The following is a 57671-nucleotide window of genomic DNA, read 5'->3' as shown; positions in this document are numbered from 1 at the left end:
CTTGCTTTTGATATCATTTGCAGCAATGTCATATTTGTGAACGTTTAGAGCTACGGTATTAAACTCGGAAGGGATGAATGTGTAGTCACGCCTTAAGTTCTCCATTCCTCGAATAGCATCGATATATGGCCCGATCATATAGAATTGTTTGGAGATAGTGAGCAGTTTACTTAGTGCTATGTTTAGGGCAATAACCCGCGATGGCTCATCGTTGCTGTAAGCTAACTTATAGAACTCATCAATAATGAATAGGTCTATATTGCGCAAATCATCTCTCTCATTGACCCGTTCTTGGGTCTGTATATAAATGACTTTATCTTTACGTTTTAGCTGAGAGCCATGATGGATGATTTGAAATTCGTGGCCAAACTTTTTCTGAATCCGGCGCCTAGTTTCATCGATAAGAGCGATAGTTGGAACTACTATAACAATTGTGCTGAACTTCCGCTCTGCAATCAGAGCATCAACGATGGCACTTTTACCCATACTTGTTGGTGCGCTCAAGACTACGTTTTGTCCAGACGTTAACAGCCTAAAGACTTTTGCTTGCATTGAATGAAAAATGAAGTTGTGGTCAAAGTTGCTTCTGTATATATCAAGAACAAGTTCTTTTTCAGGAGGTAGATTAGTAAAGTATTTTTGGAGATATGGGAACAACCCTGCCTTTCTAAGTAGATCTTGTAATAAGGTGCTATGCTCTTCAAACAGCGGTAACTGATCTAGTGCTCGAATTAAAAGCTCTCGACCCTGCGTATTCAACTGTGGAGATGATAAACAGTCGCTGGCTTTTTTCAGATAAGAGAAAGCACTTAACTGCTCGTTTTGAACATCGTTAAGGCAGAGTAGAGGGTTTAGGTTAGAGTCCATTGTGATTCCCCTTGTTTCTGAACTGCACTGATAAGAGAGGCTACTGACGGAATAGGATATAGATAGACTTCAATGTGTAAGTCTTCACAGAAATCATTTTTTAAGATCAGTTGATCGATGAGAGCCTTAAATTGATGGATGACTTCACCTTCCAAATCTTCTAAGTAAGTATCTTCCATTTCTTTCTTATTGCACTTAAGGTGGTTTGACTCATACCCAATAAAAAATACAAACCGTAGCCTGTCTAGGCTGTCATCTAAAGACTTATTTGGAGCAAGTATCTCATTTATATCGTGTTCAAGTAGGTAGCTATCATCTTTTGCAGATAGTATTTTTTCTTTCTGGCTTGAAAAAGCTTCCGATTCGATTAGGTCATTAAAGTTAGTGACAATTTCAGCTAGTGACTCTTCAATATCATTACCAATAAGATCGCTAAACCCCATTATTAGTTTATCTGGAGTATGGTCTTCTAAAACAATATGAACATTATCAAAGCAGGTCTTTTGGGCATCATCGATGTGTAACACTGCCGCTATTGGTTGTGATTTATACTCAGTTCTGATCGTAGAATGTAATAAAGCCTTCGAAACTAGATTGCTGATAAAATCGGCGTTTTTACTGTATCTCTGTGTAAAGGTAGAAAACTTTCTCGTAAGGTTTTCAGGGGTATTGTCTGCAATTTCCCCAGGCAGTAATAGAACTTCAGGTAGCCATTGGTGCAGGTTCTTAGCAATGATGTTATAGCTGTATTTTCTCTGATGATAATGCCCATGAAGGCCAGTACATAATTTGTCACCCACAAGCTCATAAATATCTTTATCATGGAAAAACGATGAAAGAATAGCCTTTAGCTCAGCATGACTGGTTGCATACACTTTTACATGGCTGCTACTGAGGTTTGCATAATGCTCAATTTCAGCATTAAACCATGGGATGAAATCCTTTCGGTGGTAAGACTTATTCGCTATAGTCTTAAGTACCCTCGAAGTTGCTCCTTTATCCGTTACGTTTTTTAGCAACGAAGCAAGAATACGCTCTGGGTCTTCATTCGCACTTAAGTAAATACCCTTCTGGTGGGCTGATTGTAGGATGAGCTTTGTGCAAAGAAGTTCAAGGTGTTCTCGATTTGGAATAACGGTCCACTCTGCATGATCTAGCCAGTATTCTGTGTCATTTCTATTCGGGGAGGAAAACGTCGGAAGTTTTTTGCGATGACGATTGACGGCAGCTGTCAGTCTTTTTAACAGCGGTCCTCTTTCTTGGATTTTCTCACTTCGATCACTTAATGGGACCTTAAGGTATCGAAGAGAATCAGTGACCTCTCTAGGGGTCAACATCCTAAAGAAGCCAGGTAATTTATCTTTATCGCATTGGATGGATTTATGCAGAATTGAATCTTCCTGACTGATAGTCTGATTGACCTTTTGACGTCCCGTAGGAGGAACGGTTTTAGTAGTAGCTTCAGCAAAATCTTTGATACACCATTTAGAATCACCGTCAGTTGTTTTGACTTGGACGTATTCGATTCTGTTGTCGTACACCAAGTCAATATCATCTACAACTTCGCAGCGTACGGATATTAGTGTTTTATCTCGAAGCATACTGAGAACATAATAAGCAGCTGCTAAGTTCTGATATGTAAATCCTTTAAGCGCAGCGACACCACCACTATCAGATTGATCCATAACCGTTTGGCCCATATTTTTACCCAATGTAGGTTCGTAATTTTATTATTTTGCAGCCGAGTTTCGATGGTACCAGTCATAGTAGGTACTCAAATATAGGCATAGGTGATAGTTTACATAAGAAAGAAGTTTTCTTTAAGCCCTAACAAGAGTTTACGGCTTCAAGGTACTTTTTCTAATCTGATACCAACGGTTTAGTGTAATACCCCTAATCGTTTCTGTCCAAAAATAAGTAAGGGAGGCAGTCTGCTTCATTGATATAGCTCTACCTGTGAAAGTGCCAAGTTAAGTGGCGATGAATCCATATAACGGATGGCTGAGCTTTGGTATTTAGGTGGCATCAAGACAAGCTTAAAACTTGTTCACTTGCTCTAACAAAGCTTTTCAAAGTAACTAACTCAAATTATACCGTCAGTCTCCTTTGGTAATCACACTAGTACAACTAATTTAACTTATCGCTGCTAACCTTAGATGGGAAAGTCAGTGCTTCTTTAGTTTCTTTTGATAGCATATCGAAAGCTCTGTTTACCTGTTTTTCTACGTCACGTTTTTCTTGTTGTTTGAGCTGTTGTTTAAGTTCTGATATTTCCTTTCTTAGTGCTGCGTTGGTGTTGCTTTTCTTTGCACTTTTTTCTTGTTCCCCCTTTTCGATGCTTTTGTTTTTGGCTTTTTCTAGCTGTTGATTAATGCCCTCTAAATACTCAACAAATCGCTCAGAGTATGAGGAGGTTTGTCCTAGTGTTGTGGCTGTTTTATTTATTTTATCAGCTATACACGTTATCGGGATTTTGAAAGTAGCTAACTTATTTTTATAATCTTTTTTTAAGAAATGCTTACTTATATACTGTAATCGTAATTCTTTCTCTTCTTCAGTTGCCATAAATGCTTTAAAAGTTATGTGATCTTCATCCTTTACCCAATCTGGTAATTTCTGCTTTTCTTTTAATAAATTTTCTTTTGCCTTTCTTCGGAAATGATCCATGTTACCCCCGTGCGTTTTTCAGTGCTTGTTGCATCACAGGTATGACCTCGTGATTCTCATCAATTTCTTTTATTCGCTTGAGTGCTGTAGTAACAAATGAAATTGATTCTTTAAGAAATGCTTTAGGTATTTTTTTGATCTCTTTTACGTTCAACAAATCAATGTGTTGGTATGAGATTAACACGATATAATCAATATGAGATTCATGAGTTATATTATTAATACAGTCAAGACAAAGACCTAGGTTTGCGTTCTCTGGCCTTGCTTGTAGACCATCGAAACACTTTGATAAAACCATAGTGCCTTTTCGCAAAATACAGAACCCCCAAGCGTTTGCTTTGATTGACAATAGAGATTCTTTAGCTAATTTGTCAATCAATGACTCAAGTGCTTCTTGTGTCTTCACAGCTGTATTCTTAATGACTTTATGCAGATACTTGTGAAACTTACCAGAAAAACCAGCTCCTGATTTTCGTAGCCAATTTTTTGCTATAGAACTCATGACATTTACCTTAATTGCGTCATGCCGTCTCCGATTATCTTTATCTCGAATGTAAGCTAGCCACATACTTTTTGATATATGTTTGAATTGGCTTCTAATCATCCACCCAGCATCTCCGTCAAACCGTCTATAAACGGCCTCAGCCCACATATGCCTAAAGCTATGGGTAGTAGGGTATAAGCACCCTTCAACTATTTCGTTACTAATTTGATTTATCGTAGATTTATTTCTGCATTGGGTATCGTTCATATCGCGAATTTTATCTTTCGTTGAGCTAGAAAGATTTTTCGTCAATAGATTTATTATTTTGTGTGAAAGAGTGCTTAGCCCAGATATCAAATAGTCGCGATATGCAAGTAGCCATGACTTTTTGTACATTTCTCCTTCTATTGAGATCCTGAACATCACTCTATCTAGTTCAAGCTTGGCTCGCCGCTTTGTCTCGACTAAGTTGGGATCATTAGAGATGTTTGCCCACCATTGTTGATTTTCCGCAGTTGATAGAATACGTAATCTCTGTTTTTGTTCGTCATTTAGATTGCCTATTTTCTGTTTCTGGATTAACTGCTTATATTCTTCTAGTTCGTCGAGTGCGATGAAATGAGGGTTGTTCTTAACATAATTAAGCCAGTTAATTTGAGTTGCAGATAACATAGCCGAATGAGAAACAGATTTACCGTTGGGTGAACTGGTGCGTTGTTCGGCACTGTAAATCGCAGGTTCGAAATCTTTATTGTTGTTCAACAATGCGAGCTTATTGATTAACACGTAAGCTTGATGCGTTATTTCTCGATCAATTAGCTCATCAGCATGTTGTTTGTATACGTACCAATTCACAATCTGTCTGAATGGGACAGTATATTGATCCAAAGGATCTTCATTGATAACTTTTCGAATTGATGAAAGCGGAAATCCGAATTCACTGCCACGCCAGCCACAAATAGCAATTAACTGTGTTGCACCAGCCGCTTTGATTTTACGAATAAAGCGCTCGGCTGAAGATTTTGCACCAGAGGTTTTTTCTATGCATAGAGATTCATAAAGCTTAGCTGTTGGCATTGATGGCACAATGGTTGACAGCCTTACTTGTTCAACCGCTCTACAAAAAGCTTCATATGTAGTATCAAATCGTGATTCTTCAAGCAGTTTTTGGACAATTTCTTCATCATGTTCTACGAGATGGTAGTATATTATTTTTTTAAGACGGTCTAATTCTTCCTGATATTTTGCAAGATGGTCCTCTCGGTGGCTCTCAGGTTCAATACCGAGCGACTTAGCGATAAAATTTACACTTGAAGGTGTGAAACAGTTATTAATTTCAAATTGACTTAAAATCGTCCGTTTATAATCTTCGGTTATTAATTCTTTTAGTTGGTCAACCTTGGTTTTAGCATACATCTTATAGGGGCGTTGAGTTACGTCTTCGTTGCTTAATATACCCAGAAAAAGCTGGCGACTATTTTTATGTAACTCAAGGCCAACAGAGTGTAAATGTTGCTCTATTCTTGAGTAAACATCACTTAACGCATGTGCGACTTCAAAATATTTAGAAAAAATATCATGACAATATTCGACATAATATCTGCCGTAATCAAGTGTTAAGTTATTGAATGAGCCTCCTAACTTCCACTCCTTATAGCTAATTTCTTCGCTTGAAATTAGTTCAAATGCGTACTCTAACTGCTTCTCAATAATTTTATTCGAGACAATTCTATCAAAAAGTAAAGGGAAGCCATTTGCAGCAAGCAAAGAATTAACTTCAACTAGTTTATTTAATGCGACTTTGGACGTGGTGTAAGATTTAGGCGACAGTCGTTCAATGAAACCATTTTCAAATACACTATTCATCATATAGTATTCAAAGAAATACTTGAGGTCACTTGAGTCAAATTTAACGACGCCGTATTCTGTTATATAATTAATTAACAGTAAGATCAGATCCCCATTTGCTTTTGTCGTAGATAGTGAAGATTTTTTATCATCCAAATCTAGAAAGAGTATTTTTGCTATCTTTTCTTTTGAAAGAGCATGTTTTGTGAAGTAATCTAAATCAGAGTGTTTGGCCGAAGATAAAACCTCAAAGTTTAGAGTGTAAGTTTCATTTTTTTCAAAAAACATCCACTTTGATGCACTCAGTTCATTTTTATTACCCAAGGTAATATATGAATTTAATCTATCCTTCAGATAATTATCTCTGTTATAAAAAATATTCATATTGAAATATTCCCTGCGCTTTCATTCAAAAACAACTTTGGCAATACATCTTTGATCTCACTAAACAGCTTATTTGCGGACTTAAGTGTTTCTGGAGAAAACTGATTTAAACAATGGAACATCCATTCGACATTTATAATTAGAGTGTTTTCTACAAAACCAGGGTTATTGTTAGATAAACGCGTATAATTTAAATCCGCTTGTTCAATATAGTGAAGCATTGATACTGCATTATCAGTAGATTCAATAACTACAAAATCTTCACTGGATTCGGTACTTTCGACGTGGATGTTCAAATTGTTGATTCGTGTTTTTTCGGAAGATGTTACTTGTGATATCCTGGTTTTTAATATCTTTTCATATACTTCATTGTCGATAAATTGTCCGCATGGTGATAGTGCATGATTTTCAATGTCATCTAAAACAAGTCTGGTTATCCGACCAACTTGGTTAACCCACTCTTTATTCTTATCAGTCATATAAGATAGCTTTTCTGTGAGTGATGTATGTGAATTATCATTTACTAGATCACCCTCTCTATATTGGTCTGAGCGAGAATATACTGATGTATTTTTAATGTGTGTACCGCTGAAAAGTTTTTCAGGAATGGTATTGGAACACTTCATCAAATACTGTTCGTAATCAGTATTGCTTTTATTTTTAGACTTCCATTCTTCAAACGTTATTCCTTTTGAACGAATCAGAATATTTAGCGCGTCTAAAAAAAGAGAGTCTCCGATATTTTTAGCGACGACTTCTTTTTTGAACCAATCTGCATTCCAAAGCTTTATAAGAAAGTAACCAACAGAAAACGGGTGTGACTTACGAGACTTTTGGTATGGGTTACTAAAAGAGAACGCTGCGGTTACTTTGTCAGTAAACAGTCTTTTTTGATTATCAGGGAGCAAATCTAAATATGATTCTATTGCCTGGACTACCAAATCTCGTCCGAGCAATAATGGTGATTCGTAGTCTGTTGCACGCCCTTTGTGATATTTGACTTGAAAGAAGCGTGTTCGGCCAGACTGTGCCTTATCTATAACCAAATACTTTCTCTTCATTTTTGCTGCATCAGTAGGCTGAATTGCCAAGCCGCATAACAACCAAAAACATAACACTTGCTCGACAATTGACGGGGTTTTACCAGATAAAACTTCTGGCCTACGGTATGGATAATTTGAACTTTTTCCTTTTAGCGCATTTGTCAGTTCAAAAGCACCATTTTTGTATACGGCATCGTGAAGTTCATGTTCAAATGATGGTTTTATACACTCTGTCCAAACTACCTGACGTGCAGACTGAGAATCACTTTGATGCATTTCTTTAAGCAGATCAGCAATTTGATTTTGTTGATCCCTTGATGACTTAGCTTTTACAGAGCTACTTTCATAATGTCGCCTATGTTTATTAATAACATTTAGCTCTTTCCGAGCTTTACAAAGGGTTAAAAGACTCTGAGCAATAACGGTATGAAATGAACTATGTAGCGCTTTGGGACTTGCTAATTTCAAGTGCCTTTTTTCTAATTCTTTTTGTAGCCATTGATGACTCGTAAACCACAGCCCTAGATGTTTAGAGTCACTGGGCAGGTCTCTAGCTAGCTTGGTATTGTCTAAAACCCTCTTTATTTGCAATCTATCCTTTGCTCTCAAATATGCATTGGCACGTACCTTTGTTAAAGCTGTTTGTATTTTTCTGGCGATTGAACTCTGAGGCTTCTTTTTGTTTTGTTTAATTTCAAAATTGTCGAAGTTATTGAGTATCTCTAGAGATTGTGAAGAAGGCTGTAACTGCGCCCAATCTAGAAATTTAACAATACTTGTTAAATATTTATTTTGGCTTTCAGAGTTTAATTTTTTAAACCAAACTGTTTTTGTCATTTGAATAAAAGCGTTAAAGTAAACTGTCAAGTATTGAGGGAGAAATTTCGCCGAGTAAACCATATCACTATTATGAATGATGTTGTTTTGAGTCTCGGATACGCCTTCTTTATCTACTTTTTTATCATCGAAGGCGTAAGTTTTGGTTTTTACTATTTTCATTCTATACCTTCGATAAGTTTCATCTCTTTGAGCAATCTTACGTATCTTATTGTAACCTTGGGAACAATCCCTTCTTTTTCTGTATATGTGTGTCCAGCTCTTTTTGCCACAACTATCAAAGCAGCGCTTTCTGAACGCGTTTCATTGCCCGATGGAGCTAGCAACTCATCATAATAAAGTTCTGTTAAAAATGAGTGTCTTAAGTCGTGATATCTTAAATTATTATTAAGTTCTGGCACTCTTTTTTTATATTTCGAAAATACAGAAGATGCGCAGCGTGCTGATATTTCTGTACCAAAACCACGAGTACCATAATTAAGAAATAAACCATCAAAATCTGTTTTTGTTTCTTTTACTATTTCGGCCCGTTCATTGAGATAATATTGCTTCATCTCTCCAAGCAATTCTCTCTTGAAATAAAGATACCGAGGACTACCTCCTTTGCAATGTTTGCCAGAAAGCCAATATTTAAACTCTTGCACATGTGAGAATTCAGGAGAATCAAGCTTGTTAAATAAATCATTTATTGAGTCTTCGCCTCTTTTTTTAGTGTAAAGGCGTAACCCTTGATTTTCGGAGGCTCTTAGGCCAACTTCAGCACCCATTTTCAAAATTAACCGATCTCTAATAGTGTCGCATTCACTAATGAGTTTGAATCGACCTGATTTAGAGACGTAGTTGATTTTTTTTTCTTTTTCATCATTGTCTCGTGCGGTTGAAAGAGCATCTTTTTTTATATATAGCTCGACTGGGCTTCGCATTCCTATATGAGCTAAAAAATTAAAAAAGGCCGTTAACGCTGACTTGTGAAGTTCTATAGTATCTGGTGATAAATTTTGGGGTAAATAAGTATTAAGGTAGTCAATTAGTATTGATTCGGAAATTGTGTTTATTTGATGGACATTTACTCCTAAAATGCTGCTTTTCGAGTTAACATATTTCAATAGCGTCATTAGACAGTTTAGGTAGCTATCTGCTGTGCTTGCAGCTACAGACTCTATCACCAGTTGTATAATTTCTTTACCGTCTTCTTCTATCACACGTCTTTTATGAACCAACAAGTTTTTACTTAGGTAATATGAAAACAGCAATGGCAGCAGAATGATGCGACCTTCATCGTCTAAAAAGACCCTAAGGTTTTCTACTTTCGAATTTGCATATTGATAGTTATCTAGTTTTACGCTCTTCATGTTCTTACTTACCTTTTAAACAATAATTGTGATATATGTTCTTACTTACCTTTTAAGCAATAATTGTGATATATTTTCTTGCGCTCACTTTTTAGCTTTTATTAGATTATAGACCATAAGACCACTACGGTTGGAAGTGGTGGAAAAAACAAACCCCAGATACTGAACAAGTTATTTTAGAGTTAGTTGATATTTTCCATTTTGGTTTATCTTTACGTATTGATGGTGAAACCAGCTATGAGCAGTTAGCTGCGCAACTTGAAGCTGAGTTAAGTGCGCCAGTTCAAGCTGATGACTTTAAACAAACACTCGAATTATTAGCCGCGTCAGCAGTCGCTGAAAAGAGTTTTAATGCAGCTGCATTTGCAGGTTGTATGGCTCAAATTGGTATGGATATCGATGATTTATACCGTGGTTATGTTGGTAAAAATACCTTGAACTTCTTCCGTCAAGATCATGGTTACAAAGACGGTAGTTATATCAAAGTCTGGAATGGCCAAGAAGATAACGAGCACTTAGTAGAAGTGGTTAAAAGCCTGGATACAGAGCATGCAGATTTTGCAAAACTTGTATACCAAGGCCTAGAACAGCGTTACCCGAAGTAATCATTCAACGGGTATAAACTCGCGAAAATCGATGGTCGATAAAAAGCCATCGAACTGCTTATGCGGTTGCTGACTATCAGGGTTGGCAACCGCAAGTATATGGCCAATACCAAACTCTTTTGCCGCATCTAGCACGGCAGGGCTATCATCGACAAATAAAGTCCGTTCCTTATCAAACTGCCATTCTTGGTGTACTTGTTGCCACAATGGTTGATGCTCTTTACTCACGCCATATTGGTGAGTTGAGATAACCCCATCTAAGTAATTATCGATAGCCGTGTGTTCAAACTTTAACATGGCACAATCTGGGTGCGCGTTAGTAAGCATGATCAATTGCTTGCCTGCTTTTCTCAGCTCCGTTAAGAACGGCGGAACATCGTCACGAATTCTGATTAAATGTTGAATTTCACGTTTTAACGCCATAATCGGTAAATCAAGTTGCTGTTGCCAGTAATCTAAGCAGTACCAATTAATTTGCCCGTGAACTTGTTGATAACGATGTAAAATGTCAGCTTTTGCTTGGTCTAAACTGATTTTATGTTTACGCGCATATTGCTCGGGAATAACGGTTAGCCAAAAGTAATTATCAAAATGCAAATCGAGTAGGGTGCCATCCATATCTAACAACACAGTATCGATTTTTGACCAATTTAACATAGGCAATTCACTTTAAAAGATTTATGATGAGCATAACTGCCATGATAGCAAATTAATGCCAATGACACAGAAAAAGCATCCTACACCACCGCAAATTTTGTCTAATGAAGTTGTCGCTAAAAGTCGACTATTTACTGTTGAGTCTCTCGAATTGAAGTTCTCTAATGACGAGCAAAGGCAATACGAAAGAATTCGTGGCGGTGGCAGAGGGGCAGTGATGATTGTGCCAGTAACGGCCGATAATGAACTGCTATTAGTGCGAGAGTATTGTGCAGGCACCAATGATTATCAGTTGGGCTTTCCTAAGGGCTTAATTGACCCGGGCGAAACACCACAGCAAGCTGCAGATCGTGAGCTTAAAGAAGAAGTTGGTTTTGGCGCGAAGCACTTTGCTGAACTTAAAAAAGTCAGCATGGCACCGAGTTACTTTAATGCCACTATGCATATTTTGTACGCCGAAGATCTCTACCCTGAAACCTTACCTGGTGATGAGCCTGAACCGCTTGTCGTTGTGAAATGGCCAATAAGTGATTGGCAATCATTATTGCAACAAGAAGACTTTACCGAAGCACGAAGTGTCGCAGCTTTGCTATTATTAACAAAGTACTTAGAGTCGGGAGCGGGCAATGAATAATTTTTTAGAGCCGTGTATTCGGTTAGCTGAACAAGCTGGCGACGCTATAATGGCCATTTATCAACAGGATGATATAGGTGCTGAGCAAAAGTCAGATGATACGCCTGTTACTAAAGCTGATTTAGCCTCGAATGAGGTGTTGATGGCAGGTTTACAAGCATTAGCGCCTGATATTCCAATTATGTCAGAAGAAACACCTATTCCAGCGCTGGCAGATAGAAAAGATTGGCAGCGTTATTGGTTACTTGATCCAATGGATGGCACTGGCGAGTTTATTTTAGAAAGTGGTGATTTTGCAGTAAATATCGCTTTAGTTGAAAATAACCGCCCAGTGCTTGGCGTTATTCATTGGCCAGCGAAACAAGTGACTTATTTTGCTAGTTATCAAAATGGCGCGTTTAAACGTGAAAATGGCCAAGATCAGCAAATTTCGGTAGCAACGCCGGATAATTTAACCTTAGCTGTAAGCCGAAGACAAAAAATTGAAGCTGTTAGCCAATATTTAAATACCCAGTTTGCGACGGTTGCATTAGGTTCTTGTTCATTAAAAGCATGCATTATCGCGGAAGGTAAAGCTGATTGTTTTTTACGAATAGGGCCAACAGGTGAGTGGGATACAGGCGCGTCGCAAGTCATTGTTGAAGAAGCGGGTGGTTGCATCACGGACGCTGAATTCAATCCGTTAACTTACAATCAACGAGAAAGTACCGAGAACCCTGATTTTATTGTTATGGGGCACCCTGACTGGGAGTGGCAAAAAATGATTAGTCCACATCAGCGCGCACTTTAGTGAGGTTTTGTGTGCTTTTTGTTCGCTTAAGCCCGTATTTTGATTATAACGCTTGATTTCTAATTTTATTGCTATATTATAGCGCTCTCTTCGGAACAAGGCATCGTTAACATGCTCATGTTACTTAGAGATTACAGGCGCGGGATGGAGCAGAATGATAAATCATTCGTCGGACTCGCTAATACCTGAAGTCGAAGGTCGTCGGTTTAAATCCGGCTTCTGGGACTCTAAACATACAGGCGCGGGATGGAGCAGCCTGGTAGCTCGTCGGGCTCATAACCCGAAGGTCGTCGGTTCAAATCCGGCTCCCGCAACCAACTTCTTAAATTAAGTAGGAAGTAAAATAAACTTAATATTCAGGCGCGGGATGGAGCAGCCTGGTAGCTCGTCGGGCTCATAACCCGAAGGTCGTCGGTTCAAATCCGGCTCCCGCAACCAATTATTTGAATTGGCTGACTTCTTAAATTAAGTGAGAAGTAAAATAAACTTAATAATTTCAGGCGCGGGATGGAGCAGCCTGGTAGCTCGTCGGGCTCATAACCCGAAGGTCGTCGGTTCAAATCCGGCTCCCGCAACCAACTGAAATTAAAAAATTAATATGTAATACTAGACACGCTATAGCGTGTTTTTTTATGCCTGAAATTCAGGCTCAGAGCCCGAAGGTCGTTGGTTCGCCCTCAAAACTCACAGCTCCCGCAACCAACTGAAATTAAAAATTAATATGTAATACTAGACACGCTATAGCGTGTTTTTTTATGTCTGAAATTCAGGCTCACAACCCGAAGGTCGTCGGTTCGCCCTCAAAACTCACAGCTCCCGCAACCAACTGAAATTAAAAAATTAATATGTAATACTAGACACGCTGTAGCGTGTTTCTTTATGTCTGAAATTCAGGTTCAGAGCCTGAAGGTCGTCGGTTCGCCCTCAAAACTCACAGCTCCTGCAACCAACTGAAATTAAAAATTAATATGTAATACTAGACACGCTATAGCGTGTTTTTTTATGTCTGAAATTCAGGCTCACAACCCGAAGGTCGTCGGTTAGCCCTCAAAACTCACAGCTCCCGCAACCAACTGAAATTAAAAAATTAATATGTAATACTAGACACGCTATAGCGTGTTTTTTTGTGCCTGCAAAAAGTTGCTTTGCATCAACTGCTAATGTTAAATCCTTCTAACACCTTCCTGATAGCTTGATATCCACCCGTAAATTGAGAAATGCTTTATAAAAATCAACTGAATTTATATGTATTAGTTTTTAGTAAAAAATTATTATAGTTAAAATCAAAAGAAGTGTTTTTTACTTATTTTTCATTCTTTTTGTCGTAATTTACTTACATATCAGAACTGACTGAACTAATCTTAAAGTATGGCTTTAGGCTGTACCTTGATAGGATCTCTTGTGTAAGTATTTGACGGGCAAACATGGCTCAATAACAGCTATGGTTAAAGCATCACTGAGATCCTAACCTCTTACAGTTCAGCTTTCCTTCCTTTGAGTTTTGGCAGCTGAGTATTCAGTTGCTTTTCTTTACTATGCTAGTGGCTTAGTGCGAGTAATGAATCTTCGCTTAAAAGATAGAAAGGTTTATGTTACAACGTCAGTAATATTACTTTTTAGCTACAAACATGACTGAACTTTACCATTGGTTTGATTTATTTGGCGTAGCCGTGTTTGCGGTCTCAGGGACGCTACTGGCATATGATAAAAAGATGGATGGCTTTGGTGTTGTCGTATTAGCCACTGTTACTGCAATTGGTGGCGGCACAGTCCGCGACGTTATTTTAGACATTCCTGTTTTTTGGCTGCATGATCAAAGCTATTTTTGGGCTATTTTACTCTCGGTATTTATCACTACGCGTTTAATAAACAAACAGCGCTCTATTTCGCTAAGTGCACTACAGATTGCAGATGCATTTGGACTCGCGTTTTTTGCTGTTATGGGGGCTCAAAAAGCAATGCTTGCCGGTATGCCAGATACGACTTCGATTATTATGGGGGTTATCACGGCATGTTTTGGCGGAGTCATTCGCGATGTATTAGCAGGCAACATACCCATGCTGTTAAAAGGCGAGCTGTATGCGATAACATGTATCGCCGGTGGTATTGTTTACACAGTAAGTATTTCCCTAGGTTTAGTCACTGAGCTTGCCATGATTATGGCAATGTTAATGACACTGATGCTTCGTTTAGCTGCAATGAGGTGGCATTTAACGTTGCATGTTTTTAAATATCCTGACTAAACTGTATCTATGGATGAACTATAGGGACATATCGGATCGTGTCTTTAGCCCGAATTTTTTCTCGTGCTCAGGTTGGCGTGCAAGCTCCTGAAGTGATTGTTGAAGTGCATTTAGGTAATGGATTGCCAGCGTTTCATATTGTTGGTCTTCCTGAAGCCTCAGTAAAAGAAGCCAAAGACCGTGTACGTAGCGCGCTCGAAAACTCGCAGTTTGGCTTTCCTGATCAACGTATAACCGTTAATCTTGCGCCCGCTGATTTACCAAAAGATGGCGGGCGATTTGACTTAGCCATAGCAGTAGGGATTCTAGTCGCTTCTGGACAGATCACCTGCAACGACATACATCGTTATGAATTTTATGGTGAACTTGCCTTAAACGGTGAAGTAAGAGGTGTGAATGCTATCTTACCTTCAGTGTTGGGTGCTAAAGAGCAAGGGCGCTGTTGCTTTTTACCTGTCGAAAACGATAACTTAGCTAGTTTAGTTTCTGGCGTATCACGAAAAGCGGTTTATTCATTACAAGATGTCTGGAACGACTTACTAAATCAGCAACCTCTGCCTTTGAATATCCACTACCCAGAGCAGCAGCCAAACCGAGAGTCGCTACTTGATCTAAGTGATGTGAAAGGGCAGCCCGGCGCAAAAAGAGTGTTAGAAATCGCTGCCGCTGGTGGACATAACTTACTTTTTCTTGGCCCCCCTGGTACAGGAAAATCAATGCTCGCACAGCGTATGCCGACGATTATGCCCACCATGTCTGACGAAGAAGCCATTAGTACCGCAGCATTGTATTCGATTATAGGTCAATCGGTAGATCTATCAAATTGGCGCGAGCGACCATTTCGAAATCCACACCACACTTGCTCTGCGGTAGCGCTGGTGGGAGGGTCGTCAAATCCGAAGCCCGGTGAAATATCATTGGCACACAATGGCGTGTTGTTTTTAGATGAATTACCTGAATTTGAGCGTAAAGTTCTCGACTCACTGCGTGAACCAATGGAAACAGGTGTAGTGACAATATCTCGAGCGGCAAGGCAAATGGAGTTCCCATCGCAGTTTCAGCTAATCGCCGCATTAAATCCTAGCCCGACAGGGAGTCATACCGATAAACGTGCAACGCCAGACCAAGTCTTGCGATACTTATCTCGGGTGTCTGGGCCATTTATCGATAGGATTGATTTGCAAATAGAGTTACCGCGGCTTACAAGTAGCCAATTGCAGAGCACCCAAGCAGAAGAAAGCAGTGATCAAGTGCGCCAGCGTGTAGAGCGAGCATATGCTATACAGCTTAATCGGCAGGGTAAGGTGAATGCCAGGTTAAGTAATAGAGAAATGGCGCGTTATTGTGAGCTAGGAGCCGCTGAGTTGCAGTTTTTGGCTAAAGCTAGTGAGAAACTGGCGCTGTCACCGCGTTCTTATCATCGTATTATCAAAGTGGCCCGAACTTTAAGCGACTTAAAAGCCCAGCCAACAATTACCTTAAATGAATTAAAAGAAGCGCTAAATTACCGTGCGTTTGAACGACTAATAAGTCAGTTAACGCAGTACTAGAAAACGAATTAGATTGAAAGCATGTAGCCTTTACCGCGCACGGTGACAATGCGTTTTTGATCTTTTTCATCGCTGAGCTTTTTACGAAGGCGACCAATTAATACATCAACGGTACGATCGCTTGGACTCCAATCAGGCTGGCCAATTTCTTCGGAAATCTTTTCTCTTGATGTAGCTTTACCTGCATTACCAATTAAGCAGATTAAAACTTTATGTTCTGCTTCAGTCAGGCGAGACTCTTCGCCGCTGGGTGTGATCAGCGTGCGGTTATCAGGGTGTAATTTAAAGTTGGCGTACTCAATAAACTCTTCGCTTTCGTCGTTTGTTTGAGAGCTCTTAAGGCGTTTATACAGTGCGCGCATTCTAAGTTCTAGCTCGAGTAAATCCACTGGTTTGCAAATATAATCATCGGCCCCTTGCGCAAGGCCTGCGATACGGTCAGCTTGCGAATCTCGGCTTGATAAAACAATGACCCCAATATCAGTCAGAGCATTTAGTTCTTTGGCAAGCAATAACCCATCGCGCTTAGGTAGCACAATGTCGATAACTGCTAAAGAAATAGCTTGTGAAGAAGCTGCACGAGATTGCACTATGCTCAATGCATCAGCACCTGTTGAATCTATCTCAATGTTAAACTCAGTTTCTTTAAAGTGGTTAAGAATGCGTTTAACGAGCAGTTCGTCGTCTTCAACCAATAAAACTTGAATAGTCATTCGCTTTAATTTCACACTTGATTTGTTGTTATGTTAGCACTGTATAGCGAAGGCTGAGAAGTGTAATGGCGAGGTTTGTAACTATTTCTTACAATTTAATGGCTTAGCGATAGTTGAAAAGGGTGAAAGCTGAGCACTCGTGCAGTGCTCAGCCAAGTGATTAAACTATTTTTCAGGATAAAGATATTGCCACCACTGCGGCTGATCTTTTAAGTTTTTATCGAAATACGCCAGCATGGTGTTCCACCAGTCAAAGCGTTTATCACGCGCAAAAATTTGGTGATCTGCTCCTTTGTATTCGATTAGGTCAACATCTTTACCGAGTAGCTTTAATGCCGTGTACATGTTGTGACTTTCACCAACTGGTACGTTGGTATCTGAATCACCATGAAGGAGTAATAGCGGCGTTGTTACTTTATCAGCATGAAACACCGGACTATGTTGGCTATAAAGTGTAGGGTTGTTCCAAGGGTAGCTATTTTTTGATGCCTCAGCTGAATATAAATAACCCCACCAACCTTGACCCCAGTACGAGGTGATATTTGAGATCCCCGCATGAGCTATAGATGCACTGAACAGATCAGTTTTAGTTGCTAGTAGCATGGTCATGAAGCCACCGTAAGACGCGCCCAAGTTGCCAACACGCTTACTATCTACAAAGCTATATTTATCCAAAAAGGCTTTTGTGCCGTCAATAATGTCATTAGCTGTGTACTCACCCCATGCATTTACATGTTTAGCCGAAAACTCTTGGCCAAAGCCAGTCGCACCTGTTGGTTGTATTACGTAAACAACATAGCCGTGCTCTGCCCATAAGTTAAATGGGTAACGACCTGTAAAGCCACGTGTTACTGGTGATGTGCCACCGTAATAATAAACCAGTGCAGGATATTGTTTTTTGCTATCTAAATCATGAGGTAAATAAACACGACCCTTAATTTCAATGCCATCTTTATTAGTAAAGTTAAACTCTTCAAGTGAGGCTACTTGGGTATTTTCATAGCCAATTGGCTTTGAATCCCACACGACTTTAGCACGGCTCTTGCCTAAGTTGAGCTGCTTAAGTTGCTGTGGTGTTGACGCTGTAGTGCCAGTCACTAAAATGCTTGGATTGCGTTCGTTTGAGTAACTAAATTGCTCAACAACATCAAAGCCTGTATTTACTTTATTGAAACGCTTTTTGCTTAAGTCGTATTGATAAAGTTGTACGGTATCTTGCTCGGTGACTTTAATAAGTGCATCACCGTTTTCTAGTACATTTAACTGGCCGATAGCCGGGTTAAACTCTTTACTTAAAGCGGTTGCTTTTTTACCGTCGCGGCTGAGTAAGTAAAGTTGACCATCATAGTTATTAGCCAGCATGCCTTCAGGAAGGTTTCGGCCTAAGCCATTATTAAAATCTGGGCCAGCAGTGACATAAATACCGTCATCAGTATATTTAGCCTGATTAAAGGTATTAAATTGACCAAGCACCGTGATAGCCGATGTAGCTAGGTTTAGCTCAACAAGCTCTGTTGCAGGCTGTGGTGAAAGCTGCATTGCCTGTGCTGAGCGACTCATTAATACGTGACCGTTTTTGGCATCAAAATCTTCAAGTGAATGGCTAAGTGGGCCTTGGCTTAAAATTTTGCTAAGACCTGTTGTGATATCAAGCAAGTATATTTGTGATGTTGTACGAGCATAAGACCAACGGTCTTGCAGGCCTTGATAATGTTTAGTGAGCTTGCCATTGTCTGTTGGTGATTTTGACCAGCTAAAAATTAAGCTGTTGTTATCAAAATATTGAAAGCCACTTGCACCAGAAAGGTTTTTAGCAATCACGCTAAGTTGCATCGTTTTTAGATTTAAACGCTTAAGCTCACCATTTAATAGATACACTAAATTTGTGCTATCAGGGCTCCAAGTAATATTGCTCGGTTGGGCTGACTCAAAGCGATAAAGAGTATTGTTTTTTGCGTCTTTAAGCTCAGTCACGTATTGCGCTTGATTAGCCGTTACATCTTCGTAATGGCGTTGGCTAGTAATAAAGTAATTGCCATTTGGCGCCATTGAAATATAACTTACCGTTGGCGCATCGAATAACTGTTTTGCAGACAAGCCATGTTGTTGTTTAGAACTAAATTGCACAGTATCTAGTTCTGACTTAGCAGTAAAATCAAGCTCAACTTCATTCCAGTTTGCTACTTGCTCAGTGATGATAACAAACTGGTGATCGCCTTGGCTTAAAGCTAACTCATAGCTGTTATTTTTTTCTGTTTGCTTTTCACCATCGATAAACAGCTGTGCGTTTTCAATGCCTTTAAGAGTCAACGAGCCTTGGCTAAAGCGCTCGGTTGATGCAGTAAATTTTAGTGCTTGCAGGCCACCTAATGTAAGGGCGCTTACTTTGTCGAATGATTGCCACTTTATCACGTCGCCAAAAATACGAATATTGTCGCTATTTTTTTGTAAGCTTGGTACTAAGTTGGCAATAATAGCGTCACGATGTTCGGTTTGATAAGGCTTTAATTGCATATCATCGCTAAGAGGGCCAATAAACTGAATTGCTGAACGTTCAATAGCGTCTGCCATAGCTGTTGAACTTAGAGAACAAAGTACAAGTGCGCTAAGCGTGGTTTTTAGCTGAGTTTTTTTGTTCAGCCAAGTGGTTGTAAATGTCATAGTTTCGCCTGTTGAAGGTAAGTTTTAGCAATATAGCACGCAGAAAAACTAGCAAAAAGAGCTCTGCGTTAGAATGCTGATGGGTTTGAGGTTCCAGTTATCTGTTGATATGGTGGGCGCTTAGATGAACAATGAGGATGCACAGTGACACTTTTACTTGTTTATATGTTGGTTGCTATTACCGTCTCTTTTTTATGCTCGGTAATGGAAGCGGTGTTATTAAGTATAACGCCAAGCTATGTTGCTATGTTAAGGAAGCAGCAACCTGCATTAGCAAAACGCGTTGCTAAGCTAAAAGATAATATAGACCAACCGCTCGCGGCTATTTTAACGCTTAATACAATTGCGCACACAGCTGGTGCTGCAGGTGTTGGTGCACAAGCTGCAGTGGTTTTTTCAGATGCTGCTGTTGGAATAGCCTCGGCAATTATGACCTTATTGGTTCTTGTACTTTCTGAAATCATTCCGAAAACACTGGGTGCAAATTATTGGCGTGGTCTAACACCTATCGTCAGCATTAGCCTTATTTGGTTGGTGGTCATTTTAAAACCTTTCGTTTGGTTTGCAGATATCCTCACGCGCTTTTTGGGGCGTAATTATGATGAGGCCTACTATATTCGCCAAGAAATTGAAGCCATGGCTGATATAGGCACAGAGTCAGGGGCACTTGGTCACGACGAATCTGAGATTATTAGGAGTCTGCTGCGTTTTCGCCACGCTAAGCTAGATACCATAATGACGCCGCGTACTGTGCTGTTTAAAGTGCATAAAGATTTAACTGTTAATCAGTATTTGTCTGAACATGGCTCATCGTCATTCTCTCGGGTGCTGGTATATGACAAAAATGGTGATGATATTATCGGCTTTGTACATAAAAACGATATTATGCTTGCGTATCATCGTTTAGGTGAAGACTATAAGATAAGTAAGCTGGTTAAACCAATTTATACAGTGCCAGAGACCCTGCATGTGCCAACGCTACTTGAAACCTTATTGTCAGGGCGAACCCATATTTGTTTAGTGGTTGATGAATACGGAGATGTTCAAGGGATTGTGACCTTAGAAGATTTAATTGAGGCGCTGATGGGGCTTGAGATTGTTGATGAACATGACCAATCTGCAAATATGCAAAAAGTGGCTAAGCAGCGTTGGCGACAGCGCTTAGCACGAAGTAATACCATTGTTAGTGATGACAAACGGGAGCCTTAGCGACGCTGCCCGGTCGCTGTTTTGACCATTTGCCGCCATGAGATTGACCAATTTAAAAAATCTTCTTTGGCTTTCGGGCGGCATAACAAAAAGCCTTGCATTAAGATAAATTCTTTATAGCGGTCTAAGTATTCGAGTTCTTCTACTCGCTCGATCCCCTCGGCGACAATAAATAAATCTTCTTGAATAGCAATATTCACAAGGCTACTGACAATGACTTGAGAAAATTGGTCAGTTTCAATATTACTGATCAGCGTTTTATCTATTTTAATCTCGGTAAATGGTAAGGTTTTCAATTGTTGTATGTTGGTAAAGCCGGTGCCAAAGTCATCAAGAGAAATACCAAATCCTCGCATTCTTAATCTGTTTAGTGATTCTAACTGTGCAGCGGTGCGTAAGGCGTATTGCTCGGTTATTTCTAAAATAACTTCACCTGGGGTGAGGTTATTTAGATGTAATATTAATGCCAATTTATCTGGGCAGCTTAAGTCTTCGAGTTGCGAAGGCGATAAGTTAAAAGCCAGTTTTAGGTTAGGATGAAAATGTTCTTTGATTTCGGCAAAGTCGTTGGTCGCTTTTTCAAAGAGCTGAAAGGTAATAAGGTTAATTAAATCTAAATCCTCGGCAACACAAATAAATCGCTCAGGTAGAATTATTTCCTCTTCTTTACTTGTATTTATTCGCGCTAATACCTCAATACTTTCGACACGGTTATCGTGGCGGTTAATTTTGGGTTGGTAAAATGGAATTATTTCGTTGTGACTAATCGCATGAAGTAACAGCGACTCAGAAATAGGGGATTTTGTCCGCTCTACGTGAAATGAAAAATGCTCAAGTTTTTGCAGCAACAAATAAACCTGATTCAACTGCACGGGTTTAGATATATTACCAATCAGATGGGCATTATTTTTACGGGCAATATCAGCTGCTAAATCAATTACTTTGGGATCCATTTCAGAAATGATCGCAATAGCACCATGGTATTTCATTGCGCCTAAATGACGGATCAATTCCATACCATCCATATCGGGCATTTTTAGATCAGTAAAGATAGCATCAAAGAAGTGAGGCGCTTTTTTTACTTTTTCTAGGGCTTCTTCTGCACTTAGGCAAGTAGTGACATGGCTAATTTCCAGCTCATTCAAAATAGCCTGCATAACAATAAGAATCGCTTTGGAGTCATCGACTACGAGAATATGCCTATTTGACTTCACTATATTCACTCCTTGAACGAGAACACTATACTTAAAAGTAGTAGATAAATATTAGTTAGTCATGTTTTTTGGTTGTTTGTGTGCTGGACAGAGTAATTTAAATTGTAGAAGCCTCTCTCTCGTAATTTATTTTGTCCTACGTATAATAGCCGCACTCTTATCTAGTATTTTTACAGATTATGGCAAGACTTCAGTTGAGCTTAGCAAATGAAACCTTCACTTTGCATTTGCACGGCTCGCAATTAATACAGTTATTCCATCAACAGCAAGCTATTGCATTTGATAACCCGACTCAGAATAAGTATGAATTTGATTTTCAAGGACAAAAAATTAGCTTAGATACCAGCAAAGTGCATGAAAAAAGCTTAGCTATTTATGTTAATCAGCAATTAGTTAGTGAACTTGCACTTCCTGCGGTAGAAGACGCTGAACCAAAACGCGGCATCATTGGCCTGCTAGCACTGGGCTTTAAATTATTTAAAAGTGCAAAAGTAGTGAAAGCTGCTTTAGCGGGTGCATCAGTTGCAGGTTACGCATGGCTTTTTTCTATTGAATTTGCTTTGATGTTAATTGCTTGCTTGGTTGTGCACGAATATGGTCATGTGCGCGCTATGAAATATTTTGGCATTAAAACTAAAGGTATTTATCTTATTCCGTTTGTCGGTGGCTTGGCCGTTTCCGACGATAAAATTACCACCCGTTGGCAAGACGTGGTGATCTCTCTAATGGGGCCTGCATTTGGCTTAATTACCTCAGTACTCGGAGTGGTGCTTTACTACGCCACTGAAATGGAAATATTCGCCGGTGTGGCAGTACTCAGTGCACTGTTAAACCTATTTAACTTGTTACCTATTTTGCCTTTAGATGGCGGTCATGTACTAAAAAGCATTAGTTTTTCTATGCGTTCTTGGGTCGGCTTAAGCGTGTGCTTATTAGGCGTGTTATTTGGTTTATGGCTGAGCTATACCTTTGGTTTAATGCTCCTCGTGTTCTTCTTGTTTGTTGGCGCGCTTGAAATTGTATTTGAATGGCGTGGTCGTCATTATTCACACTTAATCCCTCTTGATACTTACGGGCAAGGTTTTTCAGCGGTCATGTACGCATTGGTTGTTGCAGGCCACGTTGCGGTGATGATGCATTTTGCTGATTCAGAAAGCGCAATCCTTAGCTTGCCAATGAAGATTTTATCGAGCTAAGAATTGCATATTAAGCACTGAGTGGGCTAAAACTCAGTGCTTTTGCATTCGTACTAAGGATAAAAGCTCAGCATTAACGATATAAACACGCCGGTGATGATCAGCTGCACAAGACAAAAGCCCATGATGTCTTTTGCTTTTAAGCCGGCAATAGCAAGCACGGGAAGTGCCCAGAACGGCTGAATTAGGTTAGTCCAGGCATCGCCCCATGCGACAGCCATAGCAACACGTGGCATATCAGCGCCAAGTGTTTGTGCTGCAGGAATGACAATCGGCGCTTGCACTGCCCATTGGCCGCCGCCTGATGGCACAAAGATATTCACAAACCCGGCACTTAAAAAACTCCAAAAAGGCAGCGTTTCGGCTGTTGCAATGGCAATAAATCCTTCAGAGACTTGTTGAGCAAGTCCCGTTTTTACCATAATCGCCATGATCCCGGCATAAAACGGAAATTGAATCACAATACCAGCACCGCTGGGGATTGCTTGCTGTAAGCTTCGGAGTAAATTATGTGGTGTTTGATGTAGTAAAATTGCGCTAAATAAGAAAATAGCGATCACACTATTTAAATTTAAGCCGCCTCCGCTTAGCACAAAATAATAGAATAAATAGGCAAGGCCAACGGCACCTATCCCCATTCCTAGCAAACGACTATGCTCTATTACTTCGGCAGGGCGGGTAGGTGTTGCTATTTGCTTAGTTTCATCATCAAGCTTTGCGGGGTCAACATAGACGCTGTCTTTCTCGTTTGGCAGCATGTAGCGATTTACCAGCGGCATGATAATAAACAAGCCCACAACAATAGCGATATTAAATGCCGAAAAGATCGTGTTTTCGGTGCCAATTACACCAATACTTTGCTCTGCAAAGTGGCCGTCGGTCGCGATTGTCAGCGGCACTGAACCGGCTAAGCCGCCATGCCAAACAATAAAGCCTGAATAGGCACTGGCAACCAATAAACGGTAATCAACACGGGTATGTTTCGCAATTGCTTTGGCGAACAAAGCGCCTATGACTAAGCCAAAGCCCCAGTTTAGCCAGCTCGCTAATAAAGAAACGAGCGTCACGAGTATAATTGCTTTGGCTGGGGTATTTGCTAGTGTTGCAAGTTTATTGAGTATGCTGCGCATAACTGGAGTACTCGCTAACATGTAGCCTGTAAGCAGTACTAGCAGCATTTGCATAGCAAATTGTAATAGGTTCCAAAATCCACCACCCCAAGCCGCGAGCACTTGTGTGGGCGTTGACGGTGTAAAGAGACTCGCAACGATAAAGCTCAGCAAGGTGAGTAATATAACAAATACAAACGGGTCGGGTAGGTAACGCTCTACTAGTTTAGTGAATGGTTTGGCAACGCGATTTAGCATAGTTTTTATTGTTGTCGTCGAATCGATAAAGCCAATAAATCATGAATAACGATGATTGGCAAATTGCGACGTCGTTGCTTTAGCTTATATTAATAAAACAAATGTTAAAAACGATTACTGAGCATCTTGTTCTAGCACGGCTTTTAAGCGGGCTTGTACTTCTTCCACTAACAAAATTGGCTGGAACTTAGATAAAAAGGCATTACAACCAACCTTCTCAACCAGGGCTTGGTTAAAGCTACCACTGAGTGATGTGTTAAGCACGATGTGTAAGTTCTTCATTCGGCTGTCGTTGCGAATTTCGTGGGTTAAACGGTAGCCATCCATTGCTGGCATTTCTGCATCGGTGATCACCATAAGTAATTCTTTTTCGACGTCTTTGCCCTGATCAGCCCAGCCTTTTAACATTTCGAGTGCTTCAAGTCCGTTACGAGCAGGAATAATTTCGATGCCGAGTTGCGATAAAGTATCGCTTACTTGTTTGCGAGCCGTTGGTGAATCATCAGCATGAAGAATTTTGCGGCCTGCAAATTCGTTCACGATACTCTTATCAAGAATATCTTCAGAAATATGTACTTCGTACTCAACGATTTCGGCGAGCACTTTTTCTACATCGATTATTTCAACCAGTTGCTCTTGGCCATCGCGTTTCACCTTCGTTAAGGCTGTTAGATAATGATTTTTACCAATCGCAGTTGGTGGCGGCATAATATCAGACCATGTCATATTAATGATTTGATCAACCTTGCCAATTAAAAAGCCTTGTACGGTACGATTGTATTCAGTGATAACGAGGTTTGTATCTTCAATGTGTTTAGCTTCAGGCATGTTAATCGCTCTTCGTAAATCAATCACAGGAATTGACTCACCGCGAATATCAACTACACCTGACACTTTCGGGTGTGCGTGAGGAATTTTGCTGATATGAGGCAGTTTAACGACTTCTTTTACTTTAAAAACATTAAGAGCAAATAAATGGCGACTGTGGAGGTAAAATAGTAAAAGCTCTAAGCGGTTTTCACCGACTAGTTGCGTACGCTTATCAACTGAAGCAAGAACACCTGACATATTTCACCCAAAACAACTAATACAGAGATATTATAGTCTACTATTATTTTTCATCGACATGCATTAGTAATTTCAATCTGTTGCCAAAGAGCAAGCATTCCAGTACCGTATCGTTAATTTCTACCACTGTAAATTGCAAGGATTATGCACTATTTATTAAATCGTATAGTGGTACTTATCCGCAGTCATATTGATCAAGTAAGTTGGCAGGCTGTGGTGGTTACCACGCTTTTGCATATGCTACTTATATGGTGGCTGCTTATGCTTGCAGGAGAGCAAGCTTTAACACCACTAAGTACCTACGTTTATTATTATGTTGTAACAACATCAACAGTTGGCTATGGCGATTTTAGTGCCAGTACTGAGCTTGGTCGCTGGATTGTTGCATTACTACAAATACCTTTTGGTTTAGCATTATTTGGCGTTCTGTTAGGAAAAACAGGGCAAACAGTAACTTATTTAATCAGGCGCGCTATGACGGGTGATAAAAGCTTCGCACATATAAACAATCACATTATTATTTTTGGTTGGCACGATACTCGTACTAAGAAGATGGTTGACTATATTCTAGCCGATCAAAAACGCTTAGATCGTCGTATTCTATTGGCAGTTACTGAACAAATGGAGCATCCATTTTTAACAAATCCGATGGTTGATTTTGCACGCCTAAGTAGCTTTACCGACTTAGATGAGTTGCAAAGAATCGCAATTGAACGCGCCGATAAAATTATTATTGATGGCCAAGATGATGACCAAACGTTTACTACTGCACTGCGCATAAGTAAGTTGGTAAATAAGGATTGTCATATTAGCGCGCATTTTACTGACGAAACCAAAATCGAAATGCTACATGAGCTCTGTCATAATGTTGAATGCAGTAGTGCCAAGTCAGCCGAAATCTTAGTGCGTTCAATGCAAGATCCAGGTTCGAGCCGTGTGCAAGAAGAGTTGTTATCAACACTTCATGGTGATACTCAGTTTAGTTTGCCTATTCCAAAAGGCGTGCAAGCAATGGAGTTTGGCAAGCTGTTTCATCACTTTAAATACAGCCACGATGCTATATTACTGGGTGTAGCACATAATTTAAGTGCAAAAAACATGGATTTAAATCCGCCACTTGACTATGTAGTCAGTGAAGGAGATATTTTGCATTATATTGCTGCGGAGCGTGTTTTGAGTGACGAAGTTGATTGGTCAGCGTTGGTATAGTACCAATCCGCAATAATACTTTTAATTAAGCGAATTGGTATTTATGAATGAAGTTGCGTTTTTAATTATTGTTTTAAGTGCCTACATTTTACCTGTGGTCATTGTGCTCAATAGTAAACGCACTCAAGGCCACGAAAAGAATGCTTGGTTAATTGGTATCATTTTCTTTTCGTGGTTAGCTTTAGTGATGTATTTAACTATTGTCCCTAAACACGGGCGGGTCAAAAAACACCGTAAAATAAAAACGAAGGGTTAACTTACAGCTACTGTCTCACTTCAACTGTTTCAATTTATGATCTATCAATGGGTCATCAGGTGAAAGTTGCTGCGCCACCTCTAAAATCTTTATTGCATCGTTTGGGTGTTCATCCTGATGCTTGATTGCGACATCAATCAGCGGCTGAACATCAATTGTGCCATTTTGCTCTTGAATATGCTCAGCTTTTTCTTCAGTCAAAATTGTGTGTGCCTTACTAAGTAAGGCTAAGCGGTGTGCCGAACCGTTGTTGGCTTTATTGAGCCGACGATAATAGTCTTCTTTAAAACGTAACGTTTTTGTCTGCTGTCGAAATTGAGCAATATCGACTTGCTGGTGGCTAATAAAATCAACAGCAACATCTTTATAAAAACCAAATTTATTCAAGTACGTAGCATGAACGCTATGGCCCATACCGAACACCCGTAAATGGGTGAGTTGTGGGTAGCGTTTAGCATGAGCTCGGTCGATACGATTGGTTGGATCGTAGATGATATAGCCTTTAGCATGACCTAGGTCTAAATCGTGATAATCACCGTTCCAGTCAAATTTTTGTGCGATATCTGTGCTTGAGCGGTCATCCCATGGGGCTTTGTTTTTATTTTTTGTGCTGACAGGATGAAATAACAAGACTTTATCAAGCTTTAATAGATTGGCAAATGCACCAACAGCAAAGCCACCACGACTCAAGCCATATCCTAATCGTTCTTTAAATCCGCCAATCAATGGCGCTAACTGCTCAATAAAAAACAATAGGTTGCGGTGTCTAAACCAGTTACTAATGCCTAAATGTTGGAAGGCAATTACATTCACATCTTGTTTTTTCGCAAGTTTATAGGCCCAAGGCGAAAAATCATCTGTGAGATCATGTTCTTGGTAGTTGGTTCCCGCTGGTGAGAAGGTGAATAGCAGAGGTTTATTTGCATCGATGATATGGTACTTCACATATACATCACCGAGTAAGTCACCACCGGTAAATGGGACTCGGCTTTGTTGTTGTTCATGTGGGAGATGGGTCCACTCATCTAACCAATATAATAATTTCATACATCCCCCAAGATACCTCTAAAATAAAGGGACAGAATTATAGCAAAAATCACTGCTCATTAAAAATGCACGCCTTTTTAATGTGTTATGTTTCGCTCATAGCTATAATCTGTTGCCAATCATGTTCAGTTACTGGCATTACAGATAATCGACCGCCTTTTTTAAGGGCTATTTCGGTAATAGAGTCATTGGCTTTAATTGCTTGTAGGCTAACAAGCTTTTTAAGGTGAGATTTATAAGTAACATCGACCACAAACCAGCGCGGGTTATCAGCAGTTGCTTTAGCGTCGTAGTAATCGCTATTTAAATCAAACTGAGTTGGGTCGGCATAGGCCTCACGGCTGACCGTGGCTATTCCTGCGACACCTACATGTTTACAACTTGAATGATAAATCATTACCAAGTCGCCTTGTTTAATGCCATCGCGTAGAAAGTTTCGCGCTTGATAATTGCGCACGCCATCCCACATAGAGGTTTGCATAGGTGCGTTTTTTAAATCATCAATTGAAAATGCATCAGGTTCGGTTTTAAAAAGCCAATAAGCCATAATGGGGTGCTCTTACAAAGATTTACTTCCAATTAGTCTATAGTATCATTAAACGCTTGTCGGGATTGAGGATAAATAAATGAGCCAAGTATTAGATGACTTACTGTCATTAATGTCGTTAGAAGAGATTGAGCAAGGCTTGTATCGCGGGCAAAGCCAAGATTTAGGGTTTAGAGCTGTTTTCGGTGGCCAAGTAATGGGGCAAGCCTTGTCGGCAGCAAAAGAAACATTACCTGAAGGGCGTATAGTTCATTCACTGCATTCTTATTTTTTACGTCCAGGTGATGCGAGCAAACCAATCGTTTACGATGTAGAAAATATTCGTGATGGTAAGAGCTTTAGTACCCGCCGTGTAAAAGCTATTCAATATGGTAAGCCGATTTTTTACATGACTGCTTCGTTTCAAGGTGAAGAGGACGGCTTATCACACCAAGCGCAGATGCCCGATGTCCCACAGCCTGAAGAATTAAAGTCATCGCTTGAGTTTTACCAAGCGAATGCTGAACTTATTCCTGAACCAATTCGCAATAAGTTTATTCGTGAAGTGCCAATTGAAATGCGTCCAGTGACCTTTCATAACCCATTTAAACCACAAGCAATGGAACCCGTTAAGCATATTTGGTTTAAAGCCAATGGTGAGATGCCTGACGATCAGCGTATTCATAATTACTTACTTGCGTATGCGTCTGACTTTGAGTTTTTACCAACGGCATTACAGCCGCACGGTGTATCGTTTATGCAGCCGAATATGCAGGTTGCGACGATTGACCATGCAATGTGGTTTCACCGCCCGTTTAGACTAGACGATTGGATTTTATATTCGATTGATAGCCCAAGTGCGAGCTCTGGCCGTGGTTTGGTGCGAGGTCAGTTCTTTGACCGTCAAGGCAATTTGGTTGCCTCAACGATCCAAGAAGGGGTCATGCGTCAGCGTTAATCTTTTGCGTGCTGAGCTTGGCTTTGCACTATATCGTCAATTGACTGCCAGACTCGTGCTGGCAGCAATGCCTTCAGATATAAATACACTTCACACAGCTCATTGCTACCCGTTAAGCCTTGCTCTGTTTCGGTAATTAGCTTTTGCTCTCGCAAGCTTGAGATAAAACCAATAAGTACTTTTTTGTCAAAGAACTCCGGCGTTTTAATGCCGTGCAAGGTACCTAAGCGCTCTGCTAAAACTTGGCTTTCGTGCTCAAGCTCTTCACGCTCAATACCGCTACTGGTTTGAATAAAACCAACCACGATAGCATAACGCTGTAGCGTTAAGCTTAAGGCGCGACCAAGCATTTCGAGTTTTGCTAAGCAGTCATTGCTATTGGTGATTTTGATATTATCACCTTCAATTTCAATAAGGTCTTGATCAACAAAGCTTGCGAGCACGCGAGTAATGTAGTTTTCATCTAGCTCATGCAAGAACCACTCTTTAGCGAACAGCGGGTAAAAACGTGCAATCAAGGCATGGCAATCTGCCATGGTAGTTTGATGTGCTTTGAATAAATGCAGCGCAAGCAAACTTGGTACAGCAAATAAGTGCAATACGTTATTACGGTAGTAGTTGAATAGCGTCTTTTCTTTGTCGTTAATAGCGATAATTTCGCCAAATTCATCACTGATGACGTCAAACTTATTAAGCTTAAGTGCATGCTCTAATAGCTGTTCAGCACTTTCGTTAGGTGTTGTTACCTTGTCGCTGTAACTTGCGCTGCGTTGTAAATGTAGATAAAACTCAAGCTGCGCAATCAACTTAGGTTTACTTAATGCATGTTTGTCATTCACCAATAAAATCATCGCGAGTAGATTCACCGCATTGAGTGCAGCGGCACTATTAATATTAACCATGACTTTATCGGCAAGATTCGCTACCTGCGGTCCAAGCCATTGTGGCTTTTGTACATCGGTTGGGTGAATAGACTCGCGCCAATCAGGTTGCTGTTCATTAAGGTATTGATTTATCGAAATTGGATCACCAAAATTTAAGTAACCACGACCATAGTTTTTCAGGTTTTTAATGGCTTTAAAAATCCCCAAGACCGACTCACCTTTTTTATCGTTACCGGCCAGCTCTTTTAAGTAAGTATTAATTTCCATTACATGCTCATAACCGATGTATACAGGCACAATCGAAATAGGGCGATCTATGCCACGAAGCATGGCTTGCAACGTCATGGCGAGCATACCTGTTTTTGGTGGTAACAAACGACCAGTACGGCTACGGCCACCTTCAGTGTAAAACTTCACTGAGTAGCCTTTAATAAATAACTGGCTCAGATACTCTTTAAATACTGATGAATATAACTTGTTGCCCGCGAATGAGCGGCGAATAAAGAAAGCACCACTTCGACGGAAAATACCACCTGCCGGGAAGAAGTTTAAGTTGATACCAGCGGCTATATGCGGTGGTACTAAACCTAAGTGATAAATAGAGTAGGTCAGTAATAAGTAATCCATGTGCGAGCGGTGACAAGGCATATAAATAATTTCATGGCCTTTATCAGTGAGCTCGTGAACTTGCTCTGAAAACTTAATGTCGATGCCGTTATAAAGCTTATTCCACAGCCAAGTTAATACACGGTCAGCAACACGAATGGTGGCATCGCTGTAATTGGCAGCAATTTCATCAAGTAGCTTCAGCGCATTTTGACGAGCTTGCTCTTGGCTGATGTTTTTTTCTTTTGCTTCTATTTGAATCGCTTTTTTTATTGTTGGTGAGGCAAGTAGCGAATTAAAAAGCTGTTCACGCGATGGCATCTTTGGCCCTGTAGCAGCCAGTTTTTGACGGCGAAAGTGCACACGGGCTACGCGTATTAACTTATGTGGTAGCTCATCAACATCGGCTTTTTCATTGACTAATAAAGATAAGTCGAGTGGTTGGCTAAATCGAATAAAGTTATCACGCCCAGAAAATAGCAACACAAAGAACTTGCGAAACCAGCTGGGTGTTAATGAATGAGACACCAAAGTACCTAAACCAGGCTTTTCTTTTCCTGGGTTACGACCCCATAAAATGGTCACCGGGATCACTTGGACGTTTTGCTCACCAGATTGCATTAGGTGGTCAATAATGTGTTTGCCTTGCTGCAAGGCATTACTTGGTTTGCTTTTATTACCAAATAGCGGTGGTGGGTTTTGAATACCAATAAAGCGGTTAAGTTCGGCATTACCTAATAACTGCTCTTCGGTTGGGTCAGGTAAGCCATATTTTTTACATACCCGCGCCAGTGCCGCTAAATCAGAGCGCGCATTCAGCCTCACAATATAAAAAGTTGGATTGGCAGGGTTTAGATTGTATTGTTCAATAGGGTTCTCAGGCAGAACTTTGCTTTTTACTAGCAAGCGGTTCATCCCAGCAGAAATAGCATTTAAACAACGATTAATGATACGCATCAACTCACCAAAGTTTTATACCAACTAGGTTTAGTGCCTAAGACAGCTCACTTTATTAAGCCAATTGGTATTAGTAAATATACAGTAGACCACATGCGGTCAAAATAAGCGGCATAGAATAACAATTATTAACTGGACTGACCATTGCAACATTGTATGGCTTTTTGTTTCTTTACCTAACTATAGTAAGCAAAGACATACCTTGGCTGAATTTAGTTCTATTTCATTTAAATTTCATTTTGATAAGGCGTCGAGTGTATTAATTCTAAAAAGTTGTTGCATTTATCACCAATATAACTATAATACGCAGGCTTTCAAAATTCCCTCGGGAACTTGGAAGGAAAGATTAAGCTTGGATTTCAAGCTAATAAACAGGAATTCCGATTTGGAATTCAACGTAGATATAAGAGAACAGCCGACATCTTAGTTAGTAAGATTGTTTCGGTCGTTTTTTTATGCTCTTTTTAAATGCTCTTTATATTGAGGTTTAAGAATGTCAAATCAACGCATTCGTATTCGCCTAAAAGCTTTTGACCACCGTTTGATTGACCAATCAACGGCGGAAATCGTGGAAACTGCGAAACGCACTGGCGCTCAAGTACGTGGTCCAATTCCACTACCTACACGCTTTGAACGTTTTACTGTACTAACTTCACCGCACGTTAACAAAGACGCGCGTGATCAGTACGAAATCCGCACCCATAAACGTCTGATCGACATCGTAGAACCAACTGACAAGACTGTTGACGCTCTTATGCGTTTAGATCTTGCTGCTGGTGTTGATGTTCAAATCAGCCTGGGTTAATCGGAAGATTAGAGAGGTTTTAGGAAAATGGCATTAGGTCTAGTCGGTCGTAAAGTGGGTATGACACGTATCTTCACTGAAGATGGTGTATCTATCCCTGTGACAGTTATCGAAGCGACTCCTAACCGCATTGCACAGATCAAATCTGACGCAACAGACGGTTATAACGCGCTTCAAGTAACCGCAGGCACTAAAAAAGCAAGCCGTGTAAACAAAGCAGCAGCGGGTCACTTCGCTAAAGCTGGTGTTGAAGCGGGTCGCGGTCTGTGGGAATTCCGCCTAAATGGTGGTGAAGGCGATTTTGAAGTAGGCGCTGAGCTTACTGTTGAATTATTCAACGAAATCAACAAAGTTGACGTAACCGGTACTTCTAAAGGTAAAGGTTTCCAAGGTGGTGTTAAGCGCTGGAACTTCAGCATGCAAGACGCTACTCACGGTAACTCTCTATCTCACCGTGCTCCTGGTTCAATCGGTCAAAACCAATCACCTGGTAAGGTGTTTAAAGGTAAGAAAATGGCCGGTCACATGGGTGCTGAGCGTGTAACGACTCAAAACTTAGAACTAGTTCGCGTTGACGCTGAGCGTAACTTGCTTTTAGTTAAAGGTGCAGTACCTGGCGCTATCGGCGGTGACGTTATCGTTAAACCAGCTGTTAAAGCATAAGTCCTGGAGATTTAGTGATGGAATTAGCAATTAAAGACGCTTCTGGCGCTCTTGAAGTTTCTGAAGCTACTTTTGGACGTGAGTTTAACGAAGCATTAGTACACCAAGTAGTTGTTGCTTACGCAGCAGGTGCTCGTCAAGGTACTCGTGCTCAGAAGACACGTTCTGAAGTTAGCGGTGGTGGTAAAAAACCATGGTCTCAAAAAGGTACTGGCCGTGCACGTGCTGGTACAATTCGTAGCCCAATTTGGCGTTCAGGTGGCGTTAGCTTCGCAGCTAAACCACAAGATCATAGCCAAAAAGTAAACCGTAAAATGTACCGCGGTGCGATCAAAAGCATCTTATCTGAATTAGTTCGTCAAGAGCGTTTAATCGTTGTTGAACAGTTTGGTCTTGAAGCACCAAAAACTAAAGAACTAGTTGCTAAGCTTAAAGAACTTGAGCTTAAAGATGTTCTAATCGTGACTGAAGAAGTAGATGAGAATCTTTTCTTATCGGCACGTAACCTATACAAGGTTGACACGCGTGATGTAGCTGGTATCGATCCTGTAAGCCTAATCGCTTTCGATAAGGTACTTATTACAGCTGCTGCTGTTAAGCAACTTGAGGAGGCGCTAGCATGATCCGTGAAGAACGTCTTTTAAAAGTGATCCTTGCTCCACACATCTCTGAAAAAAGCACTATCGCTGCTGAAGAGAACAACACGATTGTTTTCAAAGTAGCTTCTAATGCAACTAAAGCTGAAATCAAAGCTGCTGCAGAAAAGCTTTTTGAAGTAGAAGTAACTGGTGTTCGCACACTAAACGTTAAGGGTAAAACAAAACGTACTGGCATGCGTTTCGGTCGTCGTTCAGACTGGAAGAAAGCTTACGTTACTCTTAAAGAAGGTAGCGAGCTAGACTTTGTCGGCGGCGCCGAGTAATAAGGGGAGTTAGAATTATGGCACTTCAAAAGTGTAAACCAACTTCTGCGGGTCGTCGTCACCTGGTTAAAGTGGTTAACCCAGATTTACATAAGGGTAAACCTTACGCACCACTACTAGAGAAAAACTCTAAGTCTGGTGGTCGTAATAACAAAGGTCGTATCACGGTTCGTCACATCGGTGGTGGTCACAAGCATCATTACCGTGTAATCGACTTTAAACGCACTAAAGATGGCATTCCAGCTGTTGTTGAGCGTCTAGAGTATGATCCAAACCGTAGCGCAAACATCGCTCTTGTATTATATGCAGACGGTGAGCGTCGTTACATTATTGCACCTAAAGGCTTAAAAGCGGGTGATTCAATCCAGTCTGGTATTGATGCACCAATCAAACCTGGTAACACGTTACCAATGCGCAACATGCCTGTAGGTTCGACTGTTCACAACGTAGAATTAAAACCAGGTAAAGGCGCGCAAATCGCACGTTCTGCTGGTGCATACGTTCAAATCCTTGCTCGTGAAGGTCAATACGTAACTCTACGTCTTCGTTCTGGCGAAGTTCGTAAAGTTCCATCTGACTGTCGCGCAACACTTGGTGAAGTAGGTAATGCTGAGCATATGCTTCGTTCACTAGGTAAAGCTGGTGCAAATCGCTGGCGTGGTATCCGTCCGACAGTTCGTGGTGTTGCCATGAACCCGGTAGATCACCCGCACGGTGGTGGTGAAGGTCGTACATCTGGTGGTCGTCATCCTGTGTCTCCATGGGGTAAACCGACTAAAGGTGCTAAGACACGTAAGAACAAGCGTACTGATAAATTTATCGTACGTCGTCGTACTAAATAATAGTTGAGGAATAGCCATGCCACGTTCTCTCAAGAAAGGTCCTTTTATTGACCTACACTTGCTGAAGAAGGTAGAGAAAGCGTTGGAAAGCGGTGACAAGAAGCCAATTAAAACTTGGAGCCGTCGTTCAATGATCATACCTAACATGATCGGATTGACCATCGCTGTCCATAATGGTCGTCAGCACGTTCCTGTGTTTATCACAGACGAAATGATCGGTCACAAACTAGGTGAATTTGCACCAACTCGCACTTACCGCGGTCACGCTGCGGATAAGAAAGCGAAGAAACGTTAAGAGGAGAATGATAAATGCAAGCATTAGCTAAACATAAATTCGCCTCTGGTTCGGCGCAAAAAGCACGTCTAGTTGCAGATCAGATCCGCGGACTTCCGGTTGATCGCGCTCTAGAAATCCTGGCGTACAGCCCTAAAAAAGCGGCTGTATTAGTTAAGAAAGTACTTGAGTCTGCTATTGCTAACGCAGAGCATAACGAAGGTGCTGACATTGATGAGCTTCGTGTAACTACGATCTTTGTGGACGATGGTCCTACAATGAAGCGTATTATGCCACGTGCTAAAGGACGCGCTGACCGCATCCTTAAGCGTACAAGCCACATCACTGTTGTGGTTTCAGATAGCTAGGAGTATAAGTAATGGGACAAAAAGTTCATCCTACTGGTATTCGCCTAGGTATCTCTAAACCTTGGGTTTCTACCTGGTACGCGAATTCAAAAGATTTCTCTGATCAGCTTTTTGGCGATCACAAAGTACGTGCATTCCTAACTAAGGAATTAAAAGCGGCTTCTGTGTCTAAAATCGTTATCGAGCGTCCAGCTAAATCTATCCGTGTAACAATTCACACAGCTCGTCCTGGTGTTGTTATCGGTAAAAAAGGCGAAGACGTTGAAAAACTACGTCAAGCAGTAACTAAGATTGCAGGTGTTCCGGCTCAGATCAATATTTCTGAAGTTCGTAAGCCTGAACTTGATGCACAACTAGTAGCTGACGGTATTGCGTCACAGCTAGAGCGTCGTGTTATGTTCCGTCGCGCTATGAAGCGTTCGGTACAAAATGCAATGCGCATTGGTGCAAAAGGTATCAAAGTTGAAGTTAGCGGTCGTCTTGGCGGTGCTGAGATCGCACGTTCAGAATGGTATCGTGAAGGTCGTGTACCTCTACATACTCTACGTGCTGATATCGACTACGCAACTTCTGAAGCCTTAACCACTTATGGTATCATTGGTGTTAAAGTTTGGATCTTCAAAGGCGAAGTTATTGGTGGTTTACCACTAGTACAAGAGCAAGAGAAGCCAGCTAAACGCGCGCCAAAGAAAGCCAAAAAAAGTGCTAAGTAGAGGTAGCGAGTAATGTTACAGCCAAAACGTACAAAATTCCGTAAAATGCACAAAGGCCGCAACCGCGGTTTAGCGCAAAACGGTAACAAAGTAAGCTTCGGTACTTTCGGTTTGAAAGCTACTGGTCGTGGCCGTATGACTGCTCGTCAAATCGAAGCAGCTCGTCGTGCTATGACACGTCACGTAAAGCGTCAAGGTAAAATCTGGATCCGTGTATTCCCAGATAAGCCAATTACGAACAAGCCATTAGAAGTTCGTATGGGTAAAGGTAAAGGTTCTGTTGAATATTGGGTTGCTGAAATTCAACCTGGTAAAGTACTTTACGAAATGGAAGGTGTTTCTGAAGAGCTTGCTCGTGAAGCATTTAACCTTGCAGCGCGTAAATTACCATTCACAACAACTTTCGTAACTCGGACGGTGATGTAATGAAAGCTAGCGAACTAAAAGACAAAAGCGTAGAAGAGCTAAACGCTGAACTTCTAGGACTTCTTCGTGAGCAGTTCAACCTGCGCATGCAAGCAAGCACTGGTCAGTTAGCTCAGACACACACGCTAAGAACAGTACGTCGCGATATCGCGCGTGTAAAAACAGTTATTAACCAGAAGGCAGGTCAATAATGAGCGATAAAATCCGTACTCTTCAAGGCCGTGTAATCAGCGACAAGATGGATAAATCTTTCACTGTTGCTATCGCACGTTACGTGAAGCACCCAGTATATGGTAAATTCATCAAACGTACGACTAAACTACACGTACATGACGAAAACAACACAGCTCAAACTGGTGACGTAGTTACTATCCGTGAGTGTGCTCCTATTTCTAAGACTAAGTCTTGGACTTTAGTAGACGTTGTTGAACGTCCAAAGCAAGCTTAATTTTTAATTAAGTTTACTTACTAAAAAGCCCCGGCATTTGCTGGGGCTTTTTGTTTTTAAAATAAAGCTATCAGCTTTGAGACGTCAGTTGAGCGGTAGACTTGTTTGCTGCAGAGTTTCCCGCTGCTGTAAAACCTCATATGGCACTCATGCTGAATCCAAATCATCTCTACGAATAGACTTGAGCTAGAACCTTAAACTTTACTCTTGCTAAAACGCCACTTTTTCTTATGAACTAATTCACTTATTTAACACTCTTAAAAATAAAAATGAGGCGTTTGAGTGCTAAAATGGACTTACAAAGCATGGATCATCTCGATTACGCTACATGCTGTGCTTTTGTTGTTATTTGCTCAATATGGAAAGTTTGTGAAACTACCAGTAGCAGCCAGAGAGCCGCCAAAAGTAATCAACGCGTATGTGAGTGTCGATTTAACTACCTTACCTAGTTTTCAGAAATCTCAAGACAAACCTTTACCGGAGCAGCCGCAAGCAATGCCTGATGAGGCTAAGCCTTTGCCAGAAATAGAAGAAGCTTCTCATAGTGGTTCAGGGCAGAGTAACGGTGTTGAGGTCTTTGAGCACTCAGTTAATGAGCCCAAAGAAGCAACCACTGAGATCGTTAAGTCCAATCAAGCATCTGATAATTCAAAAACAACCGAAGCACCCTTTAAAAAGCTCAACCCGTATGCGCCAATCCCAGAGCTTAAATTTGAAAATAGAGCGACTAGTGCATCAGCATTTGGGCAAGTTGAAGCTACGAATAATAATTTGCCTACAGGCAGGGTAACAGTGCCCGAACAACTAACCGTGTCAGATAAGGCAACCGTCATTTGGCAAAGTGGCGATGGCAGCAAGCGTATCGAGGTGCTAAATGGTATGTGTTATGGCATAAATTTCAATTCGGTGTTTGGTAAATCTGGGGTGCCAAGTGGATCGCCAAGACCCTGCGAAGACAAAGACGCTAAGTTATTTAAAGAAATTATGAATAAATGGAGTAATAAATAATAAAAAACTTTACCTCAACTTAACTTGAGATTTTAAAGTAGCGTTTTTTGTAATGGATAACGCTATGAACTCACTAGAAAACTATTTATTAAGCTTACAGATTAATTGCTATCAAGCGTCAGCGATTCAAATTTCTCAAGTACAAACGCGTATTTGGCAGTCATTACAAAATAATTCTAGTTATGCACATAGCGTAATCGAAGAGTTTGATTTGAATGGACAGCCTAGCCATTACCAGCATGCAGCCCTATTTACACTGGTTTTATTGCAGCTTGGCTATAAAATAAAGCCAACGCCAGAAAACGCTTTATCGGTAAGGCATAACCATTTGTTACATGACATTCGCTTGTCGAGCAGTTAAACGCTAGTGGGGCTTAAGTTATCTTGTATCGTATAAAAAGGCACTTAGCCGAAACTAAGTGCCTTGGCTTAACGAAGTTACCAAATCATTTCTACAAATTCTGGATGATCCACAAATGGGTTGCGGTTACCTTGATGTTCATAAGCTGCTTGGTTACGGTCAAGCTCTAATTGGCTAACAGGATCCTCGTTATGCCATTTTAATAACATAGCAACGACCCAGTTCTCAAATACCTGATTAGATGAACCATTCAATACAGCGTTACTGTAGGTTGTGTTGTTTTGCCACGAGCCAATTACGTTTTCATAGCGTGTTGCCATGTAGAAATAGGCTCTTGCAAAGTCACCTTTAAATTCATCAATAGGTTCAAATACCGTTCCTGAGTAATTTAATGAGCTAGCTGCACTGCCTAACTTACTGCCGTTGCTAGAGGTATAGCTTGCACTACCAACTTCACCAAACGGGTAGTTACTACGTTTTGAATTTACATAACCATCAGTAGCAAAAATGTGATGTACGTCTGAATTCATTGGCTCAACTGTACCGCCAAACCAACTTTTCGGGAAAGAATGCTCACGGTTGTAGCAATCTGCTTCGCTGTTGTATGTACCACATTGATCGCTCACAGCAACATAGTTGTAACTGTCTTGGCCTGCAGGGTTTTCTGAATAACGGTCTAAAATAGAGTTGTCGTTTTCAAAATACTTATCGCGTGAGGCAACATCGTAAAAACTCCAAATAGCTGAATAGCCTTGTGAGTTGTGATCTTTAATGATGTTGTATAACTCTGTTTTCAGTGCATAACCACTAAGGCCTTGCGTTGTAACATAGTATCCCGTTGGCTCTGTTGGTGTTGTACCACCACCGTCACCGCCGCCTGAGCTATCACCCAAAGTAAACGGCGTTGCTTCCGAGCTTTGGAAGCTTGCACCACTGGCAAGTACTGTTTGACCTAAAGAAAGGTTGTAACTGCCATTGCCGAATGAGCAGCATATGCCATCACCATAGCTATCAAAAATAGTAAAGGTATAGTCACCATCAGTTAAACATGCTTGCTCACTGTACTGAGTATTTGCAGCATAGCTGCCGCCTGATGCTACTGTGCTACCTTGGCTGTTAGTGATATGCCAGCTGGTTTCTTCACCATAGTTATCGGTAGCGAGAGTTAAAGATACTTGGTTATCGGTGCAGCTGCCCGAAGGTGGTGGTGTTGAGCCCGTGCTTGGTGCAAAGTTATCAACATAAACCACTTCGCTGCCATCAAAGCCTGTTACATCGTAAAAGCGCAGGCCAACACTAATTGAGGTAGTCGCAGAAGCTGTATACTGATAGCTGATTTGTTGCCATTGATTCGTTAATGCTGAATTAGAGTAACCTTGATAGCCATCAACCACTAAGCGAGCTTTTACGCCGCCTTCAGTATGGTAAACCCAAGCAGAAAACTCATAGCTTTCACCGGCCACTACATCAACTAATTGCTGTAAATCGGTATTACTTTGCGTGCCAGTATTAACCACAACTTGTGCTGAGTAATTACCTGAGTAAACCACATTATTATTAGCGCTAAGACTAATACCGCTATCTATGGTGCTCCAGCTTGCAGGGGTGTTTGCTGACCAATTTTCGAAGTCGGCATTATTAACATTTGCCAGTGCTGAACTCGCTAAACACAGTAAACTACTGGCTAGCATGTATTTTTTACATGTCCCGTGTGACATCGTTGTTTCCTTTTTATATTTTAATAGTTTTTGCTGTTCTCAAAATTAACACAGCGAGTATAGGCTAATCGGCTTATGTTGCAATAATGTTAATTAATAAAAGTTTCTTATTGGGTAATTTTTGCTTTTAACATGTTTTTTTTGGATAAATACTAAATTAATAACTAAATGGAATATCAAAGCAGATTCTATTCTTTTTTAATCGCCTCAGACCCCGTTATTCTTCACGCTCAGATAAACCTTTAAAGCATTTTTGTTTAGTCTTTAAAGTCGAAAAAATTGTTCGCGAAATGACGGTAGTAAGTTCGTTTCGCTGTTAACTTTTCAGGGTTACGAGGAATAAATTCATGTTGTTAAGTCAACTAAATGCAGCGGCGAGCCCGCTATCGCAAGAGCAAGTACAAAAGCTGCAAGGCTTAGTGGCTGAACTTAATCCAATTCAGCAAGCGTGGGTAAGTGGTTACTTAGCTGCTAACGCAAATGCAGGTGCATTAACCGGTGGTGTTGCTGCCGCTCCAGCTGCGGGTGATGCTGCACCACTGACTATTTTATACGGCTCGCAAACGGGTAACGCCAAAGGCGTGGCGAGCAAGTTAAAAGAGCAAGCAGAGTCGCGCGGTCTAACGGCTAAGCTAGTAAACATGGCTGACTACAAACCAACAGCCCTGAAAAAAGAAAAGTTTATCACGGTTGTTGTTTCAACCTACGGTGAGGGTGAGCCACCAGAAGATGCTGAAAGCCTCCATGAATTTTTAACGACTAAAAAAGCACCAAAGCTAGATGGTGTTAAAGTGGCTGTGATTGGCTTAGGTGACTCAAGCTACGAATTCTTCTGCCAAACAGCAAAAGATTTCGAAGAGCGTTTTAACAAGCTTGGCGCAGAAACTATTTTCCAGCGTGCTGACCTAGATGTTGATTTCGATGATGAAGCTGCTAAGTGGATTGATGGTGCACTTGATGCGTTTGAACCAGATCTTAAAGCGCAGCAGCAAGCAAGTGGTGGTCAAGTTGTGGCGATGCCATTTGGAGCAGCAGCGCCAGCAGCAAGCCAATACACCAAGCAAAACCCATTTGCTGCAGAGCTAAGTGTTGTGCAAAAAATTACCGGTCGTGACTCAACTAAAGATGTGCGTCATGTAGAAATCTCATTAGAAGGTTCAGACATCACTTATACACCGGGTGATTCGCTGGGCGTTTACTTCTTGAATGATGAAGCACTTGTTGATGAAGTCCTTGCGCTTACCCAAATCGATGCATCTAGCACGGTTAAACTAGGCGATGAAGAGCTCAGTATTCGTGATGCATTAATCGAAAAATTAGAGTTAACCCAGTCATACCCAGGTTTTGTTGAAAAATATGCAACAGCAACTGGCAACCCTGAATTATTAAAGTTAGTTGAAGATAAAGCGGCAATGCGTGAGTACATCGAACCTCGCCAAATCTTCGATATTATTCGTCAAAATCCAGCTCAACTAGAAGCGCAAACCTTAGTCGACTGCTTACGTAAACTACAAGCGCGTTTATATTCGATTGCATCTAGCCAAGCTGAAGTTGAAGATGAAGTTCACTTAACTGTGGGTCTGGTTGAGTTTGATGCATTTGGAAGCGAGCACTTAGGTGGGTGTTCTGGCTATTTAGCGCGTCGTGCTGAAGAAGGTTGCAAAGTAAAAGTATTCAGTGAGCATAACGATAATTTCCGTTTACCGGCTAATGATGAAACGCCAATTATTATGGTAGGTCCGGGTACGGGTATTGCACCATTCCGTGCGTTTTTACAAGAGCGTGATGCTCGTGAAGCAAGTGGTAAAAACTGGTTATTCTTTGGTAACCCACACTTTACTCAAGACTTCTTATATCAAGTTGAAATTCAAGGTTACTTGAAGTCAGGTTTACTGACTAAAGTGGATGTGGCGTTTAGCCGTGACCAAGCGGAAAAAGTATATGTTCAAGACAAACTTCGCAAAAACAGCCAAGAAGTATTTGCTTGGTTAGAAGCGGGTGCTCATTTCTATATCTGTGGTGATGCAAACCGTATGGCGAAAGATGTTCATCAGGCGCTTGTAGACATTATCAAAGAAAATAGCGGCAAAGATGATGAACAAGCTGAGCAATATTTAAAAGATTTACGTAGCGCAAATCGCTATCAGAAAGACGTGTACTAATCACGTTTAAAGCTAACAGCCGTCACTGTAACAAATTTAGGAAATACCATGAGCGAACAAGACAAAAACGTAAAGCTTTCTGATAACGAGCGTTTGAAAAGAGAAAGTAATTTTTTACGTGGCACAATTGAGCAAGATTTAAAAGACGAGATCACCGGTGGTTTCACTGCTGATAACTTCCAACTGATCCGTTTCCACGGCATGTACCAGCAAGATGACCGTGACATTCGCCCTGAGCGCGCTAAACAAAAATTAGAGCCGTTACATAACGTAATGTTACGTGCTCGTATGCCTGGCGGTATCATCAAGCCAGAGCAATGGTTAGCGATTGATAAGTTTGCTGAAGAGAAAACCAGCTATGGCAGTATTCGTTTAACCACGCGTCAAACGTTCCAGTTCCATGGTGTGCTTAAGCCAAATATTAAAGGTATGCACCAAATGCTTAATAGCGTGGGCATTGACTCAATTGCAACAGCGGGCGATGTAAACCGAAACGTATTATGTACGACTAACCCTGTTGAGTCTGAGCTTCACCAAGAAGCTTACGAGTGGGCTGCGAAAATCTCAGAGCATCTATTACCAAAAACCAAAGCATACGCTGAAATTTGGTTAGATGGTGAAAAGAGTGAAACCACTGAAGAGCCAATTTTAGGTTCAACTTATTTACCGCGTAAGTTTAAAACCACAGTAACAATTCCACCGAATAATGAAGTGGATGTGCATGCGAACGACCTAAACTTCGTGGCAATTGCAGAAAACGGCAAGTTAGTTGGTTTTAACGTGTTAGTGGGTGGTGGTCTTGCTATGACTCACGGTGATACAGCAACGTATCCTCGTAAAGCAGATGACTTTGGTTTTATTCCACTTGAGCACACCTTGAAAATTGCTGAGCACGTCGTGTCTGTACAGCGTGATTGGGGTAACCGCTCAAATCGTAAAAATGCGAAAACTAAGTACACACTAGACCGTGTAGGTACGGATGTATTTAAAGCTGAAGTTGAAAAACGTGCTGGTGTTAAATTTGAACAGAGCCGCCCGTATGAGTTCACTCACCGTGGTGACCGTATCGGTTGGGTTGAAGGTATTGATGGTAAGCACCACTTAACGCTGTTTATTCAAAGTGGCCGTATTTTAGATTACCCAGACAAACCGCTAAAAACAGGCTGTCGTAAAATTGCTGAAATTCACCAAGGTGATTTCCGCATGACGGCAAACCAAAACTTGATCATCGCAGGTGTTCCGGCTGATCAAAAAGCGGTAATCGAAGAGATCGCTCGTAACCATGGCCTGATTGATGACAGCCATACAGAGCAGCGTAAAAATTCAATGGCGTGTGTGGCATTACCAACGTGTCCGTTAGCGATGGCAGAAGCTGAGCGTTATTTACCAAGCTTAATTGAGAAAACAGAAGCGCTCTTAGCGAAACATGGTATTGGCGATGACAACATCATTATGCGTGTTGTGGGTTGTCCGAATGGCTGTGGCCGCGCAATGTTGGCAGAAGCGGGTCTGGTTGGTAAAGGTCCAGGAAAATACAACGTGTACTTAGGTGGTAACCGTGAAGGCACGCGTATTCCAAAACTGTATTTAGAAAATGTTGGCGAAGACGTATACCTAGACGCATTCGATAAGCTAATTGGCCAATGGGCAAGTGAGCGTAATGAAGGCGAGTGTTTTGGTGATTTTGTAATTCGCAAAGGCATTGTTGCTGAAGTTAAAGTTTCAGTAACTGATTTTCACGCATAATTTTATAAGCGACACCGCTTTAAGGTTTGGAATTAACCATGAGTGAATTTAAAAACATCTTAACGATGAGCAAAGAAGACCAAACAGCCATGCTGGCTGATATAAATGGTCTTCTGGCTGATAAAAGCGCTGAAGAGCGTGTTGCTTGGGCACTTGAAAACTTACCAAGCACGCACTTTTTGTCGTCGAGTTTTGGTATTCAAGCGGCGGTGATGTTGCACTTAGTGACATCACAGCAGCCAGATATTCCGGTGGTACTGACAGATACCGGTTATTTGTTTCCTGAAACCTATCAGTTCATCGAGCAAATGACCGAACGACTTTCGCTTAATCTTAAAGTTTATAAAGCTGAGCTTAGCCCTGCGTGGCAAGAAGCGAAGTTTGGTAAGCTTTGGGAGCAAGGTGAAGAAGGCATTAAGCAGTACAATCAACTGAATAAAGTTGAGCCAATGACTCGTGCCTTAAACGAGCTGGATGCAGGTACTTGGTTTAGTGGCTTGCGTCGCGATCAGTCATCTAGCCGAGCTGATAAGCAAATTGTTGAAATCAGCCGAGGGACTGTGAAAGTGTATCCACTTATTGAGTGGAACAACCGTGACATCTATCAGTATCTAACTAAACATGATTTACCTTATCACCCACTTTGGGAGCAAGGTTATGTGTCGATGGGCGATGTTCACACAACACGTAAACTTGAACCGGGCATGACAGAAGAAGAGACGCGTTTCTTTGGTTTAAACCGTGAATGTGGCTTACATATCGATGGTGATGGTATCTAATCCTAAATTCCTATCAGAATTTTCGTAAAGCGTAACCAAGGTTGCGCTTTTTTTGTGCTATTTATATACAATTTCAGGCTTAATTCTGTGAGAGAAAATTATGAGTCGTGTTGTTGTATTTTTATTTTTATTATTTATTGCTCCTTTAGTACGAGCTGAAACGCTGCGTGTTGCACTCTATGACACAGATTACCCTCCTTATCATTTTGCGAGCGAGAAACAAAAAGGCTTAGTTGATGAGCTACTTGAACGTTTCGCTGAAAAGTACAAAGTGCAAATTAGTTATATTCTCGTACCTGAAGTGCGCTCTCAGCATTTACTGGATGAGGGAAAGGTTGATGTGAGGTTGGAGTCTGAGCAGTGGTACAGAGGCGAAAATCACTATTATTGGAGTGATATGATTGCTGTTGTCGAAGACGTGCTGGTGATGCCAAATGGTTGTCATATCCCTTCACTTGATAAACTGAATGGTTTTGCTGTACTGACGCGATTTGGCTATACCTATCCGCAATTTGAAGCTTTGTTTGCTTCAGGAAAAGTACACCGAGAAGACTTCTATTCTGAATTAGACATGTTGAATGCTTTACTTGATCAAAAACAAAATCAACGTGTTGCCGTCATCGCAAAAAATACCTTGCAATGGTATGCCGCACAAAATGATGCCTTTCAAAAGTTTACTGTTAGCGACTACAACGTGGGCAAAGCGCCGATGCAACTACAGTTCATTTATAATGAAAAAGGTAAGCGCATGAGCGAAAAATTTAATGACTTTATGAAAAGTCTTAAATCATCGGGGGAATTTGCTAAGATTGTGAGTAACTACCAATAATGTGTAAATGGAATTATGAAACGCTTTTGTTATTTTGCTGTGATGCTGCTCTTAACCAGTGTTGCGCTGCTGTTTTACATTAAAAAGCCAGACGGTAAACCTTACCTAGAGCTTGGTATGTTTGAGCGTTATTCAGAAAAAGTAAGTGCTGATGTGAGTGATTTTGCTTCGCAAGGAGCCGATACTCTTACTAGCCAAGCTAAAAAGCTCACTGAGAAGTTGAGCTTGAGCCAAGACGCAAATGCACCTGTCGTGGTGTATAAATGGCAAGATGAACAAGGGCAGTGGCACTATGCTGATACACCCCATCCTAATTATTTTAGTATCGCGGTAAGTTTAGATCCGAACGATATAACTGTGTTACCTGCAGAGACTTTTCAAGTTGAAGATAATCAAGCAGCAACCGTTAAAGCTGACGAAACACCTTCAACGCTTGGGGTATACGACCCTAAAAACGTACAAAAAATGATGCAAGACGCTGAGCAAGCAAAACAGCTTATGGAGCAACGTAACAAGCAACTTGAACAGCAGCTCAAAAAGCAAGGTGGAAATTAACTTTGTTTGTTTTGCGCTGCGAGGTCGCTTTCCATTTTCATCAGTAAAATAGTGAGATAAATTTTGGTGGGTAGTGAGAATAGCACACCAATAGCAATACACGCTGCGCTGATCATAATGCCATGTATACCCATGCTATCACTTAAGTAATTACCGGCTAATAAAGAGTGCCCCAATATAATTAGGCAAATACCTAAAATGATAAAGGTTTTTAAGATTCGAATGATGGTTTGTTCAGTCATACAAGCACCTCACTTTAGCCTTAATTAAAGTGTAGGTGCTGTTGTAATTAATAGGATTGTTCTAAATCAAGCAATTGTCGGTTATTTGTCCAATTTTACTGGGCCGTTGATGTTATCGATACTTAAATCACCTGAACCCGCTTCGATAATTGTCAGGCCAAGTGTGTCATCCACATAAATGCTGCCAGAGCCATCGGTAATGGTAACCAGCCCTTTTACATGTCTTACATCAATATCACCTGAACCGTCGTCAATAGTGAGTGCGCCAGCTAAGTGGTTTATGCTGATATTGCCAGATTCATCAATAATTCGCGCAGGACCTTGGCTGTTTTCGATGCGGATATCACCAGAGTCATCTTCAATATCAATACGCCCTTGGCCTTGGTCAATCATAATTGAGCCAGAGTCGTCTTCAATACTGATATTGCCGCTGACATTGCTAATGCGAATATCGCCGGAGTCATCATCTATGTTGATATTTCTGCCTTGTTCAATAATGATTGAGCCAGAATCATCATCAATGCTGATATCGTTTTGCATCGCACGTATCACGATATCACCTGAGTCATCATCGATCTCTAGTTTGAGGTTGCTAGGCACAGAGACAATTAAATCAATATGAGGGGATGAGCCACTGTAAAACGACAAGCTACCATTATTGAGCTTGCTGATAAGCTCAGCCGTGTCGCCATGCTTTTCGAGTGTTAATGTATAGGTCTCATCGCCTTTTGCTGCATAGATATTGGCATTTACGGTGATATCTTTTGTATTGCTGTCGCCTTTGATGATCAATGAGCCTGCTTCGGCATCAATTTTTAACTCGCTTATATTGGCAGCAGAAATGCTTAAGTCTTGTTGTTTTTGTTCTGCGATTTGACTTGGGGATACATGAATAACACAGCCAGTTAACAGTAAGCTTGATGAGATAGCGGTAGCGCAAAGTACGCGTTTAAATAATGAAATAGTCATACTTGTTCCAAGTTATTGTGATTGTTTTATTTGGATTACTTAAGCAAGCAATGCTCCAATATTAACATGCTGATTTTTATGTGCTTTTCATTTTTTGTAAATAAGTGTGTTGGTCTAAACTGCAATTAATTAGTGATTTAAACAAAAAAAGGGGCTGAAAATTCAGCCCCTTAGTTAACTTAAAAGCAGTTATTGCTCAGCCAGCATATTACGAAGTACATACTGTAAAATACCGCCGTGTTTGTAGTAATCCCACTCTTTCGGGGTATCTATGCGCACATCAACACTAAAGCTAATTTGTTTGCCTTCGCTGTTAGTGGCAATCACACTGACTTCGTTGGTTTTGTCGTATAAGCCCTCTAAGTCGAATGACTCTTGGCCTGTAAGGCCCAGTGACTCATAGCTTTCACCTTCTTTAAATTGCAGTGGTAATACACCCATACCTATCAGGTTAGAGCGGTGAATACGCTCATAACTTTGTGCAATAACAGCTTTAACACCCAGTAATAATGAGCCTTTTGCTGCCCAGTCTCGTGATGAACCTGTGCCATATTCTGCGCCCGCTAAAATAATCAGAGGTGTGCCGTCTTGCTGGTACTGCATTGCTGCATCATAAATACTGGCAAGTTCATCACTTGGTTGTATACGGGTAACACCGCCTTCAGTGCCCGGCGCTAGTAGGTTGCGTAAACGAACATTAGCAAAGGTACCGCGCATCATCACTTCGTGATTACCACGGCGTGATCCATAAGAGTTAAATTGTGCTTTTTGTACACCGTGATCTTGCAAGTAAAGACCTGCAGGAGCATCAGCTTTAATCGCACCTGCTGGCGAAATGTGGTCGGTTGTAACTGAGTCACCTAATTTTGCTAAACAGCGTGCACCACTAATGCTTGGAATTCCTGGAGGCTCAATTTCCATACCATCAAAGAATGGCGCTTTTTTGATGTAGGTTGACGCATCATCCCAATCATATAGTTTGCCATCAGGAATTTGAATTTTCTGCCAACGATCATCGCCTTGATACACATTGCCATAGCTTGATGCGAACATTTCTTTGGTCACTGTTTCACGGACAAGGTCGTTAACTTCGCTAACACTTGGCCAGATATTTTTCAGGTAAATGTCATTACCATTCGGATCTTGTGCTAATGGCTCGTTATATACATCAATATCTGTACGACCTGCAATAGCGTAAGCAACAACGAGTGGCGGTGAGGCTAAGAAGTTCATTTTCACATCTTGGTGTATACGACCTTCAAAGTTACGGTTACCCGATAAAATAGAGCTTACGACCAGTTTATGCTTTTGAATTGCTTCACTGATCTCATCGGCCAGCGGGCCTGAGTTACCGATACAGGTTGTACAACCATAACCGACAAGGTTAAAGCCTAACGCATCTAAATCGTCCATTAAGTCGGCTTTTTTCAAGTAATCAGTCACCACTTGAGAGCCTGGAGCGAGTGAAGTTTTAACCCAAGGTTTAACCTTTAAGCCTAATTGTTTTGCTTTCTTCGCAACTAATCCTGCAGCTAGAATTACACTTGGGTTTGAGGTGTTTGTACAACTTGTGATTGCAGCAATCACACAAGCGCCGTCTTTAAGCTCAAACTCCTCGCCTTTAAAGTTAACCTTGGCAGCACCCATGTATTGGGCTTCGTTTACCTGATCATCTGGGTTAGTTGTTGGACCTTCATCTTCAATGCGGGCTTCTTGAACATCGCTTTTATCACGTTGTTGCATGCGCTCTTCTTGAAAGCCACGAAGGTGTTCACCGATAATGCTACCAGCTTTATCAAGGGCGATTCTATCTTGCGGGCGTTTAGGACCTGCAAGGCTTGGCACGACATCATCAAGTGATAATTCAAGCGTATCTGTGTAGTGAGCTTCATCGCCAGGGTTACGCCATAAGCCTTGGTGCTTAGCATAGTCCTCAATAAGCTTAAGCTGCTCCTCATCACGGTTAGTTAAACGTAGGTAGTTAATAGTTTCGTCGTCAATCGGGAAAATACCGCAAGTTGCACCATACTCAGGCGCCATATTGGCGATTGTCGCGCGGTCAGCAAGTGGTAAATCAGCAAGACCATCACCATAAAACTCAACAAACTTTCCAACCACACCATGTTTACGCAGCATTTCTGTCACGGTTAGCACAAGGTCGGTTGCAGTTGTACCTTCAGGCAGGCGACCATTGAGCTTAAAGCCAATAACTTGAGGAATAAGTAAGCTGATTGGTTGGCCAAGCATTGCGGCTTCGGCTTCGATACCACCTACGCCCCAACCAAGTACCCCAAGACCATTGATCATAGTCGTATGTGAGTCAGTACCAACGAGGGTATCTGGGTAAGCGAGTGATTTACCGTTTTTACTATCGTTAAATACCACGCGGGCTAAATATTCTAAATTAACTTGGTGAACGATACCGGTTGCTGGTGGCACTACTTTTAGGTTATCAAAAGCGGTTTGGCCCCAACGTAAAAATTCGTAACGTTCTTTGTTGCGCTCATATTCAAGCTTCGCATTTAGATCAAATGAGCCATCTTCACCGTAGCCATCGACTTGCACTGAGTGGTCAATAACCAGCTCAGCAGGTGACAGTGGATTTATCTTTGCAGGATCACCACCGAGTTTTTCCATGGCATCGCGCATCGCCGCTAAGTCAACAATTGCAGGAACCCCTGTGAAGTCTTGCATTACTACGCGTGCAGGTGTAAAGGCAACTTCAGCAGATGGTTTAGCTTGTGGGTCCCAGTTGAGTAAGGCTTCAATGTCTTGCTTTTTAATGTTGACGCCATCTTCATTGCGCAACAGGTTTTCGAGTAATATTTTTAACGAAAATGGTAGACGTTTGGCTTTGTCGCCTAAACCTTGTAAAGAGTGAATATGGTATTGTTCACCATTAATTGTAAGCTGTTTTTGGGTATCAAAACTATTATTCATTATTTGCCCCTGTGGTTTGAGCAAGCAAAGCTCGCTTTTGTGTTTCCTTTTGAAATAGACACATTGCTATTGCAAACTTAATACCAGCTGGTAAATTTTTCTGCTGATGAAAAAATATGCTACTTAAATATAGTTGATGCCTATGTGATTTATTTCAAGTGTAAAGGGCAGATTAAAGTGTAGATATTTAAAATAGTTCTCATGAATAAGTCTGTCAATTAAGCCAGCTTTCTTGCTTACCTTTATTACTAATCAAAAGTAAGACTAAGCCAATCACAATAACGCAAAATGGCATTGCCAGTGCACTACTGCCAAACATAGCAAGGCTATCGATCACTACAAAGTTATAATATTGCTGTACTAACACAGCGATAAATGACACTAAAAAAAACTCTCTGGCTAGGGCTTTTCGAACAATTAGCATAATACTGCCAAGGCATGCTGAAAACACCGCTACAGCAAAGGCTGCAGTAGACCAAAGGGGGATGTTGCGGTATGCGTCTTGTTGATTCTCGGGTAGTAAAGCAATCATTTCAGGAGTCATTAACTGTTGCATGATAAACGCAAAAACACCTAACAGATTCCAAACAAGTGCAGCCCAAGCAAGTGGTTTAAGCCAAGCAGGAGGGGTCATAAATCACCTTTTATTGTTGTTATTATCACATTCAATTAAAGGTGATTTATGCTAACTAAGCAAGATTTAGTTAACCAAAAGAGATAGGGCGGCGGCCGGTTTTTTCGTCTACTTTTGGTTTTTTAGTGCGTTTACGTTTTGATTTTTTTGGTGCTTCTTCAGAGCTTTGTGGTTGTGCTTTTTGTACTGATTCTGGTGGACGAGGATTTGGTGTTGCATCTTCGCTTAATGTAAGCTGGAACAACTCACCATCAAAAGCAAGCACGTCACCACTGTATAATTTTTTCCGCTTTATTGTACAAATTTCATAGTTAACCCCAACATAACCTTCACCAATTAAGGCTTTTGCTTGGCCACCTGTTTCGACTAGGTCGAGCACTTTTAGCAAGTTACATAGCTCTATTGGCTCTTCTTCTAGTTCAATTTCGATGAAATCTTCGTTCATGTTGGTCTCTCTTAATTCAATCGCAGCCATTATAAAGCCTAGCACTCAATTGAACCAAGATTAAATTTTCAAGCTCTTCAAGCGGTTAAAATTTACAGCAATAAATAATCTGAGATTTCTACAAACAGTAAAAAAACTGCAGTATTTGCTGGCTACACTGCGCGCGTATGAAATTGGTGTACAAATTGCTAATTGCTTATCCGTTTAATATTTTTAGATTCGTTCTGGAGTAGTAGTAATGGGCGTAAGATCAGCGCTAAGAAAAGAGTTAATGGGATTACAAGATTCATCATTGCTAGCGGCAGATGATGTGCGAGCTTTGCTAACTCAAGCTATAAAGTCGCAGCCTGAAAAGTCAGAACAGGGATTTGCATTAATTTCTCGCTTTAATGATAACCATAGCCAATTGACTTCAGGTGAAGCAAATAAAGAAAAACTGCTTCAGCATCAAACCCACCGCTTATTTAAAGATATTCTCTACACCCGGCAAAGTGTTAATAATTGGCTGAAAAAGCACCTGAATTAATTGATTTATTGTTTTTCTCGCTTTAGACTACACTTGTAATCTAAAATGAGAAAGAAAATGAAAAGGATAATTTCAGCAGCCATATTTTTAATTTTGGCAGGTTGTCAGCAACCAACAGTCTACGTATACACAGAAAATCTTGATCAACAACAGTTGCACACATTAGAGCAAGCTTTAAATAAGCAAAGCTTACCTTACGAATACACTAAGCTCCCTATTCCAAGAGACTTTGCTGATGCAACCTTAATGTTATCGAGCGATAAAATTCTCACTCATGAAAGCGAGCAACTTGCAGAAATTATGCAGGGGCTGGGTTATCAAGCTGAAATTAAGTACACCACAGAGGCTAATCATTTTTACAATCAAGGCAATATAGGCTTTTACTTACGAGCAAAAAATGGCTCAACTAGTTTCACTATGCCGGCTCGAGTAATAACAACGGGTTGCGTTGAGGATGAGTTTAACGGCCTTGCGGTCAAATTTAGTGATAAACAGGCCGAGTTTAACCTAGCGAGTGGTAGACGAGTCTCATTGGACTGGGATTACTTATACGGCTATTTAGTCATTTATTATAAAAACTATTCGCAAAGTTACAGCCATTTAACGCCAGAAGTGAGTACCCCATTTGGTATGAAGCCATCTGACACCTATCGTTACACAGCACGTGTAAATAAACCCGGTTGGCTTAATTGTTCATTGCAAGTTGTGTATATGGATTAGGTTAGAGTGCTTTAATCTTTATAAATAAAAGGAATATTTCATTATTGAAGCATGAAATATTCCTTGTTAGGGTACGAGTGGAATTAATTGACAGGAAAGTCAAAATAATGAAGGGTTCTTTAAGGAATGCAGGACTATTAGGGAAAATCTATTCAGCAGGTGATTTTCTTTATAAAGAGTTTTTTAAGAAGAAGGAGGATGCAGAGGAGCAATATAAGAATCTTCAACCTCTATTGAAGATTACGTTTGGTCAATCAGGTAGAGACTCAAAAGAATTCATAGGTCTATTGCAAGCTCTGCTCTCATTGACTCCAATTGGTGCAAAACGGAGAAATTTCAAACGTCGGTATATTGATGATAAAGATGGATGGCGAAAGTTACCTTTGGAACCTGCTGAAATTCCTTATGGGCATTGGTGGTGAAATGAAAGAGCGTAGACTAAAGTGGCGAGTGCTTTTCGTAGTAATGTGTTTTTTCGTGTCTTTTTCTATATATGATGCATTTACTATTGATGAATCAATTGCCCCTACTCATCCTTTGCTCGTTAGTATTCTGCTTCTATGCGCTGATGTATTAATTCTTATTGGGGCTTATAACTATGCTTTTAGAAAGAAACTTATAAATTCGAAGGCGTTTTGGATTTTTACTATCACGTTTTATGTAATTATTTATATAGTTGCGCTAGGGTATGAGTTTGTAAATAATCATGACGGCTATGAAATCTACGATATGTTCCAAATTTCTTTTATGTATTTGTTATTTGCTTCGTGTGTACTAACTCCTACTTTTAAGTATATTTCAGAGTTAGGCACTCGAAAATAAAATTATAACAATTAAGTGGGATTAGCTACGTGATTCGAGATAATTACTCAATTTCACAATACGCTCACTCATGCCTTCGATTATGCGATCTTTAATTTTCTCGCGGATCACATTGGGCAAGCGGGTGAGTGCTTCGGGGGCAATAGCTAATAAAATAGTATCTACTCTAGCACGGGCGCTTGTGCTATGTTCCCGATTGTTAATAAAAGCACCTTCACCGATAAACTCACCTGGGTCAATAATGCCAAGCTCATGTAAATGACTTTGCTTGAACACCAGCAGTGAACCACTTAGAACAATATACAAACGCTTGTCATTGTCGTACTGCTTGAAAACAGCACGGCCTTGTTTAACCAAATATAAATGACTGAATGACTCTAATAACACTTGTCGCTCACTAAGAGTAAACTCTCTAAAGAACGACAATCTGTTAATTATTTCCATTTGTTTAATGAGTGGTATGTGTTCGATTAACTTCATTGATTCACATTGTTATGGCGATAAATTAGCTAATATTGCGCTCTTTTAACTTACGGGTCAATGTATTGCGGCCCCAACCAATTTTCACCGCGGCGTCTTGCTTGTGCCCCGCACAATTGGCTAATGCTGTTTTAATCAAGCGAGTTTCTAGCTGTGCTTGTATAGCCGGCCAGATATTTTCTTTACCTTGTTTAAGCTCAAGGTTGAGCCATTGCTGAAATGCATCCAGCCAATCACCTTCCTGTTCCACTGGAGCTGCGGCAACTATTTCGGGCGGTAAATCTTGTTCGCTGATAAGCTCACCCGGAGCCATTACTGTTAACCAGCGACAGGTGTTTTCTAGTTGGCGCACGTTACCTGGCCAATTGAATAAGCGTAGTTGCTCTGTGGCTTTAGGGCTTAGTATTTTGCTTTCAACTTGAAGCTCTTTGGCACTTTTATGTAAAAAGTGCTGTGCTAATCGTTCAATGTCTTCGGTACGTTCGCGTAGCGCAGGTAAGCGTAAACGCACAACGTTGAGACGATGAAACAAGTCATCACGAAACTTGCCTTGTTTAACTAAATCTTCGAGATTTTGGTGTGTTGCAGCGATAATACGCACATCCACTTTAATGCTTTGATGGCCACCAACTCGGTAAAATTCACCATCGGCTAATACACGTAACAAACGCGTTTGTACATCAAGTGGCATGTCACCAATTTCATCTAAAAATAAGGTACCACCATTGGCTTGTTCAAAACGACCTTTACGAATACTGTCGGCCCCTGTAAACGCGCCTTTTTCATGGCCAAACAATTCTGATTCTACTAACTCTTTTGGAATGGCAGCCATATTTAAAGCGATAAATTGGTTTTCTTTACGCGGACTATGATTGTGTAGGGCACTGGCAACAAGCTCTTTACCTGTTCCTGACTCACCATTAATTAGCACGCTCATACTTGATGCTGATAATTTACCAATCGCGCGAAACACCTCTTGCATCGCAGGCGCTTCGCCTATGATATGGGCATTCGTTTGTGGTGCTTGCTTACGCTTGGTTTTTTTTGTTGAATTAGCACGACAGGCGCTCTCTACCAGCGCAACTGCTTCATCTAGATCAAATGGTTTTGCAAGGTATTCAAATGCGCCTTTTTGGAATGCATTTACCGCTGAGTCTAAGTCTGAGTGTGCAGTCATAATGATGACTGGCAACCCAGGGTTTTGTTCGGCAATTGTTTCAAGTAATGCCATACCATCCATACCAGGCATTCTTACATCTGAGACTAGAACGGTAGGCTGACTAAACTTGAGTGCGTTAAGCACATCTTGTGCATTTGCATAACTTTCTGTTTCAAATCCTGCTCGCGCCAGCGCTTTTTCTAATACAAAGCGTATTGAGGCATCATCATCAACTAACCAAACTGTTTTCATGACTACTCCAAAAAACCATTAATCCGTAAAAGGCAAATAGATATTAAATTCTGTATGGCCAGGCCAACTATCGCAGTCAATGTGTCCACCGTGTTGATCAACCAAAGTCTGTGCAATGGATAACCCTAGTCCTGAACCATTTTCTTTGTTAGTGATCATTGGATAAAACAAGGTTTCTCTTAAACTCTTATCTATTCCTGGACCATTATCTGAAATCTGGATCAGCAAGGTTTTCTTCGGTGCTTTACCAGGACGTCTATGTTGATGGTTAATACGGGTTTTTATTCTAATTTCGCCACCATCAACCAGAGCCTGCTGTGCATTGCGAATAATGTTAAGTACCACTTGTTGAATTTTACTTTGGTCAATGTACACACTCGGTATACTTGGATCATAGTCTTTCACTAAAGTGATATTAGCGCTGTTATCTAACATGCTAAGCTTAATCACTGACTCAAGAGCTTGGTGAATATTGCCATATGATTTATGTGGCAATTGGTTTGGACCAAGTAAACGGTCTACTAGCTCTCGTAATCGGTCAGCTTGCTCAATGATAAGCTCTGCACATTGATCACGCTCTTGCTGATCAACCTCGTACTGCAATAATTGCGCCGCTCCGCGTATTCCACCCAAAGGATTTTTAATTTCGTGTGCTAAACCACGAATTAAATTGCGTGCGGCTTGATATTGGTGCATTTGATTTGATGCTTGATCGTGGCGAATTTCATCATCCATTTGTCGGCACTCAAACAAAATATAATTTTCATTATTGCTGTTTATTCGGCGGGTGCTAATGGTTAGCTTAGCATGGCGAGAATCGACGAACACCACGTCAGCTCTATGCTGGTGGCAGTCAACGCCATCAAACAACGAGTACTGAGCAATACGTTTTAGGTCAATGGAGTGGTAGTTAAATAAGTTATCGAATGGCTGATTAATTATACGTTTTGGACCTAAGCCTAATAGCTCACTGGCACTATCATTTGCATAAACCAGTTTAAAATCATTATCGAGCAAAATAACGGCTGTACTTAAATTTTTCCAAATACTTTCGAGTAGTTCAGAATTAAAATGTGTATCACTGAGCATGTTTGCACCATTTTAGTGCGTTGCAATTAACAGCAGCTTAGCACAATCCATTTACTTTGCATGATACCGACTCGAAAAAATTAGTTTCAATTAAGTATCGATGCTCTGTGCATGTAAAAAGTGCTAACAGGGCTAACCGAAACGACTTTATTATTCGCATCTATAAGTTTTGCTTGTAATGTGTGTTCGCCTCGGTCGACATTTCGCAATGCAAAGGTCGTGCTATTACTCGATTTTCCGTGAGGTGTGCCATCGACTATCAGCTGTACTTTGAAGCCTGTTGCAAAACGCGGACTCACTCGTGCTGTGACGTATACTGAGCCTGTATTCTCTCGAACGGTTGCCTCATTTTCTGGTGAGGAAATCGTTATTTTAAAATTGACAGGTGTCGCACTAGCGGGGTTATCAAGTATGCTGGTGTCGGTTGTAGGCATGGTAAGGTTTTGAGTATTGAGCTTTACTTCTTTAGCCCCAGGGCGAGGTGAGTCTGAGAACACTAAAACACCATTCTCATCTTTCCACGAGTAAATTTTTTTTACTTCACTTTGTGCGTAATTGCATACTGTAAAAAGGAGTAATACTAATAAAATCGTGTTTTTCACTCTGTGACCCTAGGTTATCTAATCTAACTAAAACTTTAGAGTAGAATTGGCCAAATTACCATCAAAAAAGCCCGCAAAGCGGGCTTGAGAACACACATTTATTATCAATCTGATAATTCTGATACGGCGTTAAATTAAACGCTGTAGTACATTTCGAACTCAACTGGGTGAGTTGTCATGTTAAGCTTTTCAACTTCTTTGCCCTTAAGTGCAATGTAAGCATCGATAAGGTCATCAGTGAATACGCCGCCAGCTTTTAAGAACTCACGGTCAGCATCTAATGAATCTAATGCTTCTTGCAGTGAAGATGCAACTTGTGGGATCTCTGCAGCTTCTTCAG

The 57671-nt window shown here is 40.8% G+C and carries 56 protein-coding genes, 3 tRNA genes and 1 pseudogene (2 of these 60 cut by a window edge); 34 read left to right on the top strand and 26 right to left on the bottom strand.

Annotated elements, in window-relative coordinates; all coding sequences use genetic code 11:
- The 6 genes from AAEU31_RS12560 to AAEU31_RS12535 all read right to left on the bottom strand — a co-directional run.
- Positions 1-867: the 5' portion of a DEAD/DEAH box helicase gene (locus AAEU31_RS12560; protein WP_421967348.1), read on the bottom strand. It extends 1290 nt beyond the left edge of the window; only the first 867 of its 2157 coding nucleotides appear in the window; it begins with the start codon at positions 865-867; its stop codon lies beyond the left edge, outside the window.
- Positions 852-2567: a dsDNA nuclease domain-containing protein gene (locus tag AAEU31_RS12555; protein WP_421967347.1), complete on the bottom strand. Its 1716-nt coding sequence runs from the start codon at positions 2565-2567 to the stop codon at positions 852-854. The genes AAEU31_RS12560 and AAEU31_RS12555 overlap by 16 nt, the downstream gene beginning before the upstream one ends.
- 427 nt (positions 2568-2994) lie before the next feature.
- Positions 2995-3534, bottom strand: a complete 540-nt coding sequence (locus AAEU31_RS12550) for a hypothetical protein (protein ID WP_421967346.1) — start codon at positions 3532-3534, stop codon at positions 2995-2997.
- Between the two features lies 1 nt (position 3535).
- Positions 3536-6250 (bottom strand): hypothetical protein, encoded by a 2715-nt coding sequence (locus tag AAEU31_RS12545; RefSeq protein ID WP_421967345.1) that lies wholly within the window; start codon positions 6248-6250, stop codon positions 3536-3538.
- The gene (locus tag AAEU31_RS12540) at positions 6247-8292 is read right to left on the bottom strand and encodes a hypothetical protein (RefSeq protein WP_421967344.1); all 2046 of its coding nucleotides are present in this window, start codon (positions 8290-8292) and stop codon (positions 6247-6249) included. The genes AAEU31_RS12545 and AAEU31_RS12540 overlap by 4 nt, the downstream gene beginning before the upstream one ends.
- On the bottom strand, positions 8289-9482 hold the full coding sequence (locus AAEU31_RS12535; RefSeq protein WP_421967343.1) for a tyrosine-type recombinase/integrase: 1194 nt from the start codon (positions 9480-9482) through the stop codon (positions 8289-8291). Before AAEU31_RS12535 ends, AAEU31_RS12540 begins: the two co-directional genes overlap by 4 nt.
- 119 nt (positions 9483-9601) lie before the next feature.
- Here AAEU31_RS12535 and AAEU31_RS12530 point away from each other — a divergent pair.
- Positions 9602-10087 (top strand): annotated as a pseudogene (locus AAEU31_RS12530) (dUTP diphosphatase); the annotation flags it as partial.
- Here AAEU31_RS12530 and yrfG read toward each other — a convergent pair.
- Positions 10088-10744 carry a GMP/IMP nucleotidase gene (yrfG, locus tag AAEU31_RS12525; protein WP_421967342.1) on the bottom strand — a complete coding sequence of 219 codons (657 nt, stop codon included), beginning with the start codon at positions 10742-10744 and terminating at the stop codon, positions 10088-10090.
- A gap of 61 nt (positions 10745-10805) precedes the next feature.
- Here yrfG and nudE point away from each other — a divergent pair, with 61 nt between their 5' ends.
- From nudE to AAEU31_RS12490, 7 genes are all read left to right on the top strand, one after another.
- Positions 10806-11378: an ADP compounds hydrolase NudE gene (nudE, locus tag AAEU31_RS12520; RefSeq protein WP_171040476.1), complete on the top strand. Its 573-nt coding sequence runs from the start codon at positions 10806-10808 to the stop codon at positions 11376-11378.
- On the top strand, positions 11371-12168 hold the full coding sequence (cysQ, locus tag AAEU31_RS12515; RefSeq protein ID WP_421967341.1) for a 3'(2'),5'-bisphosphate nucleotidase CysQ: 798 nt from the start codon (positions 11371-11373) through the stop codon (positions 12166-12168). The genes nudE and cysQ overlap by 8 nt, the downstream gene beginning before the upstream one ends.
- A gap of 240 nt (positions 12169-12408) precedes the next feature.
- A tRNA-Met gene (locus AAEU31_RS12510) sits at positions 12409-12485 on the top strand.
- 44 nt (positions 12486-12529) lie between these two features.
- Positions 12530-12606: transfer RNA gene (locus AAEU31_RS12505), tRNA-Met, on the top strand.
- A 63-nt stretch (positions 12607-12669) separates the two neighbouring features.
- Positions 12670-12746, top strand: a tRNA-Met gene (locus AAEU31_RS12500).
- A 1050-nt stretch (positions 12747-13796) separates the two neighbouring features.
- Positions 13797-14411 carry a trimeric intracellular cation channel family protein gene (locus tag AAEU31_RS12495; RefSeq protein WP_135923194.1) on the top strand — a complete coding sequence of 205 codons (615 nt, stop codon included), beginning with the start codon at positions 13797-13799 and terminating at the stop codon, positions 14409-14411.
- 38 nt (positions 14412-14449) lie between these two features.
- Positions 14450-15961 carry a YifB family Mg chelatase-like AAA ATPase gene (locus AAEU31_RS12490; RefSeq protein ID WP_135923195.1) on the top strand — a complete coding sequence of 504 codons (1512 nt, stop codon included), beginning with the start codon at positions 14450-14452 and terminating at the stop codon, positions 15959-15961.
- 8 nt (positions 15962-15969) lie between these two features.
- Here the strand turns inward: AAEU31_RS12490 and AAEU31_RS12485 are convergent, their stop codons facing one another.
- Together AAEU31_RS12485 and AAEU31_RS12480 are read right to left on the bottom strand one after the other, a co-directional pair.
- Positions 15970-16674: a response regulator transcription factor gene (locus tag AAEU31_RS12485; RefSeq protein WP_135923196.1), complete on the bottom strand. Its 705-nt coding sequence runs from the start codon at positions 16672-16674 to the stop codon at positions 15970-15972.
- Positions 16675-16839: 165 nt separating this feature from the next.
- On the bottom strand, positions 16840-19335 hold the full coding sequence (locus AAEU31_RS12480; protein ID WP_421967340.1) for an alpha/beta hydrolase family protein: 2496 nt from the start codon (positions 19333-19335) through the stop codon (positions 16840-16842).
- A gap of 144 nt (positions 19336-19479) precedes the next feature.
- Between AAEU31_RS12480 and AAEU31_RS12475 the strand changes: the two genes are divergently transcribed.
- A complete protein-coding gene (locus tag AAEU31_RS12475; RefSeq protein ID WP_135923198.1) occupies positions 19480-20544 on the top strand; it encodes a hemolysin family protein in 1065 nt (354 codons plus the stop codon).
- Here AAEU31_RS12475 and AAEU31_RS12470 read toward each other — a convergent pair.
- The gene (locus AAEU31_RS12470; protein WP_135926214.1) at positions 20541-21761 is read right to left on the bottom strand and encodes an EAL domain-containing response regulator; all 1221 of its coding nucleotides are present in this window, start codon (positions 21759-21761) and stop codon (positions 20541-20543) included. The two genes, AAEU31_RS12475 and AAEU31_RS12470, sit on opposite strands and share 4 nt — an antisense overlap.
- Positions 21762-21937: 176 nt before the next feature.
- Between AAEU31_RS12470 and AAEU31_RS12465 the strand changes: the two genes are divergently transcribed.
- Entirely contained in the window at positions 21938-22954 is a 1017-nt protein-coding gene (locus tag AAEU31_RS12465; RefSeq protein ID WP_199527613.1) for a metalloprotease, read from the top strand.
- 53 nt (positions 22955-23007) lie between these two features.
- On the opposite strand, the gene AAEU31_RS12460 is transcribed toward AAEU31_RS12465, so the two are convergent.
- On the bottom strand, positions 23008-24321 hold the full coding sequence (locus tag AAEU31_RS12460; RefSeq protein ID WP_421967339.1) for a short-chain fatty acid transporter: 1314 nt from the start codon (positions 24319-24321) through the stop codon (positions 23008-23010).
- 114 nt (positions 24322-24435) lie between these two features.
- Positions 24436-25389: a chemotaxis protein CheV gene (locus AAEU31_RS12455; RefSeq protein ID WP_135923203.1), complete on the bottom strand. Its 954-nt coding sequence runs from the start codon at positions 25387-25389 to the stop codon at positions 24436-24438.
- Between the two features lie 144 nt (positions 25390-25533).
- Between AAEU31_RS12455 and AAEU31_RS12450 the strand changes: the two genes are divergently transcribed.
- Positions 25534-26598: a potassium channel family protein gene (locus tag AAEU31_RS12450; RefSeq protein ID WP_135923204.1), complete on the top strand. Its 1065-nt coding sequence runs from the start codon at positions 25534-25536 to the stop codon at positions 26596-26598.
- 43 nt (positions 26599-26641) lie between these two features.
- On the top strand, positions 26642-26854 hold the full coding sequence (locus tag AAEU31_RS12445; protein WP_138556647.1) for a hypothetical protein: 213 nt from the start codon (positions 26642-26644) through the stop codon (positions 26852-26854).
- Between the two features lie 15 nt (positions 26855-26869).
- Here the strand turns inward: AAEU31_RS12445 and AAEU31_RS12440 are convergent, their stop codons facing one another.
- Both AAEU31_RS12440 and AAEU31_RS12435 read right to left on the bottom strand, forming a co-directional pair.
- A complete protein-coding gene (locus tag AAEU31_RS12440) occupies positions 26870-27901 on the bottom strand; it encodes a cytosolic protein (protein ID WP_235383964.1) in 1032 nt (343 codons plus the stop codon).
- A gap of 85 nt (positions 27902-27986) precedes the next feature.
- Positions 27987-28448 (bottom strand): EVE domain-containing protein, encoded by a 462-nt coding sequence (locus AAEU31_RS12435; protein ID WP_421967338.1) that lies wholly within the window; start codon positions 28446-28448, stop codon positions 27987-27989.
- Between the two features lie 79 nt (positions 28449-28527).
- On the opposite strand from AAEU31_RS12435, the gene tesB reads away from it, so the two are divergent.
- Positions 28528-29385, top strand: coding sequence for an acyl-CoA thioesterase II (gene tesB, locus AAEU31_RS12430; RefSeq protein WP_135923208.1), 858 nt, complete (start codon positions 28528-28530; stop codon positions 29383-29385).
- On the opposite strand, the gene plsB is transcribed toward tesB, so the two are convergent.
- The gene (gene plsB / locus AAEU31_RS12425; RefSeq protein ID WP_138556651.1) at positions 29382-31832 is read right to left on the bottom strand and encodes a glycerol-3-phosphate 1-O-acyltransferase PlsB; all 2451 of its coding nucleotides are present in this window, start codon (positions 31830-31832) and stop codon (positions 29382-29384) included. The genes tesB and plsB overlap by 4 nt on opposite strands.
- Before the next feature lie 493 nt (positions 31833-32325).
- On the opposite strand from plsB, the gene rpsJ reads away from it, so the two are divergent.
- From rpsJ to AAEU31_RS12360, 13 genes are all read left to right on the top strand, one after another.
- On the top strand, positions 32326-32637 hold the full coding sequence (gene rpsJ, locus AAEU31_RS12420) for a 30S ribosomal protein S10 (protein ID WP_002957900.1): 312 nt from the start codon (positions 32326-32328) through the stop codon (positions 32635-32637).
- 27 nt (positions 32638-32664) lie between these two features.
- Complete coding sequence (rplC, locus tag AAEU31_RS12415; RefSeq protein WP_004588685.1) at positions 32665-33300, top strand: 50S ribosomal protein L3; 636 nt, start codon at positions 32665-32667, stop codon at positions 33298-33300.
- A gap of 17 nt (positions 33301-33317) precedes the next feature.
- A complete protein-coding gene (gene rplD / locus AAEU31_RS12410) occupies positions 33318-33923 on the top strand; it encodes a 50S ribosomal protein L4 (protein ID WP_062568199.1) in 606 nt (201 codons plus the stop codon).
- The gene (gene rplW, locus AAEU31_RS12405; protein WP_135923210.1) at positions 33920-34222 is read left to right on the top strand and encodes a 50S ribosomal protein L23; all 303 of its coding nucleotides are present in this window, start codon (positions 33920-33922) and stop codon (positions 34220-34222) included. The genes rplD and rplW overlap by 4 nt, the downstream gene beginning before the upstream one ends.
- A 17-nt stretch (positions 34223-34239) precedes the next feature.
- Positions 34240-35064, top strand: a complete 825-nt coding sequence (gene rplB / locus AAEU31_RS12400) for a 50S ribosomal protein L2 (protein ID WP_135923211.1) — start codon at positions 34240-34242, stop codon at positions 35062-35064.
- A gap of 16 nt (positions 35065-35080) precedes the next feature.
- Positions 35081-35359 carry a 30S ribosomal protein S19 gene (rpsS, locus tag AAEU31_RS12395; RefSeq protein WP_010376377.1) on the top strand — a complete coding sequence of 93 codons (279 nt, stop codon included), beginning with the start codon at positions 35081-35083 and terminating at the stop codon, positions 35357-35359.
- A 14-nt stretch (positions 35360-35373) separates the two neighbouring features.
- Positions 35374-35706: a 50S ribosomal protein L22 gene (gene rplV, locus AAEU31_RS12390; protein ID WP_004588690.1), complete on the top strand. Its 333-nt coding sequence runs from the start codon at positions 35374-35376 to the stop codon at positions 35704-35706.
- An 11-nt stretch (positions 35707-35717) separates the two neighbouring features.
- Positions 35718-36419, top strand: coding sequence for a 30S ribosomal protein S3 (rpsC, locus tag AAEU31_RS12385; protein ID WP_063701047.1), 702 nt, complete (start codon positions 35718-35720; stop codon positions 36417-36419).
- Positions 36420-36431: 12 nt separating this feature from the next.
- On the top strand, positions 36432-36845 hold the full coding sequence (gene rplP / locus AAEU31_RS12380) for a 50S ribosomal protein L16 (RefSeq protein ID WP_036974208.1): 414 nt from the start codon (positions 36432-36434) through the stop codon (positions 36843-36845).
- Positions 36845-37036, top strand: a complete 192-nt coding sequence (rpmC, locus tag AAEU31_RS12375) for a 50S ribosomal protein L29 (protein WP_054552371.1) — start codon at positions 36845-36847, stop codon at positions 37034-37036. Before rplP ends, rpmC begins: the two co-directional genes overlap by 1 nt.
- Positions 37036-37293: a 30S ribosomal protein S17 gene (rpsQ, locus tag AAEU31_RS12370; protein WP_135923212.1), complete on the top strand. Its 258-nt coding sequence runs from the start codon at positions 37036-37038 to the stop codon at positions 37291-37293. The genes rpmC and rpsQ overlap by 1 nt, the downstream gene beginning before the upstream one ends.
- Positions 37294-37575: 282 nt before the next feature.
- Entirely contained in the window at positions 37576-38301 is a 726-nt protein-coding gene (locus tag AAEU31_RS12365) for a hypothetical protein (RefSeq protein WP_421967337.1), read from the top strand.
- 64 nt (positions 38302-38365) lie between these two features.
- Positions 38366-38662 carry a hypothetical protein gene (locus AAEU31_RS12360; RefSeq protein ID WP_421967336.1) on the top strand — a complete coding sequence of 99 codons (297 nt, stop codon included), beginning with the start codon at positions 38366-38368 and terminating at the stop codon, positions 38660-38662.
- Between the two features lie 77 nt (positions 38663-38739).
- On the opposite strand, the gene AAEU31_RS12355 is transcribed toward AAEU31_RS12360, so the two are convergent.
- Positions 38740-40380, bottom strand: coding sequence for an endonuclease (locus AAEU31_RS12355; protein WP_421967335.1), 1641 nt, complete (start codon positions 40378-40380; stop codon positions 38740-38742).
- A gap of 347 nt (positions 40381-40727) precedes the next feature.
- Here AAEU31_RS12355 and AAEU31_RS12350 point away from each other — a divergent pair, with 347 nt between their 5' ends.
- The 5 genes from AAEU31_RS12350 (at position 40728) to AAEU31_RS12330 (ending at position 46451) form a co-directional block, all read left to right on the top strand.
- Positions 40728-42542 (top strand): assimilatory sulfite reductase (NADPH) flavoprotein subunit, encoded by a 1815-nt coding sequence (locus AAEU31_RS12350; protein ID WP_421967334.1) that lies wholly within the window; start codon positions 40728-40730, stop codon positions 42540-42542.
- 48 nt (positions 42543-42590) lie between these two features.
- Positions 42591-44288 (top strand): assimilatory sulfite reductase (NADPH) hemoprotein subunit, encoded by a 1698-nt coding sequence (cysI, locus tag AAEU31_RS12345; RefSeq protein ID WP_135923217.1) that lies wholly within the window; start codon positions 42591-42593, stop codon positions 44286-44288.
- 38 nt (positions 44289-44326) lie between these two features.
- Complete coding sequence (locus AAEU31_RS12340; RefSeq protein WP_135923218.1) at positions 44327-45067, top strand: phosphoadenylyl-sulfate reductase; 741 nt, start codon at positions 44327-44329, stop codon at positions 45065-45067.
- A 100-nt stretch (positions 45068-45167) separates the two neighbouring features.
- A complete protein-coding gene (locus AAEU31_RS12335) occupies positions 45168-45896 on the top strand; it encodes a substrate-binding periplasmic protein (RefSeq protein WP_421967333.1) in 729 nt (242 codons plus the stop codon).
- Positions 45897-45911: 15 nt separating this feature from the next.
- A complete protein-coding gene (locus tag AAEU31_RS12330) occupies positions 45912-46451 on the top strand; it encodes a DUF4124 domain-containing protein (protein ID WP_421967332.1) in 540 nt (179 codons plus the stop codon).
- Here the strand turns inward: AAEU31_RS12330 and AAEU31_RS12325 are convergent.
- From AAEU31_RS12325 to AAEU31_RS12305, 5 genes are all read right to left on the bottom strand, one after another.
- The gene (locus AAEU31_RS12325) at positions 46448-46693 is read right to left on the bottom strand and encodes a hypothetical protein (RefSeq protein ID WP_421967331.1); all 246 of its coding nucleotides are present in this window, start codon (positions 46691-46693) and stop codon (positions 46448-46450) included. The genes AAEU31_RS12330 and AAEU31_RS12325 overlap by 4 nt on opposite strands.
- A gap of 81 nt (positions 46694-46774) precedes the next feature.
- A complete protein-coding gene (locus AAEU31_RS12320) occupies positions 46775-47662 on the bottom strand; it encodes a DUF4097 family beta strand repeat-containing protein (RefSeq protein ID WP_421967330.1) in 888 nt (295 codons plus the stop codon).
- Positions 47663-47851: 189 nt separating this feature from the next.
- On the bottom strand, positions 47852-50602 hold the full coding sequence (acnA, locus tag AAEU31_RS12315; RefSeq protein ID WP_421967329.1) for an aconitate hydratase AcnA: 2751 nt from the start codon (positions 50600-50602) through the stop codon (positions 47852-47854).
- 214 nt (positions 50603-50816) lie between these two features.
- Entirely contained in the window at positions 50817-51236 is a 420-nt protein-coding gene (locus AAEU31_RS12310) for a hypothetical protein (RefSeq protein WP_135923223.1), read from the bottom strand.
- A 70-nt stretch (positions 51237-51306) separates the two neighbouring features.
- A complete protein-coding gene (locus AAEU31_RS12305; RefSeq protein WP_138556717.1) occupies positions 51307-51681 on the bottom strand; it encodes an RNA-binding S4 domain-containing protein in 375 nt (124 codons plus the stop codon).
- Between the two features lie 238 nt (positions 51682-51919).
- On the opposite strand from AAEU31_RS12305, the gene AAEU31_RS12300 reads away from it, so the two are divergent.
- The 3 genes from AAEU31_RS12300 to AAEU31_RS12290 all read left to right on the top strand — a co-directional run bounded on the left by AAEU31_RS12300 (position 51920) and on the right by AAEU31_RS12290 (position 53349).
- Positions 51920-52207, top strand: a complete 288-nt coding sequence (locus AAEU31_RS12300; protein ID WP_253038543.1) for a hypothetical protein — start codon at positions 51920-51922, stop codon at positions 52205-52207.
- A 57-nt stretch (positions 52208-52264) separates the two neighbouring features.
- Positions 52265-52927 (top strand): hypothetical protein, encoded by a 663-nt coding sequence (locus tag AAEU31_RS12295; protein WP_421967328.1) that lies wholly within the window; start codon positions 52265-52267, stop codon positions 52925-52927.
- Between the two features lie 77 nt (positions 52928-53004).
- A complete protein-coding gene (locus AAEU31_RS12290) occupies positions 53005-53349 on the top strand; it encodes a hypothetical protein (RefSeq protein WP_421967327.1) in 345 nt (114 codons plus the stop codon).
- 421 nt (positions 53350-53770) lie between these two features.
- Here the strand turns inward: AAEU31_RS12290 and AAEU31_RS12285 are convergent, their stop codons facing one another.
- The 5 genes from AAEU31_RS12285 to glnA all read right to left on the bottom strand — a co-directional run.
- The gene (locus tag AAEU31_RS12285; protein WP_421967326.1) at positions 53771-54229 is read right to left on the bottom strand and encodes a cyclic nucleotide-binding domain-containing protein; all 459 of its coding nucleotides are present in this window, start codon (positions 54227-54229) and stop codon (positions 53771-53773) included.
- Between the two features lie 25 nt (positions 54230-54254).
- Entirely contained in the window at positions 54255-55640 is a 1386-nt protein-coding gene (gene ntrC, locus AAEU31_RS12280) for a nitrogen regulation protein NR(I) (protein WP_135923227.1), read from the bottom strand.
- Positions 55641-55658: 18 nt separating this feature from the next.
- Positions 55659-56729 carry a nitrogen regulation protein NR(II) gene (glnL, locus tag AAEU31_RS12275; protein ID WP_135923228.1) on the bottom strand — a complete coding sequence of 357 codons (1071 nt, stop codon included), beginning with the start codon at positions 56727-56729 and terminating at the stop codon, positions 55659-55661.
- Between the two features lie 86 nt (positions 56730-56815).
- Positions 56816-57331 (bottom strand): DUF4124 domain-containing protein, encoded by a 516-nt coding sequence (locus tag AAEU31_RS12270; protein ID WP_235383716.1) that lies wholly within the window; start codon positions 57329-57331, stop codon positions 56816-56818.
- A gap of 134 nt (positions 57332-57465) precedes the next feature.
- Positions 57466-57671: the 3' end of a glutamate--ammonia ligase gene (gene glnA / locus AAEU31_RS12265; protein WP_421967325.1), read on the bottom strand. 1201 nt of this gene lie beyond the right edge of the window; the window shows 206 of its 1407 coding nt (coding positions 1202-1407); its start codon lies beyond the right edge, outside the window; it ends in the stop codon at positions 57466-57468.

It is taken from the genome of Pseudoalteromonas thalassia (assembly GCF_049257215.1).
Classification (GTDB): Bacteria; Pseudomonadota; Gammaproteobacteria; order Enterobacterales; family Alteromonadaceae; genus Pseudoalteromonas; species Pseudoalteromonas lipolytica_C.
This window is presented reverse-complemented; position numbering and strand designations above follow the sequence as displayed.

Bases quoted from the DNA above. Each gene is read 5' to 3' on its own strand.
- AAEU31_RS12555 (WP_421967347.1), bottom strand. From the start codon at position 2,567: ATGGGCCAAACGGTTATGGATCAATCTGATAGTGGTGGTGTCGCTGCG.
- AAEU31_RS12550 (WP_421967346.1), bottom strand. From the start codon at position 3,534: ATGGATCATTTCCGAAGAAAGGCAAAAGAAAATTTATTAAAAGAAAAG.
- AAEU31_RS12545 (WP_421967345.1), bottom strand. From the start codon at position 6,250: ATGAATATTTTTTATAACAGAGATAATTATCTGAAGGATAGATTAAAT.
- AAEU31_RS12540 (WP_421967344.1), bottom strand. From the start codon at position 8,292: ATGAAAATAGTAAAAACCAAAACTTACGCCTTCGATGATAAAAAAGTA.
- AAEU31_RS12535 (WP_421967343.1), bottom strand. From the start codon at position 9,482: ATGAAGAGCGTAAAACTAGATAACTATCAATATGCAAATTCGAAAGTA.
- yrfG (WP_421967342.1), bottom strand. From the start codon at position 10,744: ATGTTAAATTGGTCAAAAATCGATACTGTGTTGTTAGATATGGATGGC.
- nudE (WP_171040476.1), top strand. From the start codon at position 10,806: ATGACACAGAAAAAGCATCCTACACCACCGCAAATTTTGTCTAATGAA.
- cysQ (WP_421967341.1), top strand. From the start codon at position 11,371: ATGAATAATTTTTTAGAGCCGTGTATTCGGTTAGCTGAACAAGCTGGC.
- AAEU31_RS12495 (WP_135923194.1), top strand. From the start codon at position 13,797: ATGACTGAACTTTACCATTGGTTTGATTTATTTGGCGTAGCCGTGTTT.
- AAEU31_RS12485 (WP_135923196.1), bottom strand. From the start codon at position 16,674: ATGACTATTCAAGTTTTATTGGTTGAAGACGACGAACTGCTCGTTAAA.
- AAEU31_RS12480 (WP_421967340.1), bottom strand. From the start codon at position 19,335: ATGACATTTACAACCACTTGGCTGAACAAAAAAACTCAGCTAAAAACC.
- AAEU31_RS12465 (WP_199527613.1), top strand. From the start codon at position 21,938: ATGGCAAGACTTCAGTTGAGCTTAGCAAATGAAACCTTCACTTTGCAT.
- AAEU31_RS12460 (WP_421967339.1), bottom strand. From the start codon at position 24,321: ATGCTAAATCGCGTTGCCAAACCATTCACTAAACTAGTAGAGCGTTAC.
- AAEU31_RS12455 (WP_135923203.1), bottom strand. From the start codon at position 25,389: ATGTCAGGTGTTCTTGCTTCAGTTGATAAGCGTACGCAACTAGTCGGT.
- AAEU31_RS12450 (WP_135923204.1), top strand. From the start codon at position 25,534: ATGCACTATTTATTAAATCGTATAGTGGTACTTATCCGCAGTCATATT.
- AAEU31_RS12445 (WP_138556647.1), top strand. From the start codon at position 26,642: ATGAATGAAGTTGCGTTTTTAATTATTGTTTTAAGTGCCTACATTTTA.
- AAEU31_RS12440 (WP_235383964.1), bottom strand. From the start codon at position 27,901: ATGAAATTATTATATTGGTTAGATGAGTGGACCCATCTCCCACATGAA.
- AAEU31_RS12435 (WP_421967338.1), bottom strand. From the start codon at position 28,448: ATGGCTTATTGGCTTTTTAAAACCGAACCTGATGCATTTTCAATTGAT.
- tesB (WP_135923208.1), top strand. From the start codon at position 28,528: ATGAGCCAAGTATTAGATGACTTACTGTCATTAATGTCGTTAGAAGAG.
- plsB (WP_138556651.1), bottom strand. From the start codon at position 31,832: ATGCGTATCATTAATCGTTGTTTAAATGCTATTTCTGCTGGGATGAAC.
- rpsJ (WP_002957900.1), top strand. From the start codon at position 32,326: ATGTCAAATCAACGCATTCGTATTCGCCTAAAAGCTTTTGACCACCGT.
- rplC (WP_004588685.1), top strand. From the start codon at position 32,665: ATGGCATTAGGTCTAGTCGGTCGTAAAGTGGGTATGACACGTATCTTC.
- rplD (WP_062568199.1), top strand. From the start codon at position 33,318: ATGGAATTAGCAATTAAAGACGCTTCTGGCGCTCTTGAAGTTTCTGAA.
- rplW (WP_135923210.1), top strand. From the start codon at position 33,920: ATGATCCGTGAAGAACGTCTTTTAAAAGTGATCCTTGCTCCACACATC.
- rplB (WP_135923211.1), top strand. From the start codon at position 34,240: ATGGCACTTCAAAAGTGTAAACCAACTTCTGCGGGTCGTCGTCACCTG.
- rpsS (WP_010376377.1), top strand. From the start codon at position 35,081: ATGCCACGTTCTCTCAAGAAAGGTCCTTTTATTGACCTACACTTGCTG.
- rplV (WP_004588690.1), top strand. From the start codon at position 35,374: ATGCAAGCATTAGCTAAACATAAATTCGCCTCTGGTTCGGCGCAAAAA.
- rpsC (WP_063701047.1), top strand. From the start codon at position 35,718: ATGGGACAAAAAGTTCATCCTACTGGTATTCGCCTAGGTATCTCTAAA.
- rplP (WP_036974208.1), top strand. From the start codon at position 36,432: ATGTTACAGCCAAAACGTACAAAATTCCGTAAAATGCACAAAGGCCGC.
- rpmC (WP_054552371.1), top strand. From the start codon at position 36,845: ATGAAAGCTAGCGAACTAAAAGACAAAAGCGTAGAAGAGCTAAACGCT.
- rpsQ (WP_135923212.1), top strand. From the start codon at position 37,036: ATGAGCGATAAAATCCGTACTCTTCAAGGCCGTGTAATCAGCGACAAG.
- AAEU31_RS12360 (WP_421967336.1), top strand. From the start codon at position 38,366: ATGAACTCACTAGAAAACTATTTATTAAGCTTACAGATTAATTGCTAT.
- AAEU31_RS12355 (WP_421967335.1), bottom strand. From the start codon at position 40,380: ATGTCACACGGGACATGTAAAAAATACATGCTAGCCAGTAGTTTACTG.
- AAEU31_RS12350 (WP_421967334.1), top strand. From the start codon at position 40,728: ATGTTGTTAAGTCAACTAAATGCAGCGGCGAGCCCGCTATCGCAAGAG.
- cysI (WP_135923217.1), top strand. From the start codon at position 42,591: ATGAGCGAACAAGACAAAAACGTAAAGCTTTCTGATAACGAGCGTTTG.
- AAEU31_RS12340 (WP_135923218.1), top strand. From the start codon at position 44,327: ATGAGTGAATTTAAAAACATCTTAACGATGAGCAAAGAAGACCAAACA.
- AAEU31_RS12335 (WP_421967333.1), top strand. From the start codon at position 45,168: ATGAGTCGTGTTGTTGTATTTTTATTTTTATTATTTATTGCTCCTTTA.
- AAEU31_RS12330 (WP_421967332.1), top strand. From the start codon at position 45,912: ATGAAACGCTTTTGTTATTTTGCTGTGATGCTGCTCTTAACCAGTGTT.
- AAEU31_RS12325 (WP_421967331.1), bottom strand. From the start codon at position 46,693: ATGACTGAACAAACCATCATTCGAATCTTAAAAACCTTTATCATTTTA.
- AAEU31_RS12320 (WP_421967330.1), bottom strand. From the start codon at position 47,662: ATGACTATTTCATTATTTAAACGCGTACTTTGCGCTACCGCTATCTCA.
- acnA (WP_421967329.1), bottom strand. From the start codon at position 50,602: ATGAATAATAGTTTTGATACCCAAAAACAGCTTACAATTAATGGTGAA.
- AAEU31_RS12310 (WP_135923223.1), bottom strand. From the start codon at position 51,236: ATGACCCCTCCTGCTTGGCTTAAACCACTTGCTTGGGCTGCACTTGTT.
- AAEU31_RS12305 (WP_138556717.1), bottom strand. From the start codon at position 51,681: ATGAACGAAGATTTCATCGAAATTGAACTAGAAGAAGAGCCAATAGAG.
- AAEU31_RS12300 (WP_253038543.1), top strand. From the start codon at position 51,920: ATGGGCGTAAGATCAGCGCTAAGAAAAGAGTTAATGGGATTACAAGAT.
- AAEU31_RS12295 (WP_421967328.1), top strand. From the start codon at position 52,265: ATGAAAAGGATAATTTCAGCAGCCATATTTTTAATTTTGGCAGGTTGT.
- AAEU31_RS12285 (WP_421967326.1), bottom strand. From the start codon at position 54,229: ATGAAGTTAATCGAACACATACCACTCATTAAACAAATGGAAATAATT.
- ntrC (WP_135923227.1), bottom strand. From the start codon at position 55,640: ATGAAAACAGTTTGGTTAGTTGATGATGATGCCTCAATACGCTTTGTA.
- glnL (WP_135923228.1), bottom strand. From the start codon at position 56,729: ATGCTCAGTGATACACATTTTAATTCTGAACTACTCGAAAGTATTTGG.